Annotated in this window: 38 protein-coding genes, 1 tRNA gene and 1 pseudogene (1 of these 40 cut by a window edge); 21 read left to right on the top strand and 19 right to left on the bottom strand. The window is 66.0% G+C overall.

Annotated features, from left to right (window positions below; translation table 11 throughout):
* Positions 1 to 170, bottom strand: a pseudogene (locus CYD53_RS30765) (cystathionine gamma-synthase); the annotation flags it as partial.
* On the opposite strand from CYD53_RS30765, the gene CYD53_RS22835 reads away from it, so the two are divergent.
* A complete protein-coding gene (locus CYD53_RS22835) occupies positions 169 to 777 on the top strand; it encodes an Lrp/AsnC family transcriptional regulator (protein ID WP_245928385.1) in 609 nt (202 codons plus the stop codon). The pseudogene CYD53_RS30765 and the gene CYD53_RS22835 sit on opposite strands and share 2 nt — an antisense overlap.
* A 469-nt stretch (positions 778 to 1246) precedes the next feature.
* Here CYD53_RS22835 and CYD53_RS22830 read toward each other — a convergent pair whose 3' ends face one another.
* A complete protein-coding gene (locus CYD53_RS22830) occupies positions 1247 to 1852 on the bottom strand; it encodes a TetR/AcrR family transcriptional regulator (protein ID WP_103720382.1) in 606 nt (201 codons plus the stop codon).
* A gap of 108 nt (positions 1853 to 1960) precedes the next feature.
* Here CYD53_RS22830 and CYD53_RS22825 point away from each other — a divergent pair, with 108 nt between their 5' ends.
* Positions 1961 to 2920, top strand: coding sequence for a DUF3313 domain-containing protein (locus CYD53_RS22825; protein WP_245928383.1), 960 nt, complete (start codon positions 1961 to 1963; stop codon positions 2918 to 2920).
* A gap of 14 nt (positions 2921 to 2934) precedes the next feature.
* On the opposite strand, the gene ypfJ is transcribed toward CYD53_RS22825, so the two are convergent.
* On the bottom strand, positions 2935 to 3819 hold the full coding sequence (ypfJ, locus tag CYD53_RS22820) for a KPN_02809 family neutral zinc metallopeptidase (RefSeq protein WP_103720380.1): 885 nt from the start codon (positions 3817 to 3819) through the stop codon (positions 2935 to 2937).
* A gap of 140 nt (positions 3820 to 3959) precedes the next feature.
* Here ypfJ and CYD53_RS22815 point away from each other — a divergent pair, with 140 nt between their 5' ends.
* On the top strand, positions 3960 to 4265 hold the full coding sequence (locus CYD53_RS22815) for a type II toxin-antitoxin system RelB/DinJ family antitoxin (protein WP_103720379.1): 306 nt from the start codon (positions 3960 to 3962) through the stop codon (positions 4263 to 4265).
* Positions 4262 to 4498, top strand: a complete 237-nt coding sequence (locus tag CYD53_RS22810) for a type II toxin-antitoxin system RelE/ParE family toxin (protein WP_103720378.1) — start codon at positions 4262 to 4264, stop codon at positions 4496 to 4498. Before CYD53_RS22815 ends, CYD53_RS22810 begins: the two co-directional genes overlap by 4 nt.
* A gap of 88 nt (positions 4499 to 4586) precedes the next feature.
* Here the strand turns inward: CYD53_RS22810 and cydB are convergent, their stop codons facing one another.
* The 3 genes from cydB to CYD53_RS22795 all read right to left on the bottom strand — a co-directional run bounded on the left by cydB (position 4587) and on the right by CYD53_RS22795 (position 8048).
* Positions 4587 to 5591, bottom strand: a complete 1005-nt coding sequence (gene cydB, locus CYD53_RS22805) for a cytochrome d ubiquinol oxidase subunit II (protein WP_103720377.1) — start codon at positions 5589 to 5591, stop codon at positions 4587 to 4589.
* 13 nt (positions 5592 to 5604) lie between these two features.
* Positions 5605 to 7035, bottom strand: coding sequence for a cytochrome ubiquinol oxidase subunit I (locus tag CYD53_RS22800; protein ID WP_103720376.1), 1431 nt, complete (start codon positions 7033 to 7035; stop codon positions 5605 to 5607).
* Positions 7036 to 7235: 200 nt separating this feature from the next.
* Positions 7236 to 8048 (bottom strand): uracil-DNA glycosylase, encoded by an 813-nt coding sequence (locus CYD53_RS22795; protein ID WP_103720375.1) that lies wholly within the window; start codon positions 8046 to 8048, stop codon positions 7236 to 7238.
* 212 nt (positions 8049 to 8260) lie between these two features.
* On the opposite strand from CYD53_RS22795, the gene CYD53_RS22790 reads away from it, so the two are divergent.
* Positions 8261 to 9940, top strand: coding sequence for an electron transfer flavoprotein-ubiquinone oxidoreductase (locus CYD53_RS22790; protein ID WP_245928382.1), 1680 nt, complete (start codon positions 8261 to 8263; stop codon positions 9938 to 9940).
* A gap of 179 nt (positions 9941 to 10119) precedes the next feature.
* Here CYD53_RS22790 and CYD53_RS30400 read toward each other — a convergent pair whose 3' ends face one another.
* On the bottom strand, positions 10120 to 10266 hold the full coding sequence (locus tag CYD53_RS30400; RefSeq protein WP_181011984.1) for a hypothetical protein: 147 nt from the start codon (positions 10264 to 10266) through the stop codon (positions 10120 to 10122).
* Between the two features lie 238 nt (positions 10267 to 10504).
* On the opposite strand from CYD53_RS30400, the gene CYD53_RS22785 reads away from it, so the two are divergent.
* The 3 genes from CYD53_RS22785 to CYD53_RS22775 all read left to right on the top strand — a co-directional run bounded on the left by CYD53_RS22785 (position 10505) and on the right by CYD53_RS22775 (position 13836).
* The gene (locus CYD53_RS22785) at positions 10505 to 12280 is read left to right on the top strand and encodes a tetratricopeptide repeat protein (RefSeq protein ID WP_103720374.1); all 1776 of its coding nucleotides are present in this window, start codon (positions 10505 to 10507) and stop codon (positions 12278 to 12280) included.
* A 33-nt stretch (positions 12281 to 12313) separates the two neighbouring features.
* Complete coding sequence (locus tag CYD53_RS22780) at positions 12314 to 13189, top strand: 4-(cytidine 5'-diphospho)-2-C-methyl-D-erythritol kinase (RefSeq protein ID WP_103720373.1); 876 nt, start codon at positions 12314 to 12316, stop codon at positions 13187 to 13189.
* A 131-nt stretch (positions 13190 to 13320) separates the two neighbouring features.
* A complete protein-coding gene (locus CYD53_RS22775; RefSeq protein ID WP_146055979.1) occupies positions 13321 to 13836 on the top strand; it encodes a hypothetical protein in 516 nt (171 codons plus the stop codon).
* A gap of 305 nt (positions 13837 to 14141) precedes the next feature.
* Here the strand turns inward: CYD53_RS22775 and CYD53_RS22770 are convergent, their stop codons facing one another.
* Positions 14142 to 15182 carry a polyprenyl synthetase family protein gene (locus CYD53_RS22770; protein WP_103720371.1) on the bottom strand — a complete coding sequence of 347 codons (1041 nt, stop codon included), beginning with the start codon at positions 15180 to 15182 and terminating at the stop codon, positions 14142 to 14144.
* 166 nt (positions 15183 to 15348) lie between these two features.
* On the opposite strand from CYD53_RS22770, the gene CYD53_RS22765 reads away from it, so the two are divergent.
* Positions 15349 to 15573, top strand: a complete 225-nt coding sequence (locus CYD53_RS22765) for a putative signal transducing protein (RefSeq protein ID WP_103720370.1) — start codon at positions 15349 to 15351, stop codon at positions 15571 to 15573.
* Positions 15566 to 16351, top strand: a complete 786-nt coding sequence (locus CYD53_RS22760) for a tRNA1(Val) (adenine(37)-N6)-methyltransferase (RefSeq protein WP_103720369.1) — start codon at positions 15566 to 15568, stop codon at positions 16349 to 16351. The genes CYD53_RS22765 and CYD53_RS22760 overlap by 8 nt, the downstream gene beginning before the upstream one ends.
* Here CYD53_RS22760 and CYD53_RS22755 read toward each other — a convergent pair.
* Together CYD53_RS22755 and CYD53_RS22750 are read right to left on the bottom strand one after the other, a co-directional pair.
* Positions 16345 to 16659: a hypothetical protein gene (locus CYD53_RS22755; protein WP_103720368.1), complete on the bottom strand. Its 315-nt coding sequence runs from the start codon at positions 16657 to 16659 to the stop codon at positions 16345 to 16347. The genes CYD53_RS22760 and CYD53_RS22755 overlap by 7 nt on opposite strands.
* A 156-nt stretch (positions 16660 to 16815) precedes the next feature.
* A complete protein-coding gene (locus tag CYD53_RS22750; RefSeq protein WP_103720367.1) occupies positions 16816 to 17103 on the bottom strand; it encodes a hypothetical protein in 288 nt (95 codons plus the stop codon).
* Between the two features lie 336 nt (positions 17104 to 17439).
* Here CYD53_RS22750 and CYD53_RS22745 point away from each other — a divergent pair, with 336 nt between their 5' ends.
* The 6 genes from CYD53_RS22745 to upp all read left to right on the top strand — a co-directional run bounded on the left by CYD53_RS22745 (position 17440) and on the right by upp (position 24687).
* Complete coding sequence (locus CYD53_RS22745; protein ID WP_425428334.1) at positions 17440 to 18342, top strand: glycine--tRNA ligase subunit alpha; 903 nt, start codon at positions 17440 to 17442, stop codon at positions 18340 to 18342.
* Positions 18342 to 20687 carry a glycine--tRNA ligase subunit beta gene (gene glyS, locus CYD53_RS22740; RefSeq protein ID WP_103720366.1) on the top strand — a complete coding sequence of 782 codons (2346 nt, stop codon included), beginning with the start codon at positions 18342 to 18344 and terminating at the stop codon, positions 20685 to 20687. The genes CYD53_RS22745 and glyS overlap by 1 nt, the downstream gene beginning before the upstream one ends.
* 312 nt (positions 20688 to 20999) lie before the next feature.
* The gene (locus CYD53_RS30395; protein ID WP_181011983.1) at positions 21000 to 21161 is read left to right on the top strand and encodes a Thivi_2564 family membrane protein; all 162 of its coding nucleotides are present in this window, start codon (positions 21000 to 21002) and stop codon (positions 21159 to 21161) included.
* Between the two features lie 229 nt (positions 21162 to 21390).
* On the top strand, positions 21391 to 22653 hold the full coding sequence (locus CYD53_RS22735; protein WP_103720365.1) for a GTP cyclohydrolase II: 1263 nt from the start codon (positions 21391 to 21393) through the stop codon (positions 22651 to 22653).
* Positions 22654 to 22679: 26 nt separating this feature from the next.
* A complete protein-coding gene (locus CYD53_RS22730) occupies positions 22680 to 23897 on the top strand; it encodes a URC4/urg3 family protein (RefSeq protein ID WP_103720364.1) in 1218 nt (405 codons plus the stop codon).
* Positions 23898 to 24045: 148 nt separating this feature from the next.
* A complete protein-coding gene (gene upp / locus CYD53_RS22725) occupies positions 24046 to 24687 on the top strand; it encodes a uracil phosphoribosyltransferase (protein WP_092169464.1) in 642 nt (213 codons plus the stop codon).
* A gap of 119 nt (positions 24688 to 24806) precedes the next feature.
* On the opposite strand, the gene CYD53_RS22720 is transcribed toward upp, so the two are convergent.
* From CYD53_RS22720 to CYD53_RS22690, 7 genes are all read right to left on the bottom strand, one after another.
* The gene (locus tag CYD53_RS22720) at positions 24807 to 25226 is read right to left on the bottom strand and encodes a DUF1236 domain-containing protein (protein ID WP_103720363.1); all 420 of its coding nucleotides are present in this window, start codon (positions 25224 to 25226) and stop codon (positions 24807 to 24809) included.
* A gap of 226 nt (positions 25227 to 25452) precedes the next feature.
* Positions 25453 to 26424, bottom strand: coding sequence for a tripartite tricarboxylate transporter substrate-binding protein (locus CYD53_RS22715; protein WP_103720362.1), 972 nt, complete (start codon positions 26422 to 26424; stop codon positions 25453 to 25455).
* A 65-nt stretch (positions 26425 to 26489) separates the two neighbouring features.
* A complete protein-coding gene (locus tag CYD53_RS22710; protein ID WP_103720361.1) occupies positions 26490 to 27989 on the bottom strand; it encodes a tripartite tricarboxylate transporter permease in 1500 nt (499 codons plus the stop codon).
* Between the two features lie 4 nt (positions 27990 to 27993).
* Positions 27994 to 28512, bottom strand: a complete 519-nt coding sequence (locus CYD53_RS22705) for a tripartite tricarboxylate transporter TctB family protein (protein ID WP_103720360.1) — start codon at positions 28510 to 28512, stop codon at positions 27994 to 27996.
* Positions 28512 to 29501, bottom strand: a complete 990-nt coding sequence (locus tag CYD53_RS22700; RefSeq protein ID WP_103720359.1) for a LysR family transcriptional regulator — start codon at positions 29499 to 29501, stop codon at positions 28512 to 28514. The genes CYD53_RS22705 and CYD53_RS22700 overlap by 1 nt, the downstream gene beginning before the upstream one ends.
* Positions 29502 to 29638: 137 nt before the next feature.
* Positions 29639 to 30574, bottom strand: a complete 936-nt coding sequence (locus tag CYD53_RS22695; protein ID WP_245928380.1) for a DMT family transporter — start codon at positions 30572 to 30574, stop codon at positions 29639 to 29641.
* Positions 30575 to 30664: 90 nt separating this feature from the next.
* Entirely contained in the window at positions 30665 to 31327 is a 663-nt protein-coding gene (locus tag CYD53_RS22690) for a glutathione S-transferase family protein (protein WP_103720357.1), read from the bottom strand.
* A 342-nt stretch (positions 31328 to 31669) separates the two neighbouring features.
* Here CYD53_RS22690 and mgtE point away from each other — a divergent pair, with 342 nt between their 5' ends.
* Entirely contained in the window at positions 31670 to 33073 is a 1404-nt protein-coding gene (gene mgtE, locus CYD53_RS22685; protein ID WP_103720356.1) for a magnesium transporter, read from the top strand.
* A 36-nt stretch (positions 33074 to 33109) separates the two neighbouring features.
* Here the strand turns inward: mgtE and CYD53_RS22680 are convergent, their stop codons facing one another.
* Both CYD53_RS22680 and CYD53_RS22675 read right to left on the bottom strand, forming a co-directional pair.
* Entirely contained in the window at positions 33110 to 35053 is a 1944-nt protein-coding gene (locus CYD53_RS22680) for a M23 family metallopeptidase (protein WP_103720355.1), read from the bottom strand.
* 187 nt (positions 35054 to 35240) lie between these two features.
* Positions 35241 to 38492: a PAS domain-containing sensor histidine kinase gene (locus tag CYD53_RS22675; RefSeq protein WP_103720354.1), complete on the bottom strand. Its 3252-nt coding sequence runs from the start codon at positions 38490 to 38492 to the stop codon at positions 35241 to 35243.
* 231 nt (positions 38493 to 38723) lie between these two features.
* Between CYD53_RS22675 and CYD53_RS22670 the strand changes: the two genes are divergently transcribed.
* The 4 genes from CYD53_RS22670 to CYD53_RS22655 all read left to right on the top strand — a co-directional run.
* Complete coding sequence (locus CYD53_RS22670) at positions 38724 to 39119, top strand: phasin (protein ID WP_103720353.1); 396 nt, start codon at positions 38724 to 38726, stop codon at positions 39117 to 39119.
* 162 nt (positions 39120 to 39281) lie between these two features.
* Positions 39282 to 40418: a hypothetical protein gene (locus CYD53_RS30390; protein ID WP_103720352.1), complete on the top strand. Its 1137-nt coding sequence runs from the start codon at positions 39282 to 39284 to the stop codon at positions 40416 to 40418.
* A 149-nt stretch (positions 40419 to 40567) separates the two neighbouring features.
* Positions 40568 to 40644, top strand: a tRNA-His gene (locus CYD53_RS22660).
* Between the two features lie 180 nt (positions 40645 to 40824).
* Positions 40825 to 40874, top strand: the 5' portion of a protein-coding gene (locus tag CYD53_RS22655) for an Hsp20 family protein (RefSeq protein ID WP_103720351.1). Its footprint extends 379 nt past the window's final position; the window shows 50 of its 429 coding nt (coding positions 1–50); it begins with the start codon at positions 40825 to 40827; its stop codon lies beyond the right edge, outside the window.

Below are 40874 nucleotides of genomic sequence, written 5' to 3'. Positions count from 1 at the left end.
GTCTCGTTGTCGGGGCGGCCATAGACGAAGCCCGAGGAATAGGCGTTGTCCTCGTCACGGATATAGGTCGTGGCGATATGGATCGGGGTAACCACCCCCTTGGTCAGCGGGTCGATCTTGCCCATGGCCTGCGCGGCGAGAGAGCGGGGATGGAGCGAGCGCTTGGACATGATCGCTTTCCGATGCCCTGCTCAGATCCGGCCCATCCGGTTCCTGCTGTCGGGGCTGGCGATCATCCTGCTCGAAAACGCGTGGTCATTTTCGCGTATTTTGGCTAGCTATCGACTGATTCAGTCACTCTACGAGAGACAGATGGCGAAAACAGTCGACCTCGATCGTTTCGATCATGCGCTGCTGCGGGAGGTGCAGATCGATAATCAGACCCCGGCGCGCATCCTGGCGGAGCGGGTCGGCTTGTCTCAGAGTGCGGTGCTCCGGCGATTGCGCCGCCTACGTGCCGAACGGATCATCACAGCCGACATCTCGATCGTGAGTCCGGAAATCCTCGGCGTGCCCGTCACAGTGCATGTCCTTGTGTCAATCGATCACGGCTCGCGAACATTTGGTGAGTTTTCCCGTAAGATTCAGGCTCGTTCTGAAGTCAAACAGGCATCATACGTGACTGGAGGAGCCGATTTTGTTCTGCATTTACAGGTTGAGAGCATGGCAGCCTATGCCGCCTTCGCCCGCGACGTCTTCCATGATGATCCGAACGTTTCAGAGTATCATACTTACATTGCGATGCGCGAAGTGGTTGGTTCGACATCGAAACGATAGGAGTGCGCTGTCTGAGGCGCGAGAGCCCGTGCCGGCTATCGATCGCGTCACCGCTAACCAACGCTATGCATCCCGATAGAATCCGAGGGTTCGCCCTGGCATGAGCGTCGGCCATGCATCGGCTCATATGCCAGCACTGAACTGAACCGCGACGCCCTCCCAGGCCGTCGACCGTTCCCGCCGTCTCCTTCGCCCATGACACGCTTCAGGGTGATCCTGGCGCGCTCGATATGGTGCACGACGCCGATCGGCGCGCCCGGCTCGATGCTGCAAGCGCGATCGAACGCGGCTTCCCCCACATCTTCCTGGCGAGGCCGATAACGCAAGGCGATCATCCGCGGCGGTGTCGAGATCGTGGGCAGGCAGGGGCGCGCATCGTACCGCGTGCCGGCCGGCAGGGAGCCGATGAGTGCTTGTTGCGGACAGGGGCGGGCGGCAGGTCCGCGTCGCCTTCGATTTGGATTTCAGTTCACTTAGTGCAACGAGTCTCCAGCTTCAGCCGATCGAAGGCTTCTACCACGCAATCTGAGAGCTTTATCTCGTTCCCGTCTCGAAGCCAAGTGTAAGTGGCAAAGCGAATCGCGCCAGAAGACAATATAGAAACAAATAATAGCCGATCGTGCGACTCTTTGGCGGGCCACAACGCCGAAAGACCTTTCATGATAGCCTTTTCAAGATTGATTTCGTTCGCGCGATTTTTGCTCTGAAGCGCTGCGTTGTTTCTCATGATTTTTGCGATCGCGAGCGTTCTCTCCGCGTCGAAGCGCGTCAGGTTTGAAAGGATCGCCTTGCGCACGACCTCCAGGGCGGGCTCGTCAGGGGAGCTTCGGGCAATCGATTCGGCAATCATCTCATAATATTCGCGCAAGTGAGAGAACAGGATCTCGTCCTTGCTGTCGAAATAATTGAACAGGTTTCTCCTGGAAATGCCGGCAGAGTGAGCGATTTCGTCGAGCGTCGTGGTGTCATATCCGTTCTCAAGAAACAGGCGGATGCTGACATCGGTTATGTGCTCGTATTTTTCGCGGCGATTGCGTTCGCGAAGGCCTTCCGGCTTGGTAGATTCTTGTCGCATGTCTGCCTCAACTCGATATTTCGCCCATATTGATATGGCCGACGCAGCGCAAAAAATCGGGACAACCGAGGTTCTAAGCCGATCGGCGCAATCGCCGTCGACACAAAGATGCCTCAATTAAATTGCACTCAGTGCAGTAATAACTCAATGAGATCCCTTCAGGGGCTGTCCGGATCCACTGTCGCGGCCTGCGGCGCAAACCATTCGGTTGGGAAAAGCGTGACCATGCGGAGAAATCCTCTGATTGCCTTCATTGGAATGGCCGGTGCCCTGCTTGGAGGCTGCGCAACCGGCTCGTTGGAGCAGGCCGGGTCGCTTCAATCATATGACAGTTTGGTGCAATCGGATGGTTTGTTGACGCGCTCGAAGCTGCGCGTCGACAAAACGAGCGTGACAAGGGCCCGTACAGTCAAGATCGTCCCGACCGCTTTCTCGGTTTCCTCGACGCAGCCGAGCCTGACACCCGCGCAACGGAGCCTGGTCGCGAATGCGATCGATCGCGCCATGTGCGGCGGCCTGAGCGAGCGTTTCGTGGTGGTCACCCCGTCCGAGCCTGCCGATCTCACGGTCCGCGCCCTCGTGACCCAGGTCGCGCCGACGGATGTCGTTTCGGCGGGGGTCTCTCGCGGCGCCTCGGTTGCGAAGTCGATTCTCCTGCCTGGAGTTCCTGTCCCGCTCCCGCGCATCCCCGTGGGAATGGGAAGCATTTCGCTCGAGGCGGAGGCTCGCGACGCCCATGGCAAGCAGCAGGCGGCGATGGTCTGGGGGCGTGGCGCAAATGCTTTCCTGACCTCGGCCCGGTTGAGCGAGGAGAGCGACGCTTACACGCTGGCGAGCGATTTCGGTTCCGATTTCAGCAAGATGCTCGTCACCGGCGAGACGCCGTTCGGCAAGGCGCCGACATTTCCGTCCTTCGAACAGATCGGCGCGCAGCTTGGGGGCGACGCGAAATACGCCGCTTGCCGGGCCTTCGGCCCGTCGCCAGGGCTTATCGGCCTGGTCGGCGGCAGCGTCGGCGTGCCGCCGAGCTGGACGGATAAAGGAGCCGTCGTTGCCGTTGAACGATAGGGCGAGAGCGCCTGCTAGAGCTGGTTCGTCCTGAACGTATCGCAGCTCTGCATCGAGCCCGAGCGCAGGCCGGTGGTGAACCAGCGCGTGCGCTGCGCCGAGGAGCCATGGGTGAAGGAATCGGGCACGACGACACCCTGCGAGGCCTTCTGCAGCTTGTCGTCGCCGATCGCGGCAGCGGTCTTCATCGCCTCGTCGACGTCGCTCTGGTCGATCCGGCCCATCGCCTGGATGTTGTTGGCCCAGACACCGGCAAAGCAATCCGCCTGCAATTCGATGCGCACCGAGATCGCGTTGGCGTCACGCTCCGAGGAGCGCTCGCGCAACTGGTTCGCCTTGGGCAGGATGCCGATCAGGTTCTGGACGTGGTGGCCGACCTCATGGCCGATGACATAGGCATAGGCGAAATCGCCGCCGCCGCCGAGCTTGCGCTGCATCTCCTGGAAGAAGGAGAGGTCGAGATAGACCTTCTTGTCCGGCGGGCAATAGAACGGTCCCATCGCAGCCTGAGCGGTGCCGCAGCCGGAGCGGTCGACGCCGGAATAGAGCACCAGGCGCGGCACCTGGTAGCGCGTATTCGCCTGCTGCGGCAGCACCTTGGTCCAGACGTCCTCGTTCTGGGCCAGCACGGCCGAGACGAAGCGGCCCATCTCGTCCGAGGGCGGGCCCGAGGATTTCCGCGTTTCCTGGGTCGGGGCGCTGCGCCCGCCGATGCCGCCGATCAGTTCCGCTCCGCCGATCAGCAGGCGCGGATCGATGCCGAGCGCCCAGCCGACCAGGCCGAGCACGACCATGGTGCCGATGCCGATGCCGCCGCGCCCGCCGGGCAGGCCGGCATAGGTGCCGCCGCCACGCCTGTCCTCGACATTCTCGGACTGGCGATAATCTTCCCATTGCATGGCAGGCACTCCGCTCTCTCGGCCGCCAATCTCTGCGAGCGGGGCCAGAAACTCAAGTCGTCTTGCGGCGGAGGGTTCCGTCTCGGTTTGGAGATGTCAATCAATTGCATTACAGTGTCGGCCGGAACTGAGAGGTGATCATGGCAGCAAGCGATCTTGTTCAGGCCCGCATCGATCCACGTGTGAAGGAACGGGCAGCGGCCGTCTTGCAGGAGGCGGGTTTGACCGTCTCGGACGCGGTGCGGATCCTGCTGACCAGAACCGCCAATGAGGGCGCGCTGCCCCTGGAATTGATCGACCCGGCCCGGCACGAGGCATGGTTCCGCGCGAAGGTGCTCGAGGCGCTCGCCGATACCGGCCCTGCGACGGATCATGCCGAGGTCAAGGCTCGCTTTGCCGAAAAGCGCCGGGCGGCCCTGGCGCGGACATTGGCGGCCAAGGCGTGAAGCTCGAATGGAGCGCGCTCGCAATAGCCGATCGCGAGCGCATCTTCGACTATGTCGCAACCGACAATCCGCGTGCCGCCGTCGCGCTCGACGAGCGCATCGAGCAGCATGTGGAGGTGCTGCCGGCCTTTCCGGAGAGCGGCCGCCCCGGCCGTGTCGAGGGAACGCGCGAACTCATCATCGGCGGCACGCCCTATATCGCAGCCTACCGTATCGGCAGCGGAGTGATCTGAATCCTGCGCATCCTGCATATGTCGCAGCTCTGGCCGGACGTGTTGCCCTGAGCGAGCACCATGGCGGCGTGTGACCCACCCCGGCCGGTCAATGATAGCCGCCGTCGAGCTTCACCTTGCCGCGGAAGGTCCAGTAGACGAAGGCCGTGTAGAACAGGATCATCGGCAGCAGGAAACTCACCCCGATCAAGACGAAGACATGCGAGGCGGGCGCTGCCGCCACGTCCCAGATCGTCAGGCCCGGCGGTACGAGATAGGGATAGTTCGAGATCGCGAGGCCGAGGAAGCAGAGCACGAAGATCGCGATGGTGAAGGCGAACGGCGTGAATTCGTGCTGGCCGTGCAGCCGCTTCCAGACCATCCAGCCGCAAAAGGCGGTGAGCAGCGGGAAGGGCCAGAGCAGGGCGAAGTTGGCGGGCGTGAACCAGCGCTCGGCGATGCGCGGATGGGCGTAGGGCGTCCAGAGCGAGACCAGGACCGCGAAGGCCATCAGGCCGAGCAGCAGCAGCTTCGCCTGGGACCGGGCCCGCTCGGCGACCGCGCCTTCGGTCTTGTAGACCAGCCAGGTCGCGCCGAGCAGCGCGTAGCCGACGACGACTCCCGCTCCGCACATCACGGAGAACGGCGTCAGCCAGTCGAAGGGCCTGCCGGCGAACTGCCCGTTCGCCACCGTGATGCCCTGGATCAAACCGCCGAGGATCAGCCCCTGCGCGAAGGCGGCGATGGTCGAGCCGAGCCAGAAGGCGAGGTCCCAGATGCGGTGCTTCGGCTTGGCGACCCAGCGGAACTCGAAGGCGACGCCGCGGAAGATCAGCGCCAGCAGCATCAGGATCACCGGGATGTAGAAGGCCGGCATGATGATGGCGTAGGCCTTGGGGAAAGCGACCCACAGCCCGCCGCCGCCCAGAACCAGCCAGGTCTCGTTGCCGTCCCAGAAGGGAGCGACCGAGTTCATCATCTGGTCGCGTTCGGTCTCGTCCTTCGTCGCGGGAAACAGGATCGCGATGCCGAGGTCGAAACCGTCGAGCACGACATAGAGCATCACGGCGGTGCCGATCAGCCCGGCCCAGATCACGGGGAGATACCATTCCATTGTCGGTCTCTCCTCAGCTCTGGGGTTGGATTTTGTCGTCGCCGGGACGGCCGTCGCCGAACAGGTCCGAGGCCGGTCCCTGCGCAGCCTTGAGTGTGCGCCTGGACGGCTGCTCCGGCGCGTCCTTGTCGCCGATCTCGTCGGGTCCCTTGTCGATCAGCCGGTTGATCAGCAGGATTCCGGCCGTGAACACCACGCAGTAGACGCAGACGAACAGCGCCAGCGAGATCGCGACCTCCAGCGTCGTGATCGGCGAGACCGCGTCCTTGGAGCGGATCACCCCCGTCGCCAGCCAGGGCTGGCGGCCGACCTCGGTGACGAACCAGCCCGACAGGATCGCGATGAACCCTGCCGGCCAGCTATGTTGCGCGAGCCAGAGCCAGCGCCGCTCCTCGAAGATCCGGCCCTTCCACCACAGAAAGGCGCCGAGCCAGCCGAAGCCGATCATCAGCACGCCGATGCCGACCATGGCGCGGAAGGCGAAGAAGGGAATCTTGACCGGCGGCCTGTCCTCAAGCGCGAAATCGTTGAGGCTGGGAAAGAGCGCATCCATGCTGCCATGGGTCAAAAGGCTCGCCAGGCCGGGAATCGAGATCTCGAAGCGGTTGAGGCCGGCCTGCTCGTCGGGCCAGGCGAACAGCACGAGTGGGGCGGGTTTCGCGGAATCCCAATGCGCCTCGATCGCGGCGAGCTTGGCCGGCTGATATTTGGCGGTCTGCTTGCCGTGGAAATCGCCGATCAGCGCCTGCACCGGGGCGGTGATGGCGATCATCAGGATCGCCATGCGCACCATGGTCTTGGCCGATTCGGTGCGGTGGCCCGCCATCAGATGGCGCGCGCCCGTCGCCAGCACGACGAAAGCGGTGGTCAGATAGGCCGCCGTCATCATGTGCATGTAGCGCAGCGGGAAGGTCGGGTTGAAGACGATCTGCATCCAGTCGAGCGGGTAGGCGATGCCGTCGCGCATCTCGTGGCCAGCCGGATACTGCATCCAGCTATTGGCCGAGAGGATCCAGAAGCCCGACAATGCCGTGCCGCCGGCGACGATGATGGCCGAGAGAAAATGCAGCCAGGGCGGCACGCGCTTCCAGCCGAACAGCATCACACCCAGGAAAGATGCTTCCAGGAAGAAGGCGGTCAGCACCTCATAGCCGATCAAGGGGCCGATGACGTTGCCGACGACGAGCGAGAACCGGCTCCAATTGGTGCCGAACTGGTAGGACAGCACGATGCCGGAGACCACCCCCATGGCAAAGGAGACGGCGAAGATCTTGGTCCAGAACCGCGCCAGCAGATGAAATTTTTGGTCGCCGGTCTTGAGCCAGAGGCCCAGCAGCGTCGCGATATAGGCCGAGAGCCCGATCGTGAAGGCGGGAAAGACGATGTGGAAGGAAATGGTGAAGGCGAACTGGATGCGCGAGAGCAGAAAGGCGTCGATCGTCATCACAGGGCTCCGTCCGGCTTCGCCGCGAAAAGCGGGTTGTACGACTTCGCCGAAACAGCATCGCCGCCAAAGGTGACATTAGTCAAACCGGCGGTGGATTTCTGCGGCCGGTAGTGCCGCAGGACGTTATGTCCAAGGGGGCAGGGCCAGGGGTGTCAGATCCAGGGGCGTCAGGTCCATGGGCATCAGGTCCATGGGCATCAGGTCTTGGCGTCGAGCGCGGCCTTCAGCGCCCGCAGGTCGCGCCAGGCCAGGCGCTTCTGCAAGGGTTGGCGCAGCAGATAAGCCGGATGCAGCGTCGCCATGGCGCGGATGCGCCGCGTGCCGGTATCGTATTCCAGCCATTTGCCGCGCGATGCGAGGATGCCGGTGAGGCCGAGCAGTCCCTGCGCCGAGGGCGCGCCGATGCAGACCAGGATATCGGGGTTCGCGAGCTGAATCTGGCGCTGGATGAAGGGCAGGCAGATCGCGACCTCCTGCGGCGTCGGCGTGCGGTTGCCCGGCGGCCGCCAGGGCAGGAGATTGGCGATATAGACATGCTCCTTCCGGTTGAGGCCGATCGCGGCCAGCATCCGGTCGAGCAATTGCCCGGAGCGTCCGACGAAGGGCAGGCCGATGCGGTCCTCGTCGGCGCCCGGCGCCTCGCCGACCAGCATCAAACGGGCGGCCGGATTGCCGTCGGAAAAGACCAGGTTCTTGGCGGTGGCCTTCAGCGCGCAGCCCTCGAATTGCGCGAGCGCCTCCTTCAAGGCATCGAGCGTCATGGCCTGCTGCGCCATCGTCCTGGCGGTGAGGGCGGCGTCGTCCGGGGCGGTCGCAGTCGCGGGCAGGGCCTGTCGAGCTGCTGCCGCTGCGGTTGCGCGCACGAGCTGCGGCGGGGCGGGGCGCACTGCCGCCGGCTGCGGCGCCTCCATGAAATGGTTGTGCGGCGTCTCGTCGAGCGCCTCGGTGACGCCCATCTCGGCGTACCAGGCGAGAAGTTCAACAGGATCTGGCGCGGCAGTGGACATCATCGCTGATGTTCTAGCACGCTCATCTGCGTCTTCGCGAGCCGCCGCAGTTGCAAATTGGAACGCACGCTTCGATAGAGGGGGTCCAGACTGATGCCATGTCTGTCTTGAGTGCCATGCCTGTCTTGCGCCATGCGCGGCTTGAACGGGCAGGCGATATGGTTCACATATAAACTAACTGGCTTCGAGCCAGTCGAAGGCCTCCGGAGGGCAGGATGGATCTCAAGGAAGCGCAGAGCGAACCGCGCGAGAGCATGGACTATGACGTCGTCATCGTCGGCGCCGGTCCAGCCGGCCTTGCCGCCGCCATCCGCCTGAAGCAGCTCGACGAGACGATCTCCGTCGTGGTGGTCGAGAAGGGCGCCGAAGTCGGCGCTCACATCCTGTCGGGCGCCGTGATCGATCCGGTCGGCCTGGACGCGCTCCTGCCTGATTGGCGCCAGGACGAGGGCCGCCCGCTGACGACTGAGGTCAGCGAGGACATCTTCTATTTCCTGACCGAGCCCAACGGCATCCGCCTGCCCAATTTCGGCATGCCGAAGCTGATGAACAACCACGGCAACTTCGTCGGTTCGCTCGGTCTTGTGGCAAAATATCTTGCGGCACAGGCCGAGGCGCTCGGCGTCGAGATCTATCCGGGCTTCGCCGCGGCCGAATTGCTGTTCAACGAGGATGGCTCGGTCGCCGGCGTCGCCACCGGCGACATGGGCATCGCCAAGGACGGCACGGTCTCGGAGCGCTTTACGCGCGGCATGGAACTGCGCGGCCGCTACACGCTGCTCGGCGAGGGCGCGCGCGGCTCGCTCTCCAAGATCGCCATCCGCAAGTTCGGGCTCGATGAGGGGCGCGAACCGCAGAAATACGGCATCGGCCTGAAGGAGATCTGGCAGGTCAAGCCGGAGAAGTTCGTCAAGGGCCGGGTGCAGCACTCCTTCGGCTGGCCGCTCGACAATGGCACCGGCGGCGGCTCCTTCCTCTATCATTTCGACGACAACCTGGTCACCGTCGGCTTCGTCGTCCATCTCAACTACACCAACCCGACGCTCTCGCCCTTCGACGAGTTCCAGCGCTTCAAGACCCATCCGCTGATTCGCGATCTCTTCGACGGCGCCAAGCGCCTGTCCTACGGTTCGCGTGCCATCACCGAGGGCGGCTTCCAGTCGGTGCCGAAGCTCACCTTCCCGGGCGGGGCGCTGGTCGGCTGCGCGGCCGGCTTCGTCAACGTACCGCGCATCAAGGGCAGCCATAACGCCATCCTCTCGGGCATGCAGGCGGCCGAGCATCTGGTGCCCGCTTTGGCGGCCGGCCGTTCGCATGACGAGGTGGTCGAGATCGAGGCGGGCTGGCGCGACAGCGCCATCGGGCGCGACCTCAAGCCGGTGCGCAACGTCAAGCCGCTCTGGTCGAAATACGGCACGCTTCTGGGCATCGGGCTGGGCGGCATCGACATGTGGCTGAACCAGCTCCTCGGTTGGTCGCCCTTCGGCACGCTCAAGCACGGCAAGCCGGATTACGCGACGCTGAAGCCTCTCGCCGAGGTCAAGCCGATCGTCTACCCCAAGCCCGACGGCAAGATTTCGTTCGACAAGCTGTCATCGGTCTTCCTGTCCTCGACCAATCATGAGGAAGACCAGCCGGCGCATCTGAAGCTGACCGACCCCTCGATCCCGATCGCCAGGAACCTGCCTGTCTATGGCGAGCCGGCGCGGCTTTACTGCCCGGCCGGCGTCTATGAGGTGGTCTACAGGGATGCCGAGGCGAAGACCGAGCCGCGCTTCGTGATCAACGCGCAGAACTGCGTCCACTGCAAGACCTGCGACATCAAGGACCCGGCCCAGAACATCACCTGGACGGTGCCCGAGGGCGGCGGCGGGCCGGGCTACTCGAATATGTAAGCCTTGGGGAACATGTAAGCCTTGGGGAATATGTAAGCCTTGGGGAATATGTAAGTCTTGGGGAATATGTAGGTCTTGGGCCTGTGAGCCCGGGCCGGCGCAAACCGCCGGCATGGATGACGAAAAAAGGCGCGCCGCTTTCACGGCGCGCCTTTTCTGTGTCGGGCGATGTCGCCGACTCAGCCCTTGCGGACGACGCTCGGAGCCGGCTTGGTGGGCTCTGGCTGCGCGCAGCCGGCGGCGAAGCCTGCCAGCAGGGCGACGGCGGCAATGCTCAAAACGATCTTCTTCATTTGAATGATCCCAGGTGAATCGTCGCGGAACATGCGAACGCTTCTGTCCTAGCCTTAAATTCCTGAGGCTTGGACACTGAAAACTGCGCGAACGTTGCGGCGCAGCATGCTTCTGTCGGATTGTTGCATCGCTGCTACGGATTCGGCCTAGCAGCGCTGCGATGGCTTGCCCGTCCGCCCGGAAACCGCCATCTTGAAGGCTTAAGCGAAGTGGTCCCGGTCGCGCTGATGTATGGCCCCGCGTGACATACAGGCTGCGGACCGAGGGAGAATGACAATCGTGACGTTTCGATTGAGGGGCCGCGGCCCGAGCACGGCGGTTGCCCTGGTGTTTTTTCTCGCATTGCAGGCCGGTGCCTCGGCTCAAGGGGCGGCTGCGACGCGTACGACGGAACAGCTGGAGCCCGCCGACAGCCTGGAAGGCAATTACCTGGCCGCGATCGTCGCGGGTGCCGGGCGCGATCTCGGCGCGGCCTCGGTCTATCTGCGCGAGGCGATCAAGGGCGATCCGCTGAACAATGATCTGCTGGAGCGCGGCTTCGTCGCCTTCCTGGCCGATGGTGCGATGAGCGACGCCTTCCGCGCCGCCGACAAGCTGATCCAGCGCGATCCCAGCAACGGCCTGGCCCAGCTCGCGGTCGGCATTCGCGCGATCAAGCAGAAGAGCTACCAGACCGCGCGCGGCCATCTCCAGCGCGGCGGCCGCGGCCGCGCCGCCGACATCACCGCGACCTTGCTCTCGGCCTGGGCCTATGCCGGCTCCGGACAAACCAACAAGGCGCTCGAGACGCTCGACCGGCTCAAGGGCGAGGCCTCCTACAACCTCTTCCGCGATTACCATGCCGGCCTGATCCTCGATATCGCCGGGCGCAAGGTCGACGCGGAGAAGCGCCTGAAGAGCGCCTATGACGCGGAAAAGACGACGCTGCGCCTGGTCGATCTCTGGGCCCGCCTGCAGGCGCGCAACGGCAATTATGACGGCGCCGCCGCGACCTATGGCGAATTCGACCGCCTCCTGCCCAATCATCCCATCGTCCGGGACGGGCTTGCGCGGGTTGCTGCGCGCGAGCCGCTCGCCCGCCAGGTCGGCACCGCCCAGCAGGGCGCGGCCGAAGTGCTCTATGGCCTCGCCAGCGCCGGCAACCGCCAGGGTGACGAGGCCGCCGCGCTGCTCTATCTGCGTCTGGCCATCTATCTCGACCCCAGCCATGATCTGGCGATCCTGACGCTCGGGGACATCCTGGAACGCTCGAAGCAGCCCGAGGATGCTGTCGCGGTCTACGACAAGATGCCGGCGACCTCGCCGCTGCGGCCCAACGCCGAGATTCAGGCGGGGCTGGCGCTGGAGGCGCTCGGCAAATCCGAGGAATCGATCAAGCATCTGCAGGCGCTGATCACGGAGCGGCCCGACGATGTCGATGCGCTCTCGGCGCTCGGCAATGTCTACCGCACCCGCAAGCTCTTCACCGAGGCCGCCGAGACCTACGACAAGGCCATCGCCAAGCTCGCGGTTCCCGGGCGGGCGAACTGGGATCTGTTCTATTTCCGCGGCATCGCGCGCGAGCGCATCAAGCGCTGGCCCGAGGCCGAGGCGGATCTGCGCAAGGCGCTGGAGCTGATGCCGGAGCCGCTTGGCCGCGAGCGCGCGCTGGTGCTGAACTATCTCGGCTATTCGCTGGTCGATCAGCATCTCAAGCTCGACGAGGCGCTCAACATGCTGCGCCGCGCCGTCGAGCTCAGGCCGCGCGACGGCTACATCACCGATTCGCTAGGCTGGGCCTATTACCGGCTGGGACGCTATGACGATGCGGCGCGCGAGCTTGAACGCGCCATGGAATTGCGCCCCTCCGATCCGGTGATCAACGACCATCTCGGCGATGTCTATTGGCGCACCGGCCGCAAGCTGGAGGCGACCTTCCAGTGGAATGCGGCCCGCGACCTCGGCCCGGAGCCTGAAGATCTGGTCAAGATCAAGCAGAAGATCGAGCGCGGCCTGGAGGATTCCCCCTCCGCCAACGCCGCCGAGCCGAAGAAGGACGGCGGCTGAGTTCCAGCCGCCATCAACCCCTCCGGACTTGCCATGTCGGCCGCGCTGACGACCCGTGCTCGCGCCAAGGTCAATCTGAGCCTGAAGGTGCTCGGCCGACGGGCTGACGGCTATCACGAGCTCGAAAGCCTGGTCGCCTTCGCCGGCGTCGGCGATGAACTGACGCTCGAACCCGGGGCGGAGCTCGGCCTGAGCATTGGCGGTCCGCTTGGTGGCGGGCTCGAAGCCGGTGAGCGCAACCTCGTCCTGCGCGCCGCCCGCGCGCTTGCCGATGAAGCTGGCCCGCTGCGCTGGGGCCGCTTCCACCTCGTCAAGCGCCTGCCAGTGGCATCGGGCATCGGCGGCGGTTCGGCCGATGCAGCAGGCGCGCTGCGCCTGCTGGCGCGCCTGAACGGAATGTCGCGTGGCGAACCGGCTTTGCTGCGTGCAGCGGCCAGGGTCGGCGCCGATGTGCCGGTTTGCCTCGATTCGCGGGCACGATTGATGGCCGGCATCGGCGAGCGCCTCGGCGAGCCCTTGCGCCTGCCGCCGCTCTTCGCCGTGCTGGTCAATCCGGGCGTGCCGGTCGAGACGGCGGCGGTGTTTCGCGAGCTTGGGCTCCAACGGGGGCAGGATTTGTCGCCTGCCGGCGCCATGCCGGATCTCGCGCTGCCTTCCGTCAATGCGTTGGTCGCCATGCTGGAAGGCAGCGGCAACGATCTCGAAGCGCCGGCGCGGCGCGTGGCTCCGGTTCTCGGCGACGTACTTGCCGGGCTGGCGGCCTTGCCCGGCTGCCGGCTCGCCCGCATGTCGGGCTCGGGCGCGACCTGCTTTGCCCTGTTCGTTGATTGCCGGGCCAGCGCCGCAGCCGCCAAGGCGCTGCAGAAGAGCCGCCCGGGCTGGTGGGTCAAGGCGACTATATTGCGGTGAAGGGAGAGTTATTGAGTTAGTGCCGATGTGTGTAGTTTCGGCTTCGCTCCGAACATGCTTATCGTAAATTTATCGTACAAATATGAGTGGAAGATGGTGCTCATGGTATAGTATTTGTTTTGGGGTTCGTCGTGTTGATATCCGCTTTTCTCGCCCTTTGTGCCTATATTTTCATGGCCTTATTACTGTTTGGCGGCATTTTCGCTCCGGTCGGGTTCTTGACGATTTGGTCCGGCCGTCTTGGGCCGGGGTACTGGCCATGGCTAATGGCCCTCGCGCTAGCCATCTCGTCATCGGTATATCTTCCGCCGCTTCGCGAGCGGATCGGCCGACATTTTCGTGCTCCCCTTTTTATCGCAAGCTCAATGGCATTCTCGGTGTTGTTGGTCGGCGCTTACGCAGACGCCAGGCGGCAAAAATCTATCGCGGCGTTTTCGCCCACTCACGTTTTGCAGCACTCGTTTTTTCGGTCCATTCGCTCGGCGCCTCAAGAATTCCAGTTCTACCTGCATGCGGCGGCTTTGAAGGACTGCACTCCCTATGCTTGGAGCTATCGGGAGATGGCCTTTTACGTCCTGAAGCCGAGCGTTGCAGTAAACGTCCTGCCATGGGCGTGGCTGGAGATGTGCTCGATCCGGCGCCCCTGAGCCTCCGCGCCAGACCTGCCTATTCTCCTCGCGCCGCTGCAGACGAGCCAGCCGGGCTGGTGGGTCAAGCCGACCGTGCGGCGTTGACCGCCGCGTGGCGTCAGCCGCCGCGCGACAATCCGGCGTGGCTCACGGCCGCCACCGCGACTCGCGGGCGCGAGCGATAGGCCAGCCAGGAAGCCGCAGGCGGCGGCTAACATCGGCCAGAGCCCTGCACAACGGCCCGCTTGCCGGTGACCTCGATCAGATGGGTGCTGACTGCTGGGTGAAGCCGCGGCTGGGAAGCGTCGCACGGCAAGGGCGTTTCAGTGCGCCCGTGAAACGCAGAAATCGACGGTCTCGTTCAGCGCCTGCTTCATCGGGGAGGCGGGGAACAGGCCGAGCGCGTCCTTGGCCATCTTGGCGTAATGCTCGGCGCGCTCGATCGTGTCGTCGAGCGCGCGATGGCGACGCATGATGCTTTGGGCCTCTTCGAGATCGCCCTCGTTGATCTCGCCGTTCTGGAGCGTGCGGCGCCAGAAGGCGCGCTCGGTGTCGGTGCCGCGCCGGAAGGAGAGCACCACCGGCAAGGTGATCTTGCCTTCGCGGAAATCGTCGCCGGTGTTCTTGCCGAGCTTGGAGGCGACGCCGCCATAGTCGAGCGCATCGTCGATAAGCTGGAAGGCGATGCCAAGATTGAGGCCGTAGCTGCGGCAGGCGGCGGCATTGGCCTTGCCGGCCTCGGCGATGACGGGGCCGACCTCGCAGGCGGCGGCGAAGAGCTCCGCCGTCTTGCCGCGAATCACGGCGAGGTACTCGTCCTCGGTCGTCTCGGTATTCTTGGCGACGGAGAGCTGCAGCACCTCGCCCTCGGCGATCACGGCGGCGGCGGTGGAGAGGATATCGAGGGCGCGCAACGAGCCGACCTCGACCATCATCTTGAAGGCCTGGCCGAGTAGGAAATCGCCGACGAGCACGCTCGCCTCATTGCCCCAGAGCATGCGGGCGGCGAGCTTGCCGCGGCGCATGTCGCTCTGGTCGACGACATCGTCATGCAGCAATGTCGCGGTGTGCATGAACTCGACCGAGGCCGCGAGCTTGACATGGCCTTCGCCGCGATAATCGCACAGTGCCGCCGTCGCCAGCGTCAGCATCGGGCGCAGGCGCTTGCCGCCCGACGAGATCAGGTGGTTGGCGACCTCCGGGATCATGGTGACGTCGGAGCCGGTGCGCGACAGGATCATCGCGTTGACGCGCTCCATATCGGCGCGGGTCAGGCCGACCAGGGTCTCGATCCGGGCCTTGCCCGCATCCTGACCGGGTCCCTGGCTCGCTTCCTTGTCTTCGAACGCAACGACGACGCCCATCTCAATCACTCCGGCCGACTTGCGCAGATCGCGGCGCGCTGATGCCTTGCCACAACCGTCGCATGGGTGACCAGCCCCCGCAATTCGGCAATGACGCCGCACCTGGACGCCGCACCTGCGCAAGCGAGGGCTTGCGCGCGGGCCCCGGCTTCGGCTCCATGCGCCCATGCATGAACTCGTCCGCACCAACGATATCGTCCTGCTCGGAGCCATCGAGGCGCTGCTGGCTTCGGCCAATCTCGACTGCCTGATCGCCGATCAGCATATCAGCGCGCTGGAAGGCATGATCGGCGCCTTCCAGCGCCGGCTCCTGGTGCGCGAGGCCGACAAGATGCGGGCGCGGGCGCTGCTGATCGAGGCCGGCTTCGGCGCGGAACTGCGCGATGGCTGAATCGCAACCGGCCTCATTGCTAGGCGAGATCGGCGAGGACCGCCTGCTCGATGGCCGCCTGATCCTGCGCCAGCCGAAAAAGGGCCATCGCGCCGGCAGCGACGCGATCCTGCTCGCGGCGGCCTTGCCTGAGCTGGGCGAGGGGCCTCTGCTCGACATGGGCGCGGGCGTCGGCACGGTCGGGCTTGCTGCCGCCCTGGCGCAGCCGCAGCTACGGGTGGTGCTGGCCGAGCGCGATCCGGAGCTTGCGGCCCTGGCGTGCGCCAACATTGCCCGCAACGGCCTCGATGGCCGCGTCGCGGCGCTGGCTGTGGATATCACCGCCCCAGCCGCCGCCGTGACCGAGGCCGGCCTGGTCCCGGCGAGCTTCGCTTGTGTCGCGATGAACCCGCCCTTCTACGCGGCGCGGGAGACGAAGGTCTCGCCGGTCCCGAATCGGCGCGCCGCCCATGTCGTCGAGGGCGGGCTGGGAGACTGGCTGAAGGCAGCGCGCCGTTTGCTCCGGCCTGGTGGGAGGATCGCGATCATCCACCGCGCCGAGGCGCTGGCCGAAATTCTGGCCGGGCTCGCGACGGGCTTCGGCGGGCTGGAGATCCGGCCGGTCCATGCGCTGGCCGACCGGCCGGCGGTGCGCGTCCTCGTTACGGCCGTGCTGAACAGCAAAAAGCCGGCAGCGTTGCTGCCGGCCTTCATTCTCAACCGCCCCGAGGGCGGCTTCACTGAAGCGAGCGAAGCCCTGCATCGCGGATATGCGATGCTAGGTCACCGCGCTCAGTAGAAGTAGCGCGGGCCGTAATAGACCGGCGGCGGCGGATAGAGCGGCGGGCCGTAGAAGCGCGGGCCGTAGTAGCGCCGGGGCCCGTAATAGCGCGGCGGTCCGTAGTAGCGGCGCGGTCCATAATAGCGGCGCGGGCCGTAATAATACTGTGCCTGCTGAATCTGGGCGCCATCGACCTCGGCGGTCCCAGCCAGGGCAGGCTGGGTGGCTCCCGTCGCGATGGGGGCAGCCATGGCCGGGGCGGCTGCGAAGGACAAGCCGCCGAGCGTGGCCGCCGTCGCGATACCGAATGCGAGTTTGCGAAACATGATCCGATCCTCTTCAATTCGGCGCCAGCAGCCCCTGCCGCATGGTCGGTCGCCGTCTTCGAATGAAAGGGTACTGCGTTGGAGCTGAACGGCACAAAACCGCGTCGTTCAGCCTGTTTTCATCCTGCGGCCAGAGAACGGCCACATTTCGGCGGCTCAGCGGCAGACGCGCACGGGGCGGACGACCCAGCCATAGCCGGTCCAGACGCGCCTGTTGGTGAAGAAGCAGCGCGGGCGATAGACCGGGCGGCCGTAGTAGCGGCGCGGTCCATAGTAGCGGCGTGGGCCGTAATACTGCGCCTGCTGGACGAGATCGCTTTGCGAGGGCATGGTTTGCGCCGTACCTGCCGAGACAGGAGCGGCCATCGCCGGTGCGACCGTGAAGGCTGCGACGATGAGGCCAAGCGCGCCGAACAGCGCAGCGACGATACGGGATGACGGCATGGGCTTCTCCTACCAGACAGCCCGCCGGTTCGACATCAAGCGCTCGCCCCGAACGCCGCGAACCCTACGGGCGAAAAAATCCTAGCTCCTCCTGCATGAACGAAAGCTGTCTGTCGAGGTTCCAGCGCCATGCGGGGGCGGCGCAACGGATTCGATAGCCAGATCGGTGCAGGCCAGAAAATTTTAGCCTGCGAATCCGTCTTTCGCCAATGAGTTAGGTCAAAACCCGCTCGAAAACCGCATTCCACTTTCCCGGATCATGGTCTATGCACGCGCCGATCCACGATCTTTCGGAAGGCCCAAGCCTTGGCTGTTTCTGCCACTCTGCCCGATGCGATGAACCCGACCCGCTCCTTCCAGGGGCTGCTGCTGACCCTGCAGCGCTTCTGGGCCGAGCGCGGCTGCGTCATCCTCCAGCCCTATGACATGGAGGTCGGCGCCGGCACCTCCCATCCCGGCACGATGCTGCGCTCGCTGGGCCCCAGGCCCTGGCGCGCGGCCTATGTCCAGCCCTCGCGCCGGCCCAAGGATGGCCGCTATGGCGAGAACCCGAACCGGCTGCAGCATTACTATCAGTTCCAGGTCATCCTGAAGCCGAACCCGCCGAACCTGCAGGAGCTCTATCTGCAGTCGCTCGAGGCGATCGGCATCGACATGAAGCTGCACGATATCCGCTTCGTCGAGGATGATTGGGAGAACCCGACGCTCGGCGCCTGGGGGCTGGGCTGGGAATGCTGGTGCGACGGCATGGAAGTGAGCCAGTTCACCTATTTCCAGCAGGTCGCCGGCATCGAATGCGCGCCCGTCTCGGGCGAGTTGACCTATGGCCTCGAGCGCCTCGCCTGCTATCTGCAGAATGTCGAGAGCATCATGGAGCTCAATTTCAACGGGCTCGAAGGCGATGAGAAGGTCAGCTATCGCGAGGTCTTCCTCCAGGCCGAGCAGGAATATTCGCGCTATAATTTCGAACATGCCGATACAGCCGCCTTGTTCCGGCGCTTCGCCGAGGCCGAGGCCGAATGCCGGGCGCTGCTCGAAAAGGGCGAGAGCGGCGAGCGCCATCTCATGGTCCAGCCGGCCTATGACCAGTGCCTCAAGGCCGGCCACAGCTTCAACCTGCTCGATGCGCGCGGCGTGATCTCGGTCACCGAGCGCCAGAGCTACATCCTGCGTGTCCGCGAACTGGCGAAAGCCTGCGGCGCCGCCTGGCTGAAGACCGCCGGCGGGGGAGCGAACTAATGCCTGATCTCCTGCTCGAACTCTTCTCCGAAGAGATCCCCGCCCGCATGCAGCGCAAGGCGGCCGAGGACCTGCGGAAACTCGTCACCGATGCGCTGGTCGAGCGCGGCCTTGTCTATGAGGGCGCGAAAGCCTTCGCCACGCCGCGCCGGCTCGCGCTCCACATCGCCGGCCTGCCGGTGCGCGGCCGCGATATCCGCGAGGAGCGCAAGGGTCCGCGCGTCGGCGCGCCGGAGGCCGCGATCCAGGGCTTCCTCAAGGCGGCCGGGCTTTCCTCGCTCGATCAGGCGACGATCATCAGCGATCCCAAGAAGGGCGACAGCTACGTCGCCATCATCGAGAAGCCGGGGCAGGAGACGGTTGCGGCCATCGCCGAGATCGTGCCCGCCGTGATCCGTGGCTTCCCCTGGCCGAAGTCGATGCGCTGGGGCGCCGCCTCCGCGGCTGGCGCGAGCTTGCGCTGGGTGCGCCCGCTGCATTCGATCCTCTGCACCTTCGGGGCCGAGACCGAGGAGCCGGAGGTGGTTCCCTTCGAGGTCGACGGCATCGTCTCCTCCAACATCACTTACGGCCACCGCTTCCACTCAGCCGGCGCGATTCCCATCAAGCGTTTCGACGATTACGTGCCGAGCCTGGAGAAGGCCAAGGTCGTGCTCGATGCCGACCGGCGCAAGGAGATCATCCTCAACGACGCCCGCACGCTCGCCTTCGCGCAGGGCCTCGAACTGGTCGAGGATGAGGGTTTGCTGGAGGAGGTCGCGGGGCTGGTCGAATGGCCGGTCGTGCTGATGGGCTCCTTCGAGGAGCGCTTCCTGGAGATTCCTGGCGAGGCGATCCGCGCCACCATCCGGGCCAACCAGAAATGCTTCGTGCTGCGCGATGCCGCGACCGGCGCGCTCGCCAACCGCTTCCTGCTGACCGCGAATCTCGTCGCCAGCGATGGCGGCAAGGTCATCACCGCCGGCAATGAGCGCGTCGTGCGCGCCCGCCTCTCCGACGCCGCCTATTTCTTCGCGACCGACAAGGGCGATCTGCCCGATCTCGACACGCTGGAGGAGAGCGCCGGGAAGCTCGGACTCGACCTCGCAAAGCCGCTCGACCAGCGCATGGCCAAGCTCGACAAGCTCGGCGTCGTCTTCCATGCAAAACTCGGCACGCAGGGCGAGCGCGTCCAGCGCATCGCGGCGCTGGCGCGCGAGCTTGCGCCGATCGTCGGGGCTGATCCGGACCTCGCCGAGCGCGCGGCCAAGCTCGCCAAGGCCGATCTGCCGACCGAAATGGTCGGCGAGTTCCCGGAATTGCAAGGTTTGATGGGCCGCAAATATGCGGAACTCCAGGGCGAGCACCCCAGCGTCTGCGCCGCGATCGAGGAGCATTACAAGCCGCTCGGCCCCTCCGACCGCGTCCCGACCGATCCGGTCTCGGCGGCTGTCGCACTTGCCGACAAGCTCGACACGCTGGTCGGCTTCTGGGCGATCGACGAGAAGCCGACGGGGAGCAAGGACCCCTATGCGCTGCGCAGAGCGGCGCTGGGGGTGATCAGGCTGGTGGTTGAGAATGGGGTGCGGCTGCCGCTGGTCGATGTCGTTAAAAATCGGGCAAAGGGCATTTTCGAAGCCGATTACCATTTCTCCAAATATACCTTCCTGTCGCAGCTCAACACGATGCGTGAGCTGTTCCGCGATGGCGAGGTTGCGGCGGAAGTTTTCTCCGATGATGAGCGCAAGATAATCGATGAGGCATATTATCGGGACGAGGATGCCGGAGTTGATACGGCGTACGGGATTCTTACCGATCGCTGTGCCGCGAATCTTCTCTCCTTTTTCCACGACCGCTTGAAGGTGATGCTCCGCGACCAGGGCGCGCGGCATGATCTGGTCGATGCCGTGCTGGGCGAGGGCGGCGGTTCAGACGACCTCCTGCTCATCACCCATCGCGTCGCGGCGCTGGCCCGCTTCCTCGAAACGCAGGACGGCAAGAGCCTGCTCGCCGGCTACAAGCGCGCCGCCAACATCCTCAAGGCCGAGGAGAAGAAGGACGGCGAGGGCGCCTTCTCCGGGGCGGCCGACCTGCAGTTGATCGCAGGCGCCGGCCTGATCGAGGAGAAAGCGCTGGCCGTTGCCTTGGCGAACGCCACGCCTGCAGCCGCCGCCGCGGTCGCGCAGGAAGACTATGAGGGCGCGATGGCGGCGCTCGCCGAATTGCGCCCGGCTGTCGACGCCTTCTTCGACCAGGTTACGGTCAACGATCCCGACCCCGCCTTGCGCGTCAACCGCCTGAAGCTGCTCAACCAGCTCCGCGAAGCGACCCGCGCCGTCGCGGATTTCGGGCGTATCGCAGGGTAGGGTGCGGGGAACCCCTCTCTCCTCGGGGGAGAAGGGGCGCGTCATTCTCGGGCGGAGCGAAGCGTAGACCCGGGAATCTCTGGAGAGAGATGCTCGGGTCTACGCCCGAGCATGACGTATACGGCCTCATTCCCGCGGAGCGGCCATCCGGAGGCGTGAGTGGAATGGGCACCTGCGGCCGGGCGCCCGGCCCCGGGCTCGGGAACCTATTCCCACACTGCGACGTTCTGTCATCGGGGCTGACGTGGCGCGAATGCGTCGTGGCACGGGCTCCGGGGGGCCAGTTTCCGGCCGCGACAAGGGACTTCACATATGTCTATCCTTATTTCGCTGCTCATCACGGTGCTCGTCATCGGCCTCGTGCTCTATCTCGTGCGCATGCTGCCGCTCGATGCGCAGATCAAGAACGTCGTCCAGATCATCGTCATCGTCATCGGCATCATCTCGCTGCTGCGCTACCTCGCTGTTTTCTGATCGCAACGCGTCATGCTCGGGCGCCGACCCGAGCATCTCCCGCGAGAGGTGCTCGGGCCTCTGCGGAGCCTGTCCTTGGGCCGGCCAAAGATTGAACCCGAGGGCCCCGGCCGGGAATGACGGCCCCGATTGACGCCGCGCTTGCGTTGAGCCACATTTTCATAGGTCCAGAGGGCCCCGGACGCATCGCGTCCCGGGGCCCTTTCCTATTTGCAGGGCGATACCCGCGATGAACTCGCAGAACCGCACGACCCATATCCGCCTGACCTCGCATCCCGAGCCCGGCAACGCCGCGACGCGCTTTCCCATCCGTTGGGGCGCTGAGAGCCCGGCCGAACGCGGCCCGATCATCGCCTCGACGACGGCGCCGGGAGACCGCAACGTCATCGGCGCCCATGGCGGCTCCTATTCGGTCTATCGCGCGCTCGCCATTTCGGCGCGCGCCATGAACCCCTCGCAGCGCCCGGACCTGACCAACACCTATCCGACAGCCGAGATCCCGCCGCAGCCGCAATGGTTCGCGCCCGGAAAGATCGTCTCGATGGACCCGTTCGGCCATCGCGTCGCGCAGGATTTCGGACAGCTGATCGGCGAGGGCATCGACATCCGTCCGACCATCGCCATCACCAAGGCCAGGCTCAATTTGCCCGAAATCCTCGCCGCAATGGCAGGGCACAGGCTCAGCCCCGACGAGCATATCCTGCACAGATCCGGCGATATCAGCGTCACCAAGATCGCGATCGACCCGGTCTGGCATCTGCCGGGCATCGCCGAACGCTTCGGCACCAGCGAGCAGGAGTTGCGCCGCACGCTCTTCGAGCAGACCGGCGGCATGTATCCGGAGCTGGTGACGCGGCCTGACCTGCGCGTCTTCCTGCCGCCGATCGGTTCGATCACCTGCTACATCATCGGCGAGGTCTCGGCGATCACCGATCCCAAGCGCAGCGTCGCCTGCCGCGTCCATGACGAGTGCAATGGCTCGGACGTCTTCGGCTCGGACATCTGCACCTGCCGGCCCTACCTCGTGCATGGCATCGAGGAGGCGGTGAAGGAGGCGCAGGGCGGTGGCGTCGGCCTGATCGTCTATAACCGCAAGGAAGGCCGGGCGCTGGGCGAGGTCACGAAGTTCCTCGTCTACAATGCCCGCAAGCGCCAGGAGGGCGGCGATTCCGCCGCGACCTATTTCGAGCGCACCGAATGCGTCGCCGGCGTCCAGGACGCCCGCTTCCAGCAATTGATGCCCGACGTGCTGCACTGGCTCGGCGTCACCAGGATCGACCGGCTGATGTCGATGTCGAACATGAAATACGACGCCATGGTCGAGAGCGGCATCGAGATCGGCGAGCGCGTCGCGATCCCGCCCGAACTCGTGCCGCCCGACGCCTCGGTCGAGATCGAGGCCAAGAAGGCGGCGGGCTATTACTCGCCCGACGGCGCGCCCGGCGACAACGCCCTGAAGGCGACCGTCGGCCGCGATCTCGACAAGTTCTGAGCCGCTCCATGTCTAACCAGAACACGATGTCTGACCAGAAGACGGACGCCGTCCGCGCCTTGCTCAAGCCTGCTGCCGTCCGCGCCCGCGCGCAGGAGATGCTGGCGCTCGGCCTGGCCGGCAAGCTCCTGCATTTCAGCGTCGATGCGACGCGGCTCGACGCCTGCGCCGGCTATGTCCTCGACACGATCAAGGCGAACTACCCGACGCTCGACATCCCGTTCCACGCCCGCTGGCGGCATTTCAACCTGGCCGGCGTCGATCGCTGGAGCGTGCTCGACCAGGCCGCGCGGTTTCCCGACGCCGGGGCGCGCGGTCGCGCAGCCTATGATCTCGCCGTGGTCAGCGTGTTGCTGGATGCGGGAGCGGGCCCGGACTGGCGTTATCGCGATGCGGCCTCGGGGCAGTCGGTCGGCCGCTCCGAGGGGCTGGCGCTGGCCTCTCTCGACATGTTCGCGGCCGGCCTGTTCTCCAGCGATCCGGCCGAGCCGCTGCGTGTCGACGCGGCCGCGCTGAAGCGGCTCGATGGCGCGGCGTTGGCGCAGGGCTTCCAGGCCGGTCCCGGCAATCCGCTGCTTGCGGTCGAGGGCCGCGCGGCCTTGATGAATCGTCTCGGCGAGGAGCTGGAGCGTCAGGGTCTGAAGCGCCCCGGCGATCTGTTCGACCGGCTCGTTGGTGCGGCCGAGACCGGCACATTGCGCGCCGGGCATATCCTGACGGAGGTTCTCTCCACCTTCGGCGGCATCTGGCCGTCGCGCCTGACGGTCGCCGGTGTCGCGCTGGGCGATACCTGGCGGCATCCCCTGATCGCGCAAGCTGAGCCGACGGCCGGGCTGGTGCCCTTCCACAAGCTCTCGCAATGGCTGTCCTATTCGCTGATCGAGCCCTTGCAATGGGCCGGGATCGCGGTGATCGACATCGATGACCTGACCGGTCTGCCCGAATATCGCAATGGCGGGCTGTTCCTCGATTGCGGCGTGATCGCGCTGAAGGATGAGAGCGATGCGACGCGCGCCCATGAGGTCGGCTCGGCGCTGGTCGTGGAATGGCGCGCGCTGACCGTGGCGCTTCTCGACGAGATCGGGATGCTGATCCGCAAGCGCTTGGGACGCACGGCAGAGGAACTGCCGCTGGCGAAGGTGCTGGAGGGCGGCACCTGGGCCGCCGGCCGGCGCATTGCCCGCGAGAAGCGCGGAGATGGCGGCCCGCCCTTGACGATCATCAGCGACGGCACCGTATTTTGAGTTGGCAACACCACAGCCCTCATCCTGAGGAGCCGCGAAGCGGCGTCTCGAAGGATGCTCCAGTGCGCTCTGGACCATCCTTCGAGACGCGGTCCTTCGGATCGCTCTTCAGGATGAGGGCTGAGAGGGTACAAAGGGGCGTGCAGGAATGACCAAGAGCCAGGACGGCGTCACCGTCGTCGACCATCCGCTGGTGCAGCACAAGCTGACCCTGATGCGCGAGAAGGACCGCTCGACCAAGAGCTTCCGCCAGCTCCTCAACGAGATCGGCATGCTGCTCTGCTACGAGGTCACGCGCGACCTGCCGATGGAGATGACCGAGATCGAGACGCCGCTGACGAAGTCGATGCAGCCGATCATCGCCGGCAAGAAGATGGTCTTCGCGCCGATCCTGCGCGCCGGCGTCGGCTTCCTCGACGGCATGCTGGAACTGGTGCCCGCCGCCCGCGTCGCCCATATCGGGCTCTATCGCGATCCCAACACGCTCCAGGCGGTCGAGTATTATTTCAAGGCCCCCTCCGACATCGCCGAGCGCATGGTGGTGGTGATGGACCCGATGTTGGCGACGGCCAATTCGGCGGTCGCGGCGATCGACCGGTTGAAGGAGCGCGGCGCCAAGGATCTGCGCTTCGTCTGCCTGCTGGCGGCGCCCGAAGGCATCGAACGGTTTCGCGGCGCCCATCCCGATGTCCGCATCTGGACGGCGGCGATCGACGAGAAGCTGAACGAGCACGGCTATATCGTGCCGGGCCTGGGCGATGCCGGCGACCGGATGTTCGGCACGCGATAAGGCGACATGGCGCTGAGACATGAAAATGGCCCGCCCCGTTTTCCGGGGCGGGCCGACGAGCCGGCGTGACGATCAGGCGGGTAATGGCGCGATCATCCGGCGGATCGCACTATCATGCGTTATTCGATGACCTGCACGATGCGGCGGGTGCGCGGGTCGACCAGAACAGGGCGCTGGTTCACGACCGTGTAGCGATAGTCGGTCACACCATATTCGCGCGGCACCTCGCGGTAGACCACGCCATCCGACGGCAGGACCGTGCCGACGACGACCGGTTCCGCATAGGTGTAGGACGGCACGCGCTGCTCGACCACATACTGCCGGAAGCGAGGCGTCTGGTCGCCGATGATCGCGCCGACCACGGCGCCGCCGACGCCGCCGACAACCGCGCCGACCGGGCCGCCGACGATCGCTCCGCCGACCGCGCCGGTGGCGCCGCCGCTGAGAGCGCCGCCCTGAGCGCCCTGCGGGTTCTGCTGTGCGAAAGCGACTGCGGGAGCGACGGCGATCGCGGCGATAAGAACAAGTTTCTTGAACATGGTTTTTCTCCTTCCAAGAGAACGTTCGGGAAGGAAACGGGCTGGCGCGGGCGCGAGTTCCGAAAAACTGGGTAACAAGATATGAATATTCGCAACCGGAATGGCGAAAGCGCCATGATATCAAGGCGTCGCGGCACTCACGAAATCCCGTGGTCTATCCGCGAACATAAACGAAAAACGGCGGATCCGGGGATCCGCCGCTCCATATCCTGCCTGTTCCGGGTCGTTACTTCGGTGCGGCTGACAAGGCTGGGCTGAGCTTGTCGGCGTCGCGCTTGATCAGGGCGGCGAAACCGGCCGGGGTGCGTTCCTCGGCGGTCGGCAGCACAGTCCCCAGTTCGAGCAGGCGCTTCTTGGTGCCTTCGTCGTTCAGCGCCTTGTCGAGCGCTGCGACCAGACGATCGACGACGTCCTTGGGCAAGCCCTTGGGGCCGGCGATGCCGTTCCAGGCCTCGATCTGGTACTCCGGCAGCCCGGCTTCCGCGGTGGTGGGAACGTCGGGCAGGGCCGGGGAGCGCTGCTTCGAGGCGATCGCATAGGCCTTGATGTTGCCGGCCTTCACCTGTTCGGCGACGCTGACGATCTGGTCGCACATGAAGTCGATCTGGCCGGAGACGAGATCGTTCAGCGCCGGCCCGGTGCCGCGATAGGCGACGGCGTTGATCTTCGGCACGCCGAGCTGGGCCTTCAGCAGGGTGCAGGTCGTCCAGGAGACGGAGCCGAGGCCGGCATGGGCCTCGTTCACCTTCTCGGAGTTCGCCTTCACATAGGTTACGAACGCCTTCAGGTCCTTCGGCTCGAAATTCTTGCGGGCGACGATCAGGATCGGCGTGCCGCCAGCCAGACCGATGGCCTGCATGCCATTGATCGGGTCGTATTTCAGGCCGGGATAGGTCGCGGGCGCTGCCGAGAACGTGCCCAGATGCCCCATCGCGATGGTGTAGCCGTCGGGCACTGCCGTGACCGCGCGGGTGATGCCGGTGGTGCCGCCGGCGCCGGCGACGTTCTCGATCACGACCTGCTGGCCGAGCGTTTTCGACATATGGTCGGCGACGATACGCGCGATGATGTCGGTCGGCCCGCCGGCGGCGAACGGCACGATCATGGTGACCGGGCGCGTCGGATAGGTCTGCGCCTGGACGCCGCCGGCGAACGCGATGGTGATCGCGGCCGCCAGGCCAAGTGTCAGTTTCCTCATGAACGATGCCTCCCTTGAGATGTTTTGATGGACGCTGGATTGAACGAGCAGCTCTAGCAACCCCGTCATTCGACGAAGACCTCTTCGCGCTTCTTCGAGATCGAAGGCAGCAGCGCGATCACCAGGACCACTACGGCGACGATCAGCAGGCCGGCCGAGATCGGCCGCTCGATGAAGGTCATGAACGAACCGCGCGAGATGATCAGCGCCTGGCGCATCTTCTCCTCGAGCAGCTTGCCCAGAACGAAGCCGAGCAGCATCGGTGCGGGCTCGAAGCCGAGCTTGATCAAGAGGTAGCCGAACAGGCCGAACATCGCGGTGAAGGCGACGTCCACCGGCTGGTTGTTCACCGAGTAGATGCCGATGCAGCAGAAGATCAGGATCGCCGGGAACATCAGGCGGTAGGGCACCTGCAGCAGCTTCACCCAGACGCCGACCAGCGGCAGGTTGATGATGACCAGCATCAGGTTGCCGATCCACATCGAGGCGATCATGCCCCAGAACAGCTCCGGGTTCTTGGTCATGACCTGCGGGCCGGGAATGATGCCGTGGATCGTCATCGCACCGACCATCAGCGCCATCACGGCATTGGGCGGGATGCCGAGTGTCAGCAGCGGGATGAAGGCGGTCTGCGCTCCGGCGTTATTGGCCGATTCGGGACCAGCGACGCCTTCGATCGCGCCACGTCCGAAGCGCGAGGGATCCTTGGCGATCTTCTTCTCGAGGGTGTAGCTCGCGAAGGGGCCAAGCACCGCGCCATTGCCCGGCAGGATGCCGAGGATGCCGCCGATGAAGGTGCCGCGCAGCACCGGGTTGATCGACTGCTTGATCTCGCTCCAGTCCGGGAGCAGCCGGCCGATCTTGGCCTTCACCACGTCGCGCGCCTCGGGGTTTTCCAGATTGCGCAGCACCTCGGCAAAGCCGAAGACGCCCATGGCGAGCACGGCGAAATCGATACCGTCCGACAAGGGCGGGAAGCCGAAGGTGAGGCGTTCCTGCCCGGTTTCGAGGTCGGTGCCGACCGTCGAGAGCAGCAGGCCCAGCATGATCATGCAGAAGGCCTTGAGGATCGAGCCGCGCGCCAGCACGACGGCAAAGCACAGGCCCATCACCATCAGCGAGAAATATTCCGCCGGACCGAAGAGCAAGGCGAGCTTGGTCAGGGGCGCGCCGAGCGCGGCGATGAAGAGGGTCGCGACGCAGCCGGCGAAGAAGGAGCCGAGCGCGGCGATGCCGAGCGCGACGCCGGCGCGGCCCTGCTTTGCCATCTGGTGGCCGTCGAGCGTGGTGACGACGGAGGTCGCCTCGCCCGGGATGTTGACCAGGATCGCGGTGGTCGAGCCACCATATTGCGCGCCGTAATAGATGCCGGCCAGCATGATCAGCGCGCCGACGGGATCGACGCCGAAGGTGATCGGCAGCAGGATCGCGATGGTGGCGATCGGCCCGACGCCGGGCAGCACGCCGATCAGCGTGCCGATGAAGCAGCCGGCGAAGCACAGGGCCAGGTTCTGCAGGGACAGCGCGACGCCGAAGCCGAGCGTGAGATTGGCGATCATGTCCATCGTGTCAGATCCCCAGGAGCCAGGGCGCCAGCGGAATAGGCAGGCTGAGTGCGTATTTGAAGAGCAGGGCGCAGGCGGTCGTCATCGCGATGGCGAAGATGATCAGCTCCTTCCATTTCATGTCGTCGGCGGCGAGGCCGGAGACGAGGATGACCAGCGGCCCTGCGACGAGCAGCCCGAGCTGCGGGACATGGATCGGCCCGATGTCGAAGCCGCGAATGGCGAGCCCGAACAGGCAGGCTCCGCCGAGCACGAGGAAGACGCCACGCCAGGCCCAGCCCGTCAGCTTCTCGCCGTTGAAGCGCAGCGAGGCGAGCGAGAGCATGAGGCCCAGCACGGCGCAGATCACCGCAAAGGATTTCGGCAGCATGCCCGGCCCGATCTGGCGAAGGCTACCGAGAGGCAGGTCGCCGGACAGGAGGAAGGCGAAGACGCCAAGCGCGACCATGAACAGGCCGGCCGCCATGTCCTGCTGCGAGCGAATGCGCAGACCCTGCGCCCGTTCGATAGGATTCAAACTCATCAGGCTCCTCCGGTAGACGGCCCGACGGCGCGGGCGGTGCGTTTCATCTTGGGTGGCGAGATGACGAACGGAAAAACATGCCGTTCGTCGATCAGGGTGACGCTCTCGCGAAGGATGGCGAGAAAGTCGTCGCGCGAGCTGAGCTTCTGCTGCGGCCGCCAGGCGACGCCGACCAGCGCGCCAGGTGGCGGGGGGTCGAGCAGCGCGCCGCGCAGGCGGCGCATCGTGACACCCGGAAAGCTCAGGCGCGAAACCCAGTCGGGCGCCAGCGCCATGCCGAGTCCGGCGGCCACGGCCGACATCATCGCCGGCTTTTCGGTGGCCTCGATCGAGACGTTGGGCACGGCCCCGACGCTTTCGAAATAGGCCATCACCAGATCATAGGCGAAGGGCCGGCTGCGCTTGGAGGGAACGATGAAGGGTTCGCCGACGAGGTCGAGCATCGTCAGGTGTTCGCGCGCCGCCAGCGGGTGCTGTTCGTTCAGGACGACGAGCGGCCGCTCGACGCGCAGGATCTCGAAGGCGCAGTCGGTCGGCTTGCGCGGCGGACGTGTCAGAGCGAGATCGAGCTTGCCGGCCTCCAGCATCTGAATCAGCGGGGCTGTCATCGCCTCGACGAACTTGATCTCGATGCCGGGATGCTGCTCGCGGAAATAGGCGAGCGCCTCGGGCACGAAGCTCGAAGAGGCGGCGTCGATCGCGCCGATGCGCAGGACCTTGCCGGAGGCGAGCGAGGCTCCGCGCACCGCGCGCGAGGCGTGCTCCATCTTGACGAGGATGCCCTTGGCCTCCTCCAGCATGATCAGACCGGCGCGCGTCATCGCGACCTGGCGCGTGGTGCGCGTGAACAGGGCGACCCCGAGACCATCTTCCAATGCGCTGATCTGGCGGGAAAGAGCGGGTGGCGCGAGTCCAAGCCGTTCGGCTGCGCGACCGAAATGCAACTCCTCTGCCACCGCGATGAAACATCGCAGTTGCCTGACGTCCATGGCGCTCGTCTGCTCCCCCTCTGGCGTATCGTTTTCCGATATCTTCCAGCCGCTATCGTCATGCCTCTAGCGGCTCTGGTCGCGAAAGCGACTCTAGAGGAATTCATAATCTTTTGGCAACAATGCCCTGGCCGCAATCAGCGCGCCGCGCTCATTTGGACCTTGCGTCGGAAAAGCCGGCCGTCGATCAGGGCGAGACCGGCGAAGATCGCGGCCATGCCGGCGAGATGCCGCGGCAGCAGCGTCTCGCCGAGCAGGCCGACGCCGAGCATGATGGCGCTGACGGGCACCAGGAAGGTGACGAGCATGGCGTTGTTTCCGCCCGCCCGCCGCATGATCTGGAAGAAGATCACATAGGCGAGCGCGGTCGAGATCAAGGCGAGCCCGACCAGCGCGGCCGCGGCTGTCCAGGACGGCGTGGGCAGGCTCCAGGGTGGGGCGAAGACGAGGACGAGCGGGAGCGACATCACGGTCGTGGCGCTGAGCTGGCCCGCCGCCGTCACCAGCGGCGGCGTATCGCGAAAGCGCCGGCCATAGAGCCCGGCGAAACCATAGGACAGGGCGGCGCCCAGGCAGGCGAGCTGCGGCAGGAGCGCGCCGCCCAGGCCACTGAGCGCATCGGGCCCCATCAGGATGCCGACGCCGACGAGCCCGGCCAGCACGCCGGCGAGCTTGAGCGGGGTGGCCTTCTCATCGGTGCCGAACAGATGCGCGACGATGACGCCGAAGACCGGTGTGGTGGCGTTCAGGATCGCGGAGACGCCGCTCTGGAGCTGGGTCTGGCCCCAGAAGATCAGGCAGAACGGAATGAGATTGTTGAGCAGCCCCATGACGAAGAAGGCGAGCCACATCCGGCGGCCGACCGCCATGTCGAGCCCGCGCATCCGCAAGACGAGATAGAGCACGGCCGCCGCCAGGCTGACGCGGGACAGGACGACGGCAAGAGGCGGCCACTCCGCGACGGCGATCTTGCCGAAGAAGAAGGAGCCGCCCCAGAGCAGCGAGAGCGCCAGCAGCAGGAGCCATTCGCGCGCGCCCATCACGGGGCCAGACGAGGTGGGAGCGGTGGTCATCTGGAAAGCCCTATCCGAGGGAGCGCGCCAGCGCTCCCCTGTCGCGTCCTGGCTAGGCGCGTTGATAGTGCGGCGCCACCCGTTTTCCGCTCAGGCGGCTTCGGCGTCGCGCGCCTGCCACATCGCCTTGAAGGCGGGACGGGCCTGGCAGGCTTCGAGCCAGGCCTTGACGTGCGGCGCGGCCTCGAAGAGCTGTGTCGCCGGCTTGGCGTAGCGGATGACCTCGGCGAGGTTGATGTCGGCGACCGTGAAGCGCCCGCCCATGACGAAGCCGCCGCCTTGCGCCAGCGTCTGATCGAGCACGGCGAACGGGGCTGCGAGCGCGGCCAGCGCCGCGGCGGCGACCTCGGGCTTGCGCTTCTCCGGCGGATAGGCGGCAAGGTGGTATTGCAGGTTCAGCGCATGGGTCTCGCATTCGGTTGCGGCCCAGAGCGCCCACATCACGGCGAGGCCTTCCTCCTGGGCGTCGCGCGGGGCGAGCGGCCCGCCATGCTTGCGCGCCAGATAGAGGTTGATCGCGAGCGATTCATGCAGCTTGAAGCCGTCATCGTCGATGCTCGGGACATGGCCGTTAGGATTGACCTTGAGGAAATCAGGGCTGCGCGTGTGCAGCGGCGCGTCCGGCGCCTGGGGATCGGGCACGCGATAGACCTGGATCACCGGGACATGGGTGAAAGCGAGGCCGAGCTCGTTGGCGAGCCAGATGTTGCGCGAGGCGCGCGAGCGGTAGCAGCCATAGATCGTCAGGGTCATGCGGTGAGGCTTTCGGCAGAGAAGCTGAGGGCGTGCGCACCATAGGGCGAGCCGCGCGGGCCAACAATCGCTGCCGTGCGGTGGGGGGTATTCTCCCCAGGGCGAAGCGCCATCGACACCACGCATCCTTATGCAGATTTTATTTGACGTGCGCCGCCGCAGGGTGCACTTCGCCGACGCCGCCGGACCTTCGGGGAAGGCCGCTATCAGGAACCCCAATCGCAATGCCAACCGACAGTCCCAGCCGACAGTCGATGCCGTCCGCCGCCGCCTCGCGCGCCTGACCGGGTAACCGGCTCGCTTGCGACCGGCCGATGACGGCCGATCGCAAGGAACCGAGCCATGAACGATATCGTCACGCAGGACAGGGGCGCGGCAGCGCCCGATTTGCTGGTCAAGACGGACTTGCTCGCGAAGACCCTGGCCTGCACATTGGCGCAGGAACACATCGCCGACATCGTCGAGACGCTGAACGATCAGGACACGGCGACCATCGCCGAGGTCCTCGTCGCCTTGCCGTTCGAGCGCGCCGTCGAGGTCCTGGACCAGCCCGAATTGTTCGACGCGCCCGCCGCGCTCACGCTCCTCACCGAAGAGCGCGCGGCCGCCTTCCTCTCCGCCATGTCGGCCGACCGCGTCGCCGACATCATCCGCGTGCTCGACGCCCCAGCGCGCGAGCGACTCACCGCGCGGCTCGACCAGGAGACGCGTTCGGCCCTGACGCGGCTGCTCTCCTATCCCGAGCACAGCGCGGGCTCGATCATGACGACCGAGTTCGTCAGCGTGCCGGCGAACTGGACCGTGGCGCAGACGCTCGACCATATCCGCCATGTCGAGCGCTCGCGCGAGACGGTCTACGCGACCTATGTGCTCGATCCGGTGACGGGCGCGCTCATCTGCGCGGTGCCGCTGCGCCGGCTGATCAGCAGCGCTTCCGATGCGGTGGTCACCTCCGTCGTGCCGGCGCACAAGCCGATCAGCGTCACGCCGGCGACGGATCGCGAGGACGTCGCCCGGCTGATCTCGAAATACAATCTGCTCGCGGTGCCCGTCGTCGATTCCGCCAATCGCGTCATCGGCATCGTCACCGTCGACGACGTCATCGATGCGATGATCGAGGAGACGACCGAGGACGTGCAGAAGCTCGGCGGCATGGAGGCGCTGGACGAGCCCTATAACGAGATCGGTTTCGCACGGATGATCCGCAAGCGCGCCGGCTGGCTTTCGATCCTGCTGCTCGGCGAGATGCTCACGGCCTCGGCCATGCAGTACTTCCAGGGCGAGCTCGAAAAGGCGATCGTGCTGACGCTGTTCATCCCGCTGATCATGAGTTCGGGCGGCAATTCTGGTTCTCAGGCGACCTCGCTGATCATCCGGGCGCTCGCTTTGCGCGAGATCAGCCTGAAGGATTGGTGGCGGGTCGCGCTACGCGAATTGCCGACCGGGCTGACGCTGGGCGCCATCCTCGGCGCCATCGGCGTCGCACGCATCGTGCTCTGGCAGAAGCTCGGCATCTACAATTACGGCGAGCACTGGGCCCTGATCGCGGCAACCGTGGGCGGCGCGTTGATCGGCATCGTCACCTTCGGCTCGCTGATGGGCTCGATGCTGCCCTTCGTCCTGAAGCGGCTTGGCTTCGACCCTGCCAGCGCCTCGGCGCCTTTTGTGGCGACGCTCGTCGATGTCACCGGCCTGGTGATCTATTTCGGCGTGGCGGCGGTGATCCTGAGCGGGACCTTGCTCTGACGTATCGATGGCAGGCGCCGGGGCGAGGCTCGGCGATCATGTCGGATGCCCGCCCGGCGCCACCGCCACGGTCGCGTCGACATGGTGGCGCAACTCGTCGATCTGCTTCTTGTGCTCCTTGAACTCCGCCAGCGCAGCGCCCTGAAGGGCGCGGCTGCTGGGCAGCTTCACCTTCATGGGGTCGACGAAGTGCCCGTTCGTGGTGACCTCGTAATGGACATGCGGGCCGGTCGAGAGGCCCGTCGTCCCGACATAGCCGATGATCTCGCCCATATGGACGGAGGCGCCCGGCTTGATCCGGCGGGCGATGCTGGCCATGTGGTTATAGGCGCTGGCATAGCCATTGGCGTGCTCGAGTTCGACACGGTTGCCGTAGCCGGAGTGAACCCCGGCGGCCGTCACCGTGCCGTCGCCTGCGGCCATGATGGGCGTGCCGCGCGGCGCGGCCCAGTCGACGCCGTTATGCAGCCGGGAATAGTGCAGGATCGGGTGGTAGCGCATGCCGAAGGGCGAGCTGATCCGCCCCTCCTGCACCGGCTTTCGCATCAAGAGTTTCTTGAGCGAGACGCCGTCATCGTCGAGATAGTCGAGCTCGCCCGTTTCCGGTGAGGCATAGCGGTAGATCTGCTGCGTTTCGCCGCCGGTGGACAGCGCCGCATAGAGCAGTTCGCGATGGTTTGCCGGTGCGGGCTGGTCGTCGGTGAAGACCAGCTCCAGCCGGTCTCCGCTGCCGGCATGCTGCTTGAGGTCGAGGCCGGCGGCGAAGGCGCCGATGAAATCGTCGATCACCTCGCGCGGCACATCGCTCTTCAAGGCGCTGGCATAGGCGCTCTGGTAGAGCGTGGCGTTGTTGCCGTCGTCCTCCTCGTCATCGGCTTCCGCCTTGCCCTGCGTGCCGTCATGGCCGCGCGCGGGCAGGGCGACGGTGATGAAACGGCCCCGATCGTCCAGGGCCACGACCTGCTGCGGGCCGCTCTCGTCGAACAGGATGACGCGCTGGATCGTGCGCTCGCCGGCCTCGGGCCCGATCGTGACGCGCAGATGCTGGCCATCGGGCAGATCACCCCTGGCCCGTTTGCCGAGCGCGGCGAGGATTGCGGCGACGCGCTCGCTGGAGGCCCCGTTCGCGGCGAGCGCCGCGGCGAGCGTCTGCCCGCGCTCGAGCGCGATATCGACATCGCCGAAGCGCTCGTGGTTGTCGGCGTCCGCCGAAACATCCGTGACATTCTCGGGGATGATCCGGACATCGAGCGAGCCGAAGCGGCGGGCATCCTCCGCGTCGGCCTCGGTGCTGGCCGATTCGCCGACCATGCGCAGCGTTCGCGACAGGATACGCTGATTCGAATAATCGGGCGGCAATTGCGGCGAACCGGCCGAGAGCCGGGCCATTTCGGCGATCTGTTCGTCGATCGCGGCGTCGGACAGGCCCGGAGCATCCGGGTCTATGACGAGCGCCGCGAGATCCCGGCGCGTGACCGAGACATCCGCGTCGGCGGGGTCGGTCGCATCCTGGGGCGGCGCCTCACGCGCCGAGCCGGCGAGCAGCCGGGCGGGATCGAAATCCGGGATGTCGAGATTGGCGACGGGGAGCGGCGACAGGGCGACGGAGACATGCGCGAAGGCATGCACCTTGGTGATCTCGCGTCCGGCAGAGACCTCCGTCAACGGCGCCCGGAAATGCTGCGTCGTGCTGATCGCGAAGCTGTGCTGGACCAGGCTGTCGCCCTTATGGGCTGCCTTGCCCACCGCGGTCTCGTCATTATGCGGGGGCGTCGCCTTCTCCGGCCGCTGCGCCGTGACGTGGTCTCCTTCGGAGACATAAAGCGAGGAGCCCATCAGGGCGGCGCCGAGCAGGCCGATCAAGGCGCAGGCGCAGAGCCAGCGCCAGTTGAGCGAGTGGTGCTCGGAAACCGGCAATTCTGCCGGGGCGGCGAATGGATCGGCAAGAGGCTCGGCGCTGTCGTCGTAGAGGAAGTTCAACTCGGCTCTGCCCGTCCCGCTCTCAATCTAAGAGTTAGAGCAGGGTCGATGCGAAAAACCGGTTCCCACTTTTTCGCATCCTGCTCTGGGCTGCCAGGCCTTGGGGGTGAGCGCCGGCGCGACCCGTCTATGCGCCGCCCGAGACGGCGAAACTATGGCCGCACGAGAACCTTACCCAGCAAGAACCTTACCCGGCCAGAACCCGCTGCGGCGGGAAGGTGACCTCGACCAGCGTGCCTTCCTTCTTGACGCTGGTGATGCTCATCGCCGCGCGGTTGGCCTCGACCAGCGCCTTGGTCAGCGGCAGCCCCAGGCCGGTGCCGCCCTTGCGACGCGTCGTCGGCACCTGGCGGAAGGGTTCGAGCGCCAGCGCGAGCTCGTTGTCGTCCATGCCGATGCCGGTGTCGCGCACCCGCAGGATCGCCTCGCCCTGGTCGCCGAGCGCCGTCGAGACGATCACCTGGCCGCCGGCATCGGTGAACTTCACCGCGTTGGAGAGCAGGTTGATCACGATCTGGCGAATCGAGCGCTGGTCGGCGACGACCGGCGGCAGCTTCGGCGAGAGGCCCGAGCGCAGCACCACGCGGCCGCGCTGCGCCTCGGGCTGCAGCAGGGCGACAGTCGAGAGCGCGATCTCGTTCAGATTGACGCTGACGAAATCGAGGTCGAGCTTGCCGGCCTCGATCTTGGCGAGGTCGAGCAGGTCGTTGACCAGGCTGATGACGTAGCCGCCCGACTGATGGATGTCGCGCAGATACTCCTTGTAGCGCTCGTTGCCGATCGGCCCGAAGCGCTCCTCCGCCATGACCTCGGCAAAGCCGATGATGGCGTTGAGCGGCGTACGGATCTCGTGGCTGATCTTGGCGAGCACGTCGGATTTCTGGGCGCTGGCTTTCTCGGCCGCCTTGCGCGCCTCGACCAGCTCGCCCTCGGTCTTCTTCCAGGCGGTGATGTCGCGCAGCACGGCGCAGAAGCGGCGCTCGGAGCCTTCCGTGATCTGGCCCATGGTCATGAACAGCGGGATTTTGCCGCCCTGGCGCACCCGGCCGACGACCTCGCGCCCGTCATTCATCACCGAGGCGACGCCGCCACCCTTCAGCCCTTCGAGATAGTCGAGTGCCGGAGCATGGCTCTCGGCGGCGAAGAGCAGCGTGAACAATTCGCCGGTGACCTCGCGCTGGTCGTAGCCGAACAGCGCCTCGGCGGTCTTGTTGAGCGACAGTACGCGGCCGCGCTCATCGACGGTGACGACGCCGTCGGTCGCCGTGTCGAGCATCGCGACGAGTTCGCTGATGCGGGATTCGCGCGCATCGACATCGAGCCGCAGGGCGTTGACGCGGGCGGCGCTCTCCTCGTCCTCGGCCGCGAACTCCGCCGCGAGCTCGGCTTCCTCGGCCTCCTCCGGCGTCAGCACCTTGACCTCGCCGCCGCCATCTGCGTGGCGGAAGGCCATCAGAGTCGCCGCCTCGCCCAGCCAGGACACGCTCGAGAGCACGGCGTTGACGCTGATGAGATGGTTGAGCCGGTCGATCAGGATCATCGCGCCGCCATCGGTGCGTGAGGCCTCCTTGATCAGGCGGCTGACATTGCCGCCCGCCTTGAGATCGTCGAGATCGGCATAATCGAGCAGGTCGAGCAGCGTGCGATTGGCGTAGAGCGCCTCGTCGCCGCGATTGACCAGGACCGCGATCGGCAATTTGTCGAGCACGTCGGCATGGGAGTTGGGCTGCCGCTGCCGCGCGGTCTCGGAGCCGACCTCCATTGCGGGCTCGGTCGGTGCCTGCGTCGGGGCAGGCAGCTCGGCCGGCGCCAGTTCGGCCAGGTGGCGGCCAAGGGCGGCGTCCTGGTCCCGCGGCTCTGCGGCAGGCGCGGGCGGCTGCTCGCCGCTCTCCTTCAGCCGCAACGGCGCGACGGGGGGCAGGCGCGGGCTGATCTCGTCATCGCCGGCGATGCGCGCGCCCAGTGCCTTGGCTATTTCGCGGAAGGCATTGCGCTCGGCCGAGCTGAGATTGGGCTTCGAGGGCTCCAGCACCGGCCGGACGCTGGCGAGGTGACCGTTGCGCAACGGCACGATATTGCCGCCGGGGGCGGGCCCCTCGGATACGGCCGGGGCGGCAGCTTCCGCAGCCTTGGTGTCTTCCGGCGCCCTGGTCTCGTCCTTGGCTGCGGGAATCGGTTCGGGCGCCTCGGCTGCGGCCTCGTGGCCTTCGGCATCAAGCGCCGCCTCGTCCGCCTCCAGCGCGGAGCCGAACTCGGCCTCCGCCGGCTCGGTCGCGGGCGCTTCGATCTCTTCCACAGCCTCGGCCCCGGCGACGGGCGCGGCAGCGGCCTCGATCGTCACGGGCTCCATGGCCGCCGGGAGCTCCGCCGCGACGACGGGGCTTTGCTCGGCCGCGGGCCCGGCGTTCGCAGCCACGGGCGTAGCCGACTCGGTCTCTTCCATAGTCTCGGCCTCGGCGACGGGCGCGGCAGGGGCCTCGACCGTCACGGGCTCCATGGCCGCCGGGAGCTCCGTCGCGACGACGGGATTTTGCTCGGCTTCGAGCTCGGCGTTCACAGTCTCGGGCGCGTCCGGTTCAATCTCGTCTGCGGGCGTCTCCGCGATCGCCGTATCGGGAAACGGCTCGCGTTCCGTCAGGCGTGCGAGGCCGAAGCCGCGGAAACCGGCGAACTGGCGTGCCGCGTCCAGGAAGGGCGCGGCCGACAATTCGACGCGCGCACCCTCCTGCGGCAGCTCGGTGCGCCACAGCACATGGTGGCCGCTCCAGGTCGTGCCGCTGGCGAGACGCTGGGCGAGGCCGCCATCCCTGTCGATCAGGTCGTGGCCGATGATCTGCGCCCAGTTCCGCCCGGGCAGAGCGGCAGCGGCCTGCGGCCCGGCGAGCTCGGCGAAATCGGGAGAGACGCTGGTCAGGCGCCCAGTGGCATCGCTGTTCCAGAGAAAGCGCAGCAGGGCGCGGCGCGGTGTGGCTGGCGCCAGGGGCGGGACAACGGGGGCCGGGGCAGGTGTGGCGGTCGCCGCGGCCGATTCGGCGCCGGGTATGGCAGCAGGCACTGCGACGCCGAGCCGGCGCATCTCGCCCGACGGCACGGCGATTGCCAGCACCTCGCGCCCGTCGGGGGCCGTCAACAGCCGGCAGCCGCAGGTGATCATGGTCGCGGAGAAGCCCGAGGTCAGTCGCAGCCGCTCGAGCCTGATGCCGTCGCGCGGCGCAAGGCCGCCAGCCAGCAAGGCGAGCCTCTGCCGCGTCGGTGCCGGCAGATTCGCGGAAAGGCCGTCGCCGCCCAGCAGCGCCCTGGCACCGGCATCGGCGAAACCCGGCCGGCCGGCCTCGGCATCCCATAGCAGTACGGCCCCGCCATTCGCGAAGGACACAAGCCCGGCGTCCTGCGCCGCCGCAGCGCCTAGTCGCGCCCAGTCCTGTCCGGCTTCGCTCATGCTTGCCTGCTTGTTTCAGTCCACGCCCTTATGGCTAACAAAGCTTTAATAGCGCCCAAATGACAGCAAAGCCATGGAACTGAGACGGGCTCTCCCGCGTCTCGTACAAACAGCGTTAACGTGAGCGGGTGGGCAGAGCCGCGTGCCGTTGTCATTGCGGCGCAACAATGATATTGCACTGCACAATGACCGCGTCTGCTCATGAGTCATTGCAACAGGAGGATGCCCCCGATGAACGGCAAGACACCTTACGAAGTGCCGACTGAAATGCGTGAGTTCGCCGAGAAGAGCGTCGAGCAGGCCCGCAAGGCTTTCGACGGTTTCATCGGCGCGGCTCAGAAGGCCGTGGACACCGCTCACGGTTCGGCCGAGTCGGCCCGCGCCAATGCGCAGGACGTGACCCGCAAGGCGATGAGCTATGCCGAGACCAATGTCGCGGCCGCCTTCGATCTCGCCCAGAAGCTGGTGAAGTCCAAGGACCTGACCGAGGTCATGCAGCACCAGTCCGAGTTCCTGAAGTCGCAGATGGCTGCGCTCCAGAGCCAGCTCAAGGAGATGGGCTCGGCGGCGCAGGAAGTCGCGAACAAGGTCGCCGAAACGGCCGCCAAGGCGACGAAGGCCAAGTAAAGGGCCAAGCAAGGGCCTGACCGAAGGCCGATTGAGTCGCGACGGGCGCCCTGGCCGCGCCCGGAAGCGGACGAGATGAAGATTGAGCGGCCGGGCGATGAGCCCGGCACGCGTCGTTTTAGCGTTTGCGCGCGTTGTTTTCTCTTTTGATGGAGGATCGCGATGGTCAAATCCACCCCGACCAAGCCTACCCCGACAAAGACGACTGCCAAACCACCGATCAGCCTGGCGCCGGTGAAGGCGTTGCCTCCCATTTCCGAGGCGCCGGCCCCCGTCATTGCCAAACCTGTCGAGACCTCGCCTGTCGAGGTCAAGCCTGTCGCGGCCGTCGTTCCGGCGACGCCGCCTGCCGCGCCAAAGGTCGAGGCGCTCGAGCCGGTGGCGGGCGCCCCCGCCATCGAGCTGAAGCCGGAGGCTCCCAAAGTCGAGGCTGGCAAGGTCGAGGCTCCCAAGGCTGCCGCGCCCAAGCCGGAGGCTTCGAAGATCGAGGCTCCCAAGCTCGCCGACAGCAAGGTCCAAGCTTCCAAGGTCGAAGCTCCCAAGGTTCCCGAGGTTGCTGCTCCCAAGGTTGCTGCTCCCAAGCCGAGCGCTCCGTTGGCGAAGGCCGCGGAGCCGGCCGCAAAGGCTGCGCCCAGCCCGGCTCCCGCGATCAAGTCGGCTGCCCCGGCGAAGCTCGCCGCGAAGGTGGTGAAGCCGGCTGCGACCCGCATCCCGCCTGCCAAGACGCGCATCGAGAAGACGCCCGCGATCAAGGCAGCGGCCAAGAGCACCGCCAAGGCCGGGGCCCAGGTCGTGAGCCCGGTTGCGCCCGTCGCGCCTCCCAAGGCCGTGGCCCCCAAGGTTGCGGCTCCCAAGGCTGCCGCCCCCAAGGTTGCCGCCCCCAAAGCTGCCGCCCCCATGCCTGCAGCCGCGAAGATCGTCGAGGCGGTGAAGCCGGCCGTCGCCCAATCGGCCGAGATCGTGACGTTCACGGGCAAGACTGTGCTCGCTCCCGTGACCGCGCTGGTTCCCAAGCTGATCCCGAAGCCGCCGGAATTCGCCGTCGTCACCACCGCTACCGTGGTGACCCAGACGCTGGCTCTGGCGCGCACCTTCGGGGCGCTGCAGGCCCGCATGCTGGATTACGCCTGCGCGGAGTTGAAGGCGACGCTCGGCGAGGCCGAGACGCTGGCGCGCACCGACAGCGCGGCCGACGCCGTTGTGCTCCAGACCAAGGCCATCCGGCGCGGCTACGAGGCCTATTCGGCCCATCTCAACGACCTCGCGCAGATCGCGAGCACACCCTTGCGCAGGGGTTGAGGGCAAGGGTCCAGGGGAGCGCGAAGCACCGCTCCAAAATCCGTTGGGCGCGGCGTGAATTCGACGGTTGCAATCGGCTGGCGACCGCACTAGGTTCCGCGCCGCCGCCGATCGTGACTTTGCGACCGATCGCCAAGCGCCGGGTGCGGGCAGCCATAGCTCAGTTGGTTAGAGCGCTAGATTGTGGATCTAGAGGTCCCCCGTTCAAGCCGGGGTGGCTGTACCACCCGCACCATTGTCGAAGTCCGGTTTCACCGCCGCACTTCGGACGCGCCGCCCGGCAGGCTCTTGAACCCGCCCGTTTCTCTCGCCATATCTTGATGGATGGGAGGGTTCGCCTCCCACCGGTGGGGTGCTGCGACCAGCGGGCCCCGCATGATCCGAGAGGGCGCCTTTCGAGGGCCGTATGACGCGTACGCCAAGTCTGTCGCATCCGTTCCTGCTTGGGTTCGATGA

The sequence above is a fragment of the Allobosea psychrotolerans genome, from assembly GCF_002917105.1.
Classification (GTDB): Bacteria; Pseudomonadota; Alphaproteobacteria; order Rhizobiales; family Beijerinckiaceae; genus Allobosea; species Allobosea psychrotolerans.
The sequence above is the reverse complement of the archived record's forward strand: the minus strand, read 5'-3'. Positions and strand labels throughout refer to the sequence as shown.

What these genes read in the sequence shown, in the direction of transcription:
- CYD53_RS22835 (WP_245928385.1), top strand. Translation starts at nt 169, where the DNA reads ATGATCGCTTTCCGATGCCCTGCTCAGATCCGGCCCATCCGGTTCCTG.
- CYD53_RS22830 (WP_103720382.1), bottom strand. Translation starts at nt 1,852, where the DNA reads ATGCGACAAGAATCTACCAAGCCGGAAGGCCTTCGCGAACGCAATCGC.
- CYD53_RS22825 (WP_245928383.1), top strand. Translation starts at nt 1,961, where the DNA reads ATGCCTCAATTAAATTGCACTCAGTGCAGTAATAACTCAATGAGATCC.
- ypfJ (WP_103720380.1), bottom strand. Translation starts at nt 3,819, where the DNA reads ATGCAATGGGAAGATTATCGCCAGTCCGAGAATGTCGAGGACAGGCGT.
- CYD53_RS22815 (WP_103720379.1), top strand. Translation starts at nt 3,960, where the DNA reads ATGGCAGCAAGCGATCTTGTTCAGGCCCGCATCGATCCACGTGTGAAG.
- cydB (WP_103720377.1), bottom strand. Translation starts at nt 5,591, where the DNA reads ATGGAATGGTATCTCCCCGTGATCTGGGCCGGGCTGATCGGCACCGCC.
- CYD53_RS22800 (WP_103720376.1), bottom strand. Translation starts at nt 7,035, where the DNA reads ATGACGATCGACGCCTTTCTGCTCTCGCGCATCCAGTTCGCCTTCACC.
- CYD53_RS22795 (WP_103720375.1), bottom strand. Translation starts at nt 8,048, where the DNA reads ATGATGTCCACTGCCGCGCCAGATCCTGTTGAACTTCTCGCCTGGTAC.
- CYD53_RS22790 (WP_245928382.1), top strand. Translation starts at nt 8,261, where the DNA reads ATGGATCTCAAGGAAGCGCAGAGCGAACCGCGCGAGAGCATGGACTAT.
- CYD53_RS30400 (WP_181011984.1), bottom strand. Translation starts at nt 10,266, where the DNA reads ATGTTCCGCGACGATTCACCTGGGATCATTCAAATGAAGAAGATCGTT.
- CYD53_RS22785 (WP_103720374.1), top strand. Translation starts at nt 10,505, where the DNA reads ATGACAATCGTGACGTTTCGATTGAGGGGCCGCGGCCCGAGCACGGCG.
- CYD53_RS22780 (WP_103720373.1), top strand. Translation starts at nt 12,314, where the DNA reads ATGTCGGCCGCGCTGACGACCCGTGCTCGCGCCAAGGTCAATCTGAGC.
- CYD53_RS22770 (WP_103720371.1), bottom strand. Translation starts at nt 15,182, where the DNA reads ATGGGCGTCGTCGTTGCGTTCGAAGACAAGGAAGCGAGCCAGGGACCC.
- CYD53_RS22765 (WP_103720370.1), top strand. Translation starts at nt 15,349, where the DNA reads ATGCATGAACTCGTCCGCACCAACGATATCGTCCTGCTCGGAGCCATC.
- CYD53_RS22760 (WP_103720369.1), top strand. Translation starts at nt 15,566, where the DNA reads ATGGCTGAATCGCAACCGGCCTCATTGCTAGGCGAGATCGGCGAGGAC.
- CYD53_RS22755 (WP_103720368.1), bottom strand. Translation starts at nt 16,659, where the DNA reads ATGTTTCGCAAACTCGCATTCGGTATCGCGACGGCGGCCACGCTCGGC.
- CYD53_RS22750 (WP_103720367.1), bottom strand. Translation starts at nt 17,103, where the DNA reads ATGCCGTCATCCCGTATCGTCGCTGCGCTGTTCGGCGCGCTTGGCCTC.
- CYD53_RS22745 (WP_425428334.1), top strand. Translation starts at nt 17,440, where the DNA reads ATGAACCCGACCCGCTCCTTCCAGGGGCTGCTGCTGACCCTGCAGCGC.
- glyS (WP_103720366.1), top strand. Translation starts at nt 18,342, where the DNA reads ATGCCTGATCTCCTGCTCGAACTCTTCTCCGAAGAGATCCCCGCCCGC.
- CYD53_RS30395 (WP_181011983.1), top strand. Translation starts at nt 21,000, where the DNA reads ATGTCTATCCTTATTTCGCTGCTCATCACGGTGCTCGTCATCGGCCTC.
- CYD53_RS22735 (WP_103720365.1), top strand. Translation starts at nt 21,391, where the DNA reads ATGAACTCGCAGAACCGCACGACCCATATCCGCCTGACCTCGCATCCC.
- CYD53_RS22730 (WP_103720364.1), top strand. Translation starts at nt 22,680, where the DNA reads ATGTCTGACCAGAAGACGGACGCCGTCCGCGCCTTGCTCAAGCCTGCT.
- upp (WP_092169464.1), top strand. Translation starts at nt 24,046, where the DNA reads ATGACCAAGAGCCAGGACGGCGTCACCGTCGTCGACCATCCGCTGGTG.
- CYD53_RS22720 (WP_103720363.1), bottom strand. Translation starts at nt 25,226, where the DNA reads ATGTTCAAGAAACTTGTTCTTATCGCCGCGATCGCCGTCGCTCCCGCA.
- CYD53_RS22715 (WP_103720362.1), bottom strand. Translation starts at nt 26,424, where the DNA reads ATGAGGAAACTGACACTTGGCCTGGCGGCCGCGATCACCATCGCGTTC.
- CYD53_RS22710 (WP_103720361.1), bottom strand. Translation starts at nt 27,989, where the DNA reads ATGGACATGATCGCCAATCTCACGCTCGGCTTCGGCGTCGCGCTGTCC.
- CYD53_RS22705 (WP_103720360.1), bottom strand. Translation starts at nt 28,512, where the DNA reads ATGAGTTTGAATCCTATCGAACGGGCGCAGGGTCTGCGCATTCGCTCG.
- CYD53_RS22700 (WP_103720359.1), bottom strand. Translation starts at nt 29,501, where the DNA reads ATGGACGTCAGGCAACTGCGATGTTTCATCGCGGTGGCAGAGGAGTTG.
- CYD53_RS22695 (WP_245928380.1), bottom strand. Translation starts at nt 30,574, where the DNA reads ATGACCACCGCTCCCACCTCGTCTGGCCCCGTGATGGGCGCGCGCGAA.
- CYD53_RS22690 (WP_103720357.1), bottom strand. Translation starts at nt 31,327, where the DNA reads ATGACCCTGACGATCTATGGCTGCTACCGCTCGCGCGCCTCGCGCAAC.
- mgtE (WP_103720356.1), top strand. Translation starts at nt 31,670, where the DNA reads ATGAACGATATCGTCACGCAGGACAGGGGCGCGGCAGCGCCCGATTTG.
- CYD53_RS22675 (WP_103720354.1), bottom strand. Translation starts at nt 38,492, where the DNA reads ATGAGCGAAGCCGGACAGGACTGGGCGCGACTAGGCGCTGCGGCGGCG.
- CYD53_RS22670 (WP_103720353.1), top strand. Translation starts at nt 38,724, where the DNA reads ATGAACGGCAAGACACCTTACGAAGTGCCGACTGAAATGCGTGAGTTC.
- CYD53_RS30390 (WP_103720352.1), top strand. Translation starts at nt 39,282, where the DNA reads ATGGTCAAATCCACCCCGACCAAGCCTACCCCGACAAAGACGACTGCC.